59 protein-coding genes and 1 tRNA gene (2 of these 60 cut by a window edge) are annotated in these 56747 nt (G+C 61.1%); 50 read left to right on the forward strand and 10 right to left on the reverse strand.

The window, feature by feature from the left end; genetic code table 11:
* Positions 1-1564: the 5' portion of a PspC domain-containing protein gene (locus M1D89_RS08365; RefSeq protein WP_498649736.1), read on the reverse strand. The gene continues 98 nt to the left of window position 1, outside the view; the window shows 1564 of its 1662 coding nt (coding positions 1-1564); the start codon lies at positions 1562-1564; its stop codon lies beyond the left edge, outside the window.
* 125 nt (positions 1565-1689) lie between these two features.
* On the opposite strand from M1D89_RS08365, the gene M1D89_RS08370 reads away from it, so the two are divergent.
* Both M1D89_RS08370 and M1D89_RS08375 read left to right on the forward strand, forming a co-directional pair.
* Positions 1690-3300: an ATP-binding protein gene (locus M1D89_RS08370; RefSeq protein WP_498649738.1), complete on the forward strand. Its 1611-nt coding sequence runs from the start codon at positions 1690-1692 to the stop codon at positions 3298-3300.
* Entirely contained in the window at positions 3297-3971 is a 675-nt protein-coding gene (locus tag M1D89_RS08375; protein ID WP_498649741.1) for a LuxR C-terminal-related transcriptional regulator, read from the forward strand. The genes M1D89_RS08370 and M1D89_RS08375 overlap by 4 nt, the downstream gene beginning before the upstream one ends.
* Positions 3972-4083: 112 nt before the next feature.
* On the opposite strand, the gene M1D89_RS08380 is transcribed toward M1D89_RS08375, so the two are convergent.
* Positions 4084-5313, reverse strand: coding sequence for a pyridoxal phosphate-dependent aminotransferase (locus M1D89_RS08380; protein ID WP_498649745.1), 1230 nt, complete (start codon positions 5311-5313; stop codon positions 4084-4086).
* A gap of 252 nt (positions 5314-5565) precedes the next feature.
* Between M1D89_RS08380 and M1D89_RS08385 the strand changes: the two genes are divergently transcribed.
* The 9 genes from M1D89_RS08385 to rplL all read left to right on the forward strand — a co-directional run bounded on the left by M1D89_RS08385 (position 5566) and on the right by rplL (position 12102).
* Positions 5566-5638: transfer RNA gene (locus tag M1D89_RS08385), tRNA-Trp, on the forward strand.
* 80 nt (positions 5639-5718) lie between these two features.
* A complete protein-coding gene (gene secE / locus M1D89_RS08390) occupies positions 5719-6000 on the forward strand; it encodes a preprotein translocase subunit SecE (RefSeq protein ID WP_498649747.1) in 282 nt (93 codons plus the stop codon).
* A gap of 113 nt (positions 6001-6113) precedes the next feature.
* Entirely contained in the window at positions 6114-6971 is an 858-nt protein-coding gene (nusG, locus tag M1D89_RS08395) for a transcription termination/antitermination protein NusG (RefSeq protein ID WP_498649749.1), read from the forward strand.
* Between the two features lie 130 nt (positions 6972-7101).
* Positions 7102-7533, forward strand: coding sequence for a 50S ribosomal protein L11 (gene rplK / locus M1D89_RS08400; RefSeq protein WP_011775609.1), 432 nt, complete (start codon positions 7102-7104; stop codon positions 7531-7533).
* Between the two features lie 147 nt (positions 7534-7680).
* A complete protein-coding gene (gene rplA / locus M1D89_RS08405) occupies positions 7681-8388 on the forward strand; it encodes a 50S ribosomal protein L1 (RefSeq protein ID WP_011775608.1) in 708 nt (235 codons plus the stop codon).
* Between the two features lie 108 nt (positions 8389-8496).
* Positions 8497-9606, forward strand: coding sequence for a GNAT family N-acetyltransferase (locus tag M1D89_RS08410; protein WP_498649751.1), 1110 nt, complete (start codon positions 8497-8499; stop codon positions 9604-9606).
* The gene (locus tag M1D89_RS08415; protein ID WP_498649753.1) at positions 9585-10754 is read left to right on the forward strand and encodes a GNAT family N-acetyltransferase; all 1170 of its coding nucleotides are present in this window, start codon (positions 9585-9587) and stop codon (positions 10752-10754) included. The genes M1D89_RS08410 and M1D89_RS08415 overlap by 22 nt, the downstream gene beginning before the upstream one ends.
* 300 nt (positions 10755-11054) lie before the next feature.
* The gene (gene rplJ, locus M1D89_RS08420) at positions 11055-11648 is read left to right on the forward strand and encodes a 50S ribosomal protein L10 (protein WP_011775605.1); all 594 of its coding nucleotides are present in this window, start codon (positions 11055-11057) and stop codon (positions 11646-11648) included.
* A 76-nt stretch (positions 11649-11724) separates the two neighbouring features.
* On the forward strand, positions 11725-12102 hold the full coding sequence (gene rplL, locus M1D89_RS08425) for a 50S ribosomal protein L7/L12 (protein ID WP_011775604.1): 378 nt from the start codon (positions 11725-11727) through the stop codon (positions 12100-12102).
* A gap of 110 nt (positions 12103-12212) precedes the next feature.
* Here rplL and M1D89_RS08430 read toward each other — a convergent pair whose 3' ends face one another.
* The 3 genes from M1D89_RS08430 to M1D89_RS08440 all read right to left on the reverse strand — a co-directional run bounded on the left by M1D89_RS08430 (position 12213) and on the right by M1D89_RS08440 (position 15136).
* Entirely contained in the window at positions 12213-13370 is a 1158-nt protein-coding gene (locus M1D89_RS08430; protein ID WP_498645340.1) for an IS30 family transposase, read from the reverse strand.
* Positions 13371-13448: 78 nt separating this feature from the next.
* A complete protein-coding gene (locus M1D89_RS08435; RefSeq protein WP_498649756.1) occupies positions 13449-13937 on the reverse strand; it encodes an aminoacyl-tRNA deacylase in 489 nt (162 codons plus the stop codon).
* Complete coding sequence (locus M1D89_RS08440) at positions 13937-15136, reverse strand: acetyl-CoA C-acetyltransferase (RefSeq protein ID WP_498649758.1); 1200 nt, start codon at positions 15134-15136, stop codon at positions 13937-13939. Before M1D89_RS08440 ends, M1D89_RS08435 begins: the two co-directional genes overlap by 1 nt.
* A gap of 415 nt (positions 15137-15551) precedes the next feature.
* On the opposite strand from M1D89_RS08440, the gene rpoB reads away from it, so the two are divergent.
* The 8 genes from rpoB to M1D89_RS08480 all read left to right on the forward strand — a co-directional run bounded on the left by rpoB (position 15552) and on the right by M1D89_RS08480 (position 32492).
* On the forward strand, positions 15552-19058 hold the full coding sequence (rpoB, locus tag M1D89_RS08445; RefSeq protein ID WP_026005740.1) for a DNA-directed RNA polymerase subunit beta: 3507 nt from the start codon (positions 15552-15554) through the stop codon (positions 19056-19058).
* A gap of 103 nt (positions 19059-19161) precedes the next feature.
* Positions 19162-23061: a DNA-directed RNA polymerase subunit beta' gene (locus tag M1D89_RS08450; protein WP_498649761.1), complete on the forward strand. Its 3900-nt coding sequence runs from the start codon at positions 19162-19164 to the stop codon at positions 23059-23061.
* 417 nt (positions 23062-23478) lie between these two features.
* The gene (rpsL, locus tag M1D89_RS08455; protein ID WP_009358312.1) at positions 23479-23853 is read left to right on the forward strand and encodes a 30S ribosomal protein S12; all 375 of its coding nucleotides are present in this window, start codon (positions 23479-23481) and stop codon (positions 23851-23853) included.
* Position 23854: 1 nt separating this feature from the next.
* Positions 23855-24325 carry a 30S ribosomal protein S7 gene (gene rpsG, locus M1D89_RS08460; RefSeq protein WP_003803829.1) on the forward strand — a complete coding sequence of 157 codons (471 nt, stop codon included), beginning with the start codon at positions 23855-23857 and terminating at the stop codon, positions 24323-24325.
* Positions 24326-24394: 69 nt separating this feature from the next.
* Positions 24395-26509, forward strand: a complete 2115-nt coding sequence (fusA, locus tag M1D89_RS08465) for an elongation factor G (protein ID WP_011775599.1) — start codon at positions 24395-24397, stop codon at positions 26507-26509.
* A gap of 231 nt (positions 26510-26740) precedes the next feature.
* Positions 26741-27931, forward strand: coding sequence for an elongation factor Tu (gene tuf, locus M1D89_RS08470; RefSeq protein WP_011775598.1), 1191 nt, complete (start codon positions 26741-26743; stop codon positions 27929-27931).
* A gap of 153 nt (positions 27932-28084) precedes the next feature.
* The gene (locus tag M1D89_RS08475; protein ID WP_498649765.1) at positions 28085-32338 is read left to right on the forward strand and encodes a hypothetical protein; all 4254 of its coding nucleotides are present in this window, start codon (positions 28085-28087) and stop codon (positions 32336-32338) included.
* 28 nt (positions 32339-32366) lie between these two features.
* Positions 32367-32492 carry a hypothetical protein gene (locus tag M1D89_RS08480; protein WP_498649767.1) on the forward strand — a complete coding sequence of 42 codons (126 nt, stop codon included), beginning with the start codon at positions 32367-32369 and terminating at the stop codon, positions 32490-32492.
* A gap of 37 nt (positions 32493-32529) precedes the next feature.
* Here M1D89_RS08480 and M1D89_RS08485 read toward each other — a convergent pair whose 3' ends face one another.
* Complete coding sequence (locus M1D89_RS08485; RefSeq protein WP_498649769.1) at positions 32530-33963, reverse strand: GH1 family beta-glucosidase; 1434 nt, start codon at positions 33961-33963, stop codon at positions 32530-32532.
* Between the two features lie 382 nt (positions 33964-34345).
* Between M1D89_RS08485 and rpsJ the strand changes: the two genes are divergently transcribed.
* The 23 genes from rpsJ to map all read left to right on the forward strand — a co-directional run bounded on the left by rpsJ (position 34346) and on the right by map (position 47223).
* On the forward strand, positions 34346-34654 hold the full coding sequence (gene rpsJ, locus M1D89_RS08490) for a 30S ribosomal protein S10 (RefSeq protein WP_003803825.1): 309 nt from the start codon (positions 34346-34348) through the stop codon (positions 34652-34654).
* Between the two features lie 17 nt (positions 34655-34671).
* On the forward strand, positions 34672-35322 hold the full coding sequence (gene rplC / locus M1D89_RS08495; RefSeq protein ID WP_011775595.1) for a 50S ribosomal protein L3: 651 nt from the start codon (positions 34672-34674) through the stop codon (positions 35320-35322).
* A gap of 4 nt (positions 35323-35326) precedes the next feature.
* Positions 35327-35944 (forward strand): 50S ribosomal protein L4, encoded by a 618-nt coding sequence (rplD, locus tag M1D89_RS08500; protein WP_091468992.1) that lies wholly within the window; start codon positions 35327-35329, stop codon positions 35942-35944.
* Positions 35941-36246, forward strand: a complete 306-nt coding sequence (gene rplW / locus M1D89_RS08505; RefSeq protein ID WP_011775593.1) for a 50S ribosomal protein L23 — start codon at positions 35941-35943, stop codon at positions 36244-36246. The genes rplD and rplW overlap by 4 nt, the downstream gene beginning before the upstream one ends.
* Before the next feature lie 29 nt (positions 36247-36275).
* A complete protein-coding gene (gene rplB, locus M1D89_RS08510) occupies positions 36276-37115 on the forward strand; it encodes a 50S ribosomal protein L2 (protein ID WP_011775592.1) in 840 nt (279 codons plus the stop codon).
* 12 nt (positions 37116-37127) lie between these two features.
* Complete coding sequence (gene rpsS / locus M1D89_RS08515; RefSeq protein ID WP_011775591.1) at positions 37128-37409, forward strand: 30S ribosomal protein S19; 282 nt, start codon at positions 37128-37130, stop codon at positions 37407-37409.
* A 38-nt stretch (positions 37410-37447) separates the two neighbouring features.
* Entirely contained in the window at positions 37448-37813 is a 366-nt protein-coding gene (gene rplV, locus M1D89_RS08520; RefSeq protein WP_011775590.1) for a 50S ribosomal protein L22, read from the forward strand.
* Positions 37814-38635, forward strand: coding sequence for a 30S ribosomal protein S3 (rpsC, locus tag M1D89_RS08525; protein ID WP_011775589.1), 822 nt, complete (start codon positions 37814-37816; stop codon positions 38633-38635).
* Positions 38636-39052, forward strand: coding sequence for a 50S ribosomal protein L16 (gene rplP / locus M1D89_RS08530; protein WP_003803795.1), 417 nt, complete (start codon positions 38636-38638; stop codon positions 39050-39052).
* A gap of 2 nt (positions 39053-39054) precedes the next feature.
* On the forward strand, positions 39055-39375 hold the full coding sequence (gene rpmC / locus M1D89_RS08535) for a 50S ribosomal protein L29 (protein WP_014922387.1): 321 nt from the start codon (positions 39055-39057) through the stop codon (positions 39373-39375).
* Entirely contained in the window at positions 39372-39668 is a 297-nt protein-coding gene (rpsQ, locus tag M1D89_RS08540; protein WP_011775587.1) for a 30S ribosomal protein S17, read from the forward strand. The genes rpmC and rpsQ overlap by 4 nt, the downstream gene beginning before the upstream one ends.
* 353 nt (positions 39669-40021) lie before the next feature.
* Positions 40022-40390 carry a 50S ribosomal protein L14 gene (gene rplN, locus M1D89_RS08545; protein ID WP_003803789.1) on the forward strand — a complete coding sequence of 123 codons (369 nt, stop codon included), beginning with the start codon at positions 40022-40024 and terminating at the stop codon, positions 40388-40390.
* A 3-nt stretch (positions 40391-40393) separates the two neighbouring features.
* Complete coding sequence (rplX, locus tag M1D89_RS08550; RefSeq protein WP_011775586.1) at positions 40394-40753, forward strand: 50S ribosomal protein L24; 360 nt, start codon at positions 40394-40396, stop codon at positions 40751-40753.
* Positions 40753-41331: a 50S ribosomal protein L5 gene (gene rplE, locus M1D89_RS08555; protein WP_011775585.1), complete on the forward strand. Its 579-nt coding sequence runs from the start codon at positions 40753-40755 to the stop codon at positions 41329-41331. Before rplX ends, rplE begins: the two co-directional genes overlap by 1 nt.
* Before the next feature lie 78 nt (positions 41332-41409).
* Positions 41410-41808: a 30S ribosomal protein S8 gene (gene rpsH / locus M1D89_RS08560; protein ID WP_011775584.1), complete on the forward strand. Its 399-nt coding sequence runs from the start codon at positions 41410-41412 to the stop codon at positions 41806-41808.
* An 18-nt stretch (positions 41809-41826) separates the two neighbouring features.
* Positions 41827-42363 (forward strand): 50S ribosomal protein L6, encoded by a 537-nt coding sequence (gene rplF / locus M1D89_RS08565; protein WP_011775583.1) that lies wholly within the window; start codon positions 41827-41829, stop codon positions 42361-42363.
* 3 nt (positions 42364-42366) lie between these two features.
* Positions 42367-42750, forward strand: a complete 384-nt coding sequence (gene rplR / locus M1D89_RS08570) for a 50S ribosomal protein L18 (protein ID WP_011775582.1) — start codon at positions 42367-42369, stop codon at positions 42748-42750.
* 29 nt (positions 42751-42779) lie between these two features.
* On the forward strand, positions 42780-43451 hold the full coding sequence (rpsE, locus tag M1D89_RS08575) for a 30S ribosomal protein S5 (RefSeq protein ID WP_011775581.1): 672 nt from the start codon (positions 42780-42782) through the stop codon (positions 43449-43451).
* Positions 43452-43453: 2 nt separating this feature from the next.
* Complete coding sequence (gene rpmD / locus M1D89_RS08580; protein WP_011775580.1) at positions 43454-43660, forward strand: 50S ribosomal protein L30; 207 nt, start codon at positions 43454-43456, stop codon at positions 43658-43660.
* The gene (rplO, locus tag M1D89_RS08585) at positions 43660-44142 is read left to right on the forward strand and encodes a 50S ribosomal protein L15 (protein WP_011775579.1); all 483 of its coding nucleotides are present in this window, start codon (positions 43660-43662) and stop codon (positions 44140-44142) included. The genes rpmD and rplO overlap by 1 nt, the downstream gene beginning before the upstream one ends.
* Positions 44143-44326: 184 nt before the next feature.
* Positions 44327-45637, forward strand: coding sequence for a preprotein translocase subunit SecY (secY, locus tag M1D89_RS08590; RefSeq protein ID WP_017200273.1), 1311 nt, complete (start codon positions 44327-44329; stop codon positions 45635-45637).
* 5 nt (positions 45638-45642) lie between these two features.
* A complete protein-coding gene (locus M1D89_RS08595; RefSeq protein ID WP_178997654.1) occupies positions 45643-46212 on the forward strand; it encodes an adenylate kinase in 570 nt (189 codons plus the stop codon).
* A gap of 183 nt (positions 46213-46395) precedes the next feature.
* On the forward strand, positions 46396-47223 hold the full coding sequence (map, locus tag M1D89_RS08600) for a type I methionyl aminopeptidase (RefSeq protein WP_498649778.1): 828 nt from the start codon (positions 46396-46398) through the stop codon (positions 47221-47223).
* Between the two features lie 63 nt (positions 47224-47286).
* On the opposite strand, the gene M1D89_RS08605 is transcribed toward map, so the two are convergent.
* From M1D89_RS08605 to M1D89_RS08615, 3 genes are read right to left on the reverse strand one after another with little or no spacing between them, the layout of a single operon-like run.
* Complete coding sequence (locus tag M1D89_RS08605) at positions 47287-48633, reverse strand: ABC transporter substrate-binding protein (RefSeq protein WP_498649780.1); 1347 nt, start codon at positions 48631-48633, stop codon at positions 47287-47289.
* 52 nt (positions 48634-48685) lie between these two features.
* Positions 48686-49606, reverse strand: coding sequence for a carbohydrate ABC transporter permease (locus M1D89_RS08610; protein ID WP_498649782.1), 921 nt, complete (start codon positions 49604-49606; stop codon positions 48686-48688).
* Entirely contained in the window at positions 49603-50601 is a 999-nt protein-coding gene (locus tag M1D89_RS08615) for a carbohydrate ABC transporter permease (protein WP_498649784.1), read from the reverse strand. Before M1D89_RS08615 ends, M1D89_RS08610 begins: the two co-directional genes overlap by 4 nt.
* 325 nt (positions 50602-50926) lie before the next feature.
* Here M1D89_RS08615 and M1D89_RS08620 point away from each other — a divergent pair, with 325 nt between their 5' ends.
* The 8 genes from M1D89_RS08620 (at position 50927) to M1D89_RS08655 (ending at position 56282) form a co-directional block, all read left to right on the forward strand.
* Entirely contained in the window at positions 50927-51943 is a 1017-nt protein-coding gene (locus tag M1D89_RS08620) for a P1 family peptidase (RefSeq protein ID WP_498649786.1), read from the forward strand.
* 194 nt (positions 51944-52137) lie between these two features.
* Positions 52138-52359: a translation initiation factor IF-1 gene (gene infA / locus M1D89_RS08625; protein WP_011775571.1), complete on the forward strand. Its 222-nt coding sequence runs from the start codon at positions 52138-52140 to the stop codon at positions 52357-52359.
* A gap of 72 nt (positions 52360-52431) precedes the next feature.
* A complete protein-coding gene (gene rpmJ, locus M1D89_RS08630) occupies positions 52432-52545 on the forward strand; it encodes a 50S ribosomal protein L36 (protein ID WP_011775570.1) in 114 nt (37 codons plus the stop codon).
* 196 nt (positions 52546-52741) lie between these two features.
* On the forward strand, positions 52742-53119 hold the full coding sequence (gene rpsM / locus M1D89_RS08635) for a 30S ribosomal protein S13 (protein WP_011775569.1): 378 nt from the start codon (positions 52742-52744) through the stop codon (positions 53117-53119).
* Positions 53120-53170: 51 nt separating this feature from the next.
* Complete coding sequence (rpsK, locus tag M1D89_RS08640) at positions 53171-53572, forward strand: 30S ribosomal protein S11 (RefSeq protein ID WP_014922380.1); 402 nt, start codon at positions 53171-53173, stop codon at positions 53570-53572.
* Positions 53573-53721: 149 nt separating this feature from the next.
* On the forward strand, positions 53722-54732 hold the full coding sequence (locus M1D89_RS08645; RefSeq protein ID WP_011775567.1) for a DNA-directed RNA polymerase subunit alpha: 1011 nt from the start codon (positions 53722-53724) through the stop codon (positions 54730-54732).
* Positions 54733-54798: 66 nt separating this feature from the next.
* On the forward strand, positions 54799-55359 hold the full coding sequence (rplQ, locus tag M1D89_RS08650) for a 50S ribosomal protein L17 (RefSeq protein WP_090817804.1): 561 nt from the start codon (positions 54799-54801) through the stop codon (positions 55357-55359).
* Between the two features lie 32 nt (positions 55360-55391).
* On the forward strand, positions 55392-56282 hold the full coding sequence (locus M1D89_RS08655; protein ID WP_498649791.1) for a tRNA pseudouridine synthase A: 891 nt from the start codon (positions 55392-55394) through the stop codon (positions 56280-56282).
* A 142-nt stretch (positions 56283-56424) separates the two neighbouring features.
* On the opposite strand, the gene M1D89_RS08660 is transcribed toward M1D89_RS08655, so the two are convergent.
* Positions 56425-56747: the 3' portion of a type II secretion system F family protein gene (locus tag M1D89_RS08660; protein ID WP_498649793.1), read on the reverse strand. 568 nt of this gene lie beyond the right edge of the window; only the last 323 of its 891 coding nucleotides appear in the window; its start codon lies off the right edge, out of view — the gene reads right to left on this strand; the stop codon is at positions 56425-56427.

The raw sequence follows: 56747 nt of genomic DNA on the forward strand, positions 1-56747 counted from the left end.
CCTGCAACCGGCCCCCTCGGTCCGTGCCACGTTCGTTGAGGTTGCCGAATGTCATGTCTGCCCTGACCTCCACGGGGACGTCATCGGGAATGACGACGGTGACGTTGCTGGCTGTGGCATCAACCGGAATCAGGACCTCGGAAACCAGCGGGGGTGTCAAGGTGATTTCGGTCAGGTCCACCACACCTTGTGCCCCGGTAACATCGATGCCTTGCCGTGCCTGCTCCAGACTGGTCGGCGCCCAGTTCACGTCATGGAAGGTGAAGCGGTCGCCGTCCCTGGGGACCACATTGAAGATTCCGCCAATGATCAGGGCGGCTACCGCAAGGAAGCCAAGGAATCCTGACGTACGCCCACGAAGTCCCGCGATGAGGATGCCCAAGCCGAGTACGGCGGCACCTGTAGCCCACACCACGGCGTTGCCCGAGTTGCCCAGATCAATGACGTTTCCGACGTCGAGCGCTTTCAACGTGCCGCCGGCAAGAAGTGCCGCACCGGCTGAGACCGAAACGATCGCCGCCCCCGGACCCCTGCGCTTGGGAGCAGCGGGCTTGGGCTGCCACCCTTGCGGGGGAGTGGAACCGTAAGGAGGACGCGGACCGGAAGGCGTCGACGGTCCTGAAGGGCCGAACGGCCCTGCCGGGGGAACCGGCCCGGAGCCGTGGCCATGAGCGGAGCCGTGGACACCCGCAGGGCCATAGGCGCCGCCTGTAGAAGGAGCTCCGTAGGTTTTGCTGCCAGCCTGGCCACTGCCGTAGACAGGCACTCCGGTGTTGGTGCCGGTGGTCGTGGTGGACGCGAATGACGTGGGCGTACCGTAGGCAGCTGTGCTGCCGGATGCTGCGGAATAGGGCGTCGCGGAGTAATTCTGATGGCCCACAGGTGGAGTTCCCTTCGAAGCTTTGTTGCGTTGAACCAGGAAGTAGATGAGGTAGAAGACGCCACCCATCCAGAAGAGCGTCCAGAACAGGCCAGGGAGTCCATCCCAGCCCCAGCCCCAGAATCCGCGGCCCAGGCTCGGGAGGCCGATGATGGTGGTGATCAGCGCACCGGTCATGCCCCCTGACCATCGGCCCGCGGCTGCTTCCTGCACGTGGATGCGGCCGTCAGGCTCGGGCAGGAGCGCCCAGGCCACGCCGTACAGCAGCACGCCGACGCCGGCGAAGAGCGCCAGGACAATGAAGATTCCCCTCACAATCAGGGGGTCGATGCCGAACCGGTGGGCCACCCCGCTTGAGACGCCGCCGATCCAACGGTCCGGTCCCCGGCGGATGCCTTGGCTACGGATCCAGTCGAAGAAGTTCTGCTGAGCGGTTGCAGGCGCGCCGCCGGCTTGCGGATAACCACCGCTGGCGGCACCGGTTCCCGAGGGAGCGCCGGATTCAGTGGATGCCCCCGAAGTGGCCCCCGAAGGTGCCCCGGACGTGGCGCCAGGGACTCCGGACGTGGCACCAGACGTGGTGCCAGGGGCGCCGGTGGAAGCGCCAGTGTTGGCGCTGGAGCCGGATTCGCCGGCGGTGCCTGGCGTTCCGGGTTCCTCTGGGTTCATGCTGTTCGCGTTCATACTTCGATCCTGCCGCCCGGGCCATCCTTCCCTCTACTGGGGGATACCCTGATTGATCCCTGAGGGACCCCCGAACAACGCCGTTTTCCGGTCCGGGGCACCCTGATCCGTGTTTGGATTGGTACATGACAACCGTTGTGCAACGCCCCACGCTGGTCCGCAGCAGCGACCGCATGATCGCGGGCGTATGCAGCGGTTTGGCCGATCATTTGGGCTGGCCGGTCAAGTTCGTCCGGCTGGGCATGATTCTGGCTTGCTTCGCCGGTGGAGCAGGCGTGGCCTTCTACGCATGGCTGTGGACCATGGTTCCCACCGCGGACGAGAACGCCAAGCGCAACGCCCGCCGCCCGGCGTCGCCCATTGCTCCTGCGGTGAGCCTCCCGCCCACCTCCGTGGCCCCCGGCCCTTCCGCGGCGCCAGCGTACGACGCCGGACCCTCGCCGACGGTGGCCGGCGCACCTCCGGTGTTGGGTTCTGTCCCGGGAAACCGTTCTGTCCCGGGAAACCGTTCTGTCCTCGGAGATGCAGGCGCCGGGCCGGTCGCCGAACCTGCCGCCTTTGGCAGTACAGGGTCATCCTGGGACTGGGCAGGATCACGGAGCCGGGCCGGATCCCGGGCCGGGGCCGGGGCCGGCTCCAGCGACTGGGCAGGATCCAGGGACGAAGCAGCCAACAGTGGAAGTACCTTGTCGTCTTGGTTCACGTTCCGCAAGATCCAGTACGGCAAGGAAATCCTGCTCGGCGCAGCCTTGCTCTTGGTTGCTGCGATCCTGATCGCCCGCCAGTTCGGCGTCGACGTCCCTTTGGGCACACTCATTCCGGCCGCCGCCATTCTCGGTGGCGCAGCGATTGCCTGGATGCAGCTCGATGAGACCCGCAGGGCCGGCCTGGTGGATAAGACCAAGGCCGACCAGGCCGGCGGCTGGACGCGCTTGGCAGCGGGCTTGGCCTTGGTGGTGGCCGGCGTCCTGGTGATGGTGTCCGGTTCGGGGTCGTGGGAGCAGACGTGGTTGGCGCTGCTTGCCTCGGTCGCTGTCTTGGGCGGCGTTGCCTTGGTACTGCTGCCGTGGGGACTGAAGTTCTGGAAGGACCTCGAAACAGAACGCGCCGGCCGGGTCCGTGAAACTGAACGCGCGGAGATTGCTGCCCACTTGCACGACTCCGTGCTTCAAACCCTGGCGCTCATCCAGCGCAGGGCAGGCTCCGAGCAGGACGTCGTCCGGCTTGCAAGGGCCCAGGAACGCGAACTCCGGTCCTGGCTCTTCAGTGATCCGGCCAAGGAATCGGGCCTTCTGGCAGACAGGATCAAGGCTGTCGCAGCGGAAGTGGAGGACTCCCATGGGCATGCCGTGGAGGTAGTCACTGTAGGGGACACCGACATGACGGACCGGCACGAGGCGTTGGTCCAGGCCGCCAGGGAGGCCATGCTCAATGCGGCCCGGCATGGCGGCGGAACGGTATCCGTGTACTTGGAGAGCACCGCCGGTAGTACGGAGATCTTCATCAAGGACCGTGGCCCGGGCTTCGACCCGGATGCTGTCCCGGATGACAGGCTGGGTGTCAAGGAGTCGATCATCGGCCGGATGAAGCGGCACGGCGGCACGGCGGTCATCAACAGCAGCAGCGATGGGACGGAAGTCCGATTGGCCCTTCCATCAATAAGTCCGGACGCCAGCGAACAGCGGAATGGTGAGCAGCGGAATGCCGAACAGCGGAATGGAGAAGCGAAGCAATGAACAACAGCCCTGAAAGTGGTGTCGGCCGCAGGGTGAGCGTGGTTATCGTGGACGACCACACCATCTTCCGCTCTGGTTTGAAGGCGGACCTCGACGAACGCATGGATGTGGTGGGCGAGGCCGGAACCGTGGAACAGGCCATTTCCGTCATAGCCGCGACGCGCCCTGAAGTAGTGCTCCTGGACGTGCACCTTCCCGGCGGCCTCGGCGGTGGCGGACGTGAAGTCATTGCCGGCTCCGGCGCTTTGCTTGCCAACACCAGCTTCCTGGCCCTGAGCGTGTCCGACGCCGCCGAGGACGTGGTGTCGGTTATCCGGGCCGGAGCACGTGGATACGTCACCAAAACCATTTCCGGCAAGGAGATTTCCGACGCCGTCATTCGCGTGGCCGATGGCGACGCCGTCTTCTCTCCCCGCTTGGCGGGCTTTGTGCTGGATGCTTTCGGAACCGCTCCCGCTGACATCGCCGACGACGAATTGGACAAGCTCTCTGCCCGCGAACTCGAAGTCATGCGGCTCATTGCCCGGGGTTACAGCTACAAGGAGGTGGCCAAGGAGCTGTTCATCTCCATCAAGACGGTGGAAACACATGTGTCGGCAGTCCTTAGGAAGCTCCAGCTGTCCAGCCGCCACGAACTCACCAAATGGGCGGCCGAGCGTCGCCTCCTCTAACGATCTCTCACCTTCCGCTGGATTTTCCCGATCGCTCTCTCACTTCCCGCGCCTTAAACGGAAACGCTCTTCCACCTGTCACAGGTGGAAGAGCGTTTGCGTTGGCTGGTTGCTACTTGGCCTTGCCCAGGAACTCCTGGATGCGGCGGACGCCCTCGGCGAGGTCGTCATCGCCGAGTGCGTAGGACAAGCGCACGTAGCCGGAAGGACCGAAGGCCTCGCCCGGAACCACGGCTACTTCAACCTCATCGAGGATGAGCGTGGCGAGTTCAGCTGAGGTCTCCGGGCGGACGGGACCGTTGGAGGTCTCGAATTCCTTACCCAACAGGCCGCGCACGTCCGCGTAGACGTAGAAGGCGCCTGTCGGCGTCGGGCATTCAACACCATCGATCGCGTTCAGGCCGGCGACGATGGCCTTGCGGCGTCGGTCGAAAGCAACTTTCATCTCGTCGACGGCGGTCAGCGGACCCGTGAGGGCTGCTGCGGCTGCGATCTGCATGATGTTGGAGACGTTGGACGTCGCGTGGGACTGCAGGTTGGTGGCGGCCTTGATGACGTCGGCAGGGCCGATCATCCATCCCACGCGCCACCCGGTCATGGCGTACGTCTTGGCAACGCCGTTGAGGATGACAACTTTGTCGCCCAGTTCCGGTGCGGCAGTGGCGATGGAGGTGAACTCGACGCCGTCGTAGGTCAGGTGCTCGTAGATCTCGTCAGTGACAACCCAGAGGCCCTTGGACGCGGCCCACTTGCCGATCTCCGCAACCTGCTCCGGGCTGTAAACAGCGCCAGTGGGGTTGGACGGGGAAACGAACAACAGGATCTTGGTCCTGTCCGTTACGGCAGCCTCAAGCTGCTCGATGGTCACCAGGTAGCCCTGTTCCGGTCCGGCGAAGACCTCAACGGGCACGCCGCCAGCGAGCCGGATGGCTTCCGGGTACGTGGTCCAGAAGGGAGTGGGGATGATGACTTCGTCGCCCGGATCCACGAGGGTTGCGAACGTGTTGTAGACGGCCTGCTTGCCGCCATTGGTCACCAGGACCTGGGAAGGGTCAACCTGGTAGCCGGAGTCGCGCAGGGTCTTCTCTGCGATGGCCTTCTTCAGCTCCGGGAGACCGGCGGCCGGGGAGTATCGGTGGTACTTCGGCTGGCCCGCTGCCTCAATCGCGGCCTGAACGATGTAGTCCGGGGTGGGGAAATCAGGTTCGCCGGCACCGAAACCGATCACGGGACGTCCCGCGGCCTTCAGTGCCTTGGCCTTGGCGTCAACGGCAAGGGTGGCGGATTCTGCAATGGCGGAGATTCGCTGTGAAATGCGGGCGGTAGTTGTTCCGGCAGACATCTATATACCGTTCTTCGCAGGCAGCTCGAGGGCTGGATGATGGGATTCGACGTAAACTACCTTATGCTGTTCTGCGGAGCTCCCGGGTGCCTGCAGAACTTTGTGACTGATAATGCTGGTCACAGGCTTTTAGGGCTGGGAGGTCCGGAATCGGGCCGGTTCGACTATCGCGAAATTCTTGCGTAGACTGGTTCACCGGTGTTGAAAAGCACCACAGGCTGAAGTGCGGCCTGAAACATGGATTCGATCCATAGGGTAGTGGCGCAATTGGTAGCGCAGCGGTCTCCAAAACCGCAGGTTGCAGGTTCGAGTCCTGTCTGCCCTGCGCAAGCTGTTCCGGCGGAAACGCCGGGGCACGCGCAGCAACCATGGCTCTGATCAGAGTCGGGTCAACGACTTTGCAAGGTGAGTGAGGACCAGGTGACCGAAACAGCTGCCAGCAGCTCGAAGGGCCGTCCCGCCAAGAAAGCCGATCGCGGCTTCTTCGCCCGTATTGCACTCTTCGTCCGCCAGGTGATTGGTGAACTGAAGAAGGTCGTTGCGCCCACCCGCAAGGAACTGATCAATTACACGCTCGTGGTGCTGGTGTTCGTAGCCATCATGATGCTCATCGTCAGCCTTCTGGACATCGCCTTCGGGACGGGAGCCAGCTGGGTCTTCGGTGGCACGGGGGCTGGGGACCGCTAAGCGGATCTGTCCGCAAACTGTGTGAATTCCTTGATTAGTCAGGGATTTTGCGGGGTTTGCGGAATTGAGCCATTTAAATAGGCATGTTAGGCAATGAGGAAGCAGGAGACCAAGTGTCTGAGCAGGAGCTCGAGGTAAACGAGACTGAGCTGGGCGGATCCGCCGAGGACTCAGCCGACGCCACGGCTATTGTCGTGGAAGAGTCCGAGGTCGATTCCGCTGCGCCCGAATCTGCCGACGCCGACGAATCCGAAGAGGACTTCGAAGCTGACGTGGACGCCGAGTCTGATGACGCATCGGACGGGATTGCCGGCGACGAGGAAGAGTCCGACGGCGACGACCTGGCAGCCGCTGCTGCTGCAGCACCGGCAGATCCCGCTGAGGAGTTCAAGGCCAAGCTGCGCCGCCAGGAAGGTGACTGGTACGTCATCCACTCCTACGCCGGTTACGAGAACCGAGTGAAGGCCAACCTTGAGACCCGCATCCAGACCCTGGACATGGAAGATTACATCTTCGAGATCCAGGTGCCCATGGAAGAGGTCGTCGAGATCAAGAATGCGCAGCGCAAGGTCATCAACCGCGTGCGCATCCCCGGCTACGTCCTCGTCCGCATGGACCTGACCGACGCTTCCTGGGGCGCCGTTCGCCACACGCCGGGTGTCACCGGCTTCGTGGGCAACGCCCACAACCCCGTCCCGCTGCGGCTCGATGAGGTCTTCTCCATGCTCGCCCCGGTCTTCGAAGAAGAGCAGGCAGAGCAGGGCAAGCCCGTCAACAAGCAGAACCAAGCTCCCGTGGCCGTCGACTTCGAGGTCGGCGAGTCGGTCATCGTCAAGGAAGGTCCGTTCGAGACCCTCCCGGCTACGATCTCCGAGATCAAGCCCGAGTCCCAGACCCTCGTGGTTCTGGTCTCGATCTTCGAGCGCGAAACCCCGGTGACGCTCGCATTCAACCAGGTCACCAAGATCTAGCTGATTCCAAAATTTCGCTCCAGTCCTGCCTGCTTAGCAGTTCGGGAGCGGCCGGTCGCCTCGCCATGGCGGCCACCAACCTGGGACGCGCTCCTGTGTCCCAGGAAGCTATTGAGAGAAGGACCCTACATTGGCTCCCAAGAAGAAGGTCACCGGCCTCATCAAGCTGCAGATCCAGGCAGGTGCCGCTAACCCGGCTCCGCCGATCGGTCCTGCGCTTGGCCAGCACGGTGTCAACATCATGGAATTCTGCAAGGCGTACAACGCTGCAACGGAATCCCAGCGCGGAAACGTTATCCCGGTTGAAATCACGGTTTACGAAGACCGTTCCTTCACCTTCATCACCAAGACCCCGCCGGCTGCAGAGCTCATTAAGAAGGCTGCAGGCGTCGCCAAGGGTTCGGCTACCCCGCACACCGTCAAGGTTGCCAAGCTGACCCAGGCACAGGTCGAGGAAATTGCTTCCACCAAGATGGAAGACCTCAACGCCAACGACATCAAGGCAGCTGCCCTGATCATCGCAGGCACCGCCCGCTCCATGGGCATCACCGTAGAAGGCTAGTAACCTTCGAAGGCCCTTGTGGCCTTCACCCGCCGGGCAACCGGCATCTGAAACATTGAAATGTCGCAGGATCCTTGCCGGATCCGCGACTTGTGGCAGGGCCCAGCGCGGTCCGCAGACCACAACTGCACAAGGAGAAATAGCAGCATGGCAAAGCGCAGCAAAGCATATGAGGCAGCCGTAGCCAAGATCGAGGCAGACAAGGTCTACGCCCCGATCGAGGCCATCACCCTCGCGAAGGACACCAATCCTTCCAAGTTCGACGCAACCGTTGAGGTCGCTTTCCGCCTTGGCGTTGACCCGCGTAAGGCCGACCAGATGGTTCGTGGCACCGTCAACCTGCCCCACGGCACCGGTAAGACCGCCCGCGTCCTCGTTTTCGCAACCGGCGACAAGGCTGAAGCAGCTATCGCTGCCGGCGCCGACTTCGTTGGTTCCGATGACCTGATCGAAAAGATCGCAGCCGGCTGGACCGACTTCGACGCCGCAGTGGCAACCCCTGACCTCATGGGCAAGGTTGGCCGCCTCGGTAAGGTCCTCGGCCCGCGTAACCTGATGCCGAACCCGAAGACCGGTACGGTTACCCCGGATGTCACCAAGGCTGTCAACGACATCAAGGGTGGCAAGATCGACTTCCGGGTCGACAAGCACTCCAACCTACACTTCATCATCGGCAAGGTGTCCTTCGACGTCAACAAGCTGGCTGAGAACTACGCAGCAGCACTGGAAGAGGTACTTCGCTTGAAGCCGTCCGCTTCCAAGGGCCGCTACATCCAGAAGGCTACCGTTGCCACCACGTTCGGTCCGGGCATCACCGTTGACCCGAACGTCACCAAGGTCCTCGTCGACGCGTAAGCTTCGCGAGCACTTGCTCTGAAAAAAGGACCGTCCGGTTTGCCGGGCGGTCCTTTTTCTTGCCCTTTTCCCTGTTCACCACAAGGGGAGAGCCGTAGGCTGTGGTGCGTGCCGACGTCGAACTCCTCCGCCATCTCCGGGTTGTCCGTGGAGCGTATCCCGGTCCCGAAAGGCCCTGACGCGAAGGGGGAGCCCGATTTCCGAGCCTTCCATGACCTGGAAGTTGCCCACCATATGGATCTCTGGGGCAACCTGGACCGTTGCTCCACTCTGGCTGAGGCTGTCCTGTTCTGGCAGGGCAATGAATACGAAGAACGGCATGTCTTCCTGGCACGCCTCGATGGAGCAGCGGTAGGCAGCGGAACCCTGACTCTGCCCCTTAGCGAAAACACGACGACGGCGGGCGTGGACGTTTTGGTGGACGCTGCCTATCGAAGGCGAGGCATCGGGACGAGGGTCCTCGGGAGGCTGGAGCAACTGGCCCGTGAGCGGGGTCGGGTTTCCTTTGACGGCTATTGCGGGGAGCCCATAGCTCCTGTGAAGGCAGGTGCTGAACTGCTCGAGGCAAAGTCCGGAACGGGTGGGGTGCCGGTGAACTCTGCATCGACTCGATTCGCTGTCCGTCACGGGTATTCGCTGGAACAAGTGGAAACGAACAGCACGCTGCCGTTGCCCGTCCCGGAAGCACTGCTGCAGGATCTCGAAGTAGGGGCACTGCAGAGGGCAGCGGGCTACAGCTTCATTGCCTGGCAGGATCACTGTCCTGATGAGTTGGTGGATGTGTTCGCCCGGCTCAAGAGCCTGATGAGCACTGAGGTGCCTATTGCCGGGCTCGGCTGGGAAGGTGAGCAGTGGGATGCTGGCCGCGTTCGGCAAGAGGAGGCAACGTGGGTTGCCGGAGGGTCTGATTCCGTGGTGGCGGTGGCCCGTCATGATGCCACCGGGGAACTGGCTGCCTATACCGTGCTTACCCACCGTGCGACCTTGCCTGCCGTCATCTACCAAGAGGACACTTTGGTGGCTCCAAGGCACCGGGGCCATCGCTTGGGCATGCTGGTCAAAATAGCCAACCTTCGGCGGGCGGAGGAGCTATGGCCGGACGCCACGTCGGTAATGACATGGAACGCCAATGAAAACCGACATATGCTGGCCATAAATATCGCCCTTGGATTCAAGCCTTCCGGCTTTGAAGGCGAATGGCAGAAACGGCTGGAATGACTGTAGACGAGGCGAAGACCGTTCAAGTCGAGCAGCTGTGGGTGCCTGACACCCTGGACAGCCCCGACGCCGCTGATTTCCTGGACGCCGTTGAAGTTGGGCGCCGGGTACGTATGGAGACGTGGGGGAGTGACGACCTCGCCTATACGCCTTTGGAAAAGCTATTGGAGTTTTCGGATCCCTACGAGCGCCAGATCATTTTGGTGGCAAAGGTAGCGGGCGTCATTGTGGGCACAGTGGATATTGCCTTGCCCTTGGCGGACAACCTGGATCTGGCCGAGTTCACCCTGGACATCCTGCCCGAGTACCAGGGGCAGGGTGTTGGCCGTCAGTTGCTGGAAGCCGCCGAGCAGCTCGCCCGGGCGGAGGGGCGCACCATGGCGTTGGTGGACACCAACCACCCGGCAACTTCACTCACTGAGATACCCGAGGATCAGTTGATCCCGGGCAGCGGCGCTGGCTTTGTTCCTGAGAGCAGCAGGGAGGTGGACTTCGCCAAGCGGGCCGGGTACACCCTTCAGCACATCGAACAGTTCAGTTCATGCGTGCTGCCCCTGGATTCCAAGCTGGTGGGGGATCTGCAGCTTGAAGCCGAAGAAGCCAACGGCGGCCGTTACACGCTGCACCACTGGACTGACCGTTGCCCCGAGGCCTGGCTGGAGGCCGTGGCTGCACTGGAGAATGCTGCTGGCGAGGTAGTCCGTGACGAAGGCGACGAAGACGCGCCTGAAGTGGAAGCGAGCGGAATGGTCTTCGATGCAACGGTACTCCGCGAAACCGAGGATGCAGCCTTGGCGCAGGGCCGGCGTACGGTGGTGACCGCCGTCGAGCATGTGGACAGCGGGCGGCTGGTGGGCCTGACAACCATCAGTGTCCTCGCGCACCGCCAGGACGTGGTTTTCCAAGACGATACTTTGGTCCTGCAGGACCATCGGGGCAACAAGCTCGGCTTGCTGATCAAGGTTGCCAACATGGAACGGCTGAGTGAGCAGTTTCCGGACGCCCGGGTCATCTATACCTGGAACGCCCCGGAGAACAGATACCTCCTGACCGTGAACAAGCAGTTGGGGTTTACCACCGCGGGTGTCACCGGACTGTGGCAGAAGGAGCTTCCGGGCAGGCTCACAGGCGCTACTTCGTCAGACTAGGCAGGGCCGATTTGGTTTGCCGAACTCTCTCCCGTAACCTTGAAGTACCAAAGACCGTCGGTTGATGGGAATCCACTCTTTCGAGCACAGCTCAATTCTGTAGCTACGCCCTTGAGGTAAAAGTGAATTCCTTGACGAAGGACCCTGAACATAGGGCGGCCGGCGCAGGTGAACGAAGCAAGTCTCCACGGATCAAAACTGTGTTGAGCCAAGCCCCGTGCATCTGCGCGGGGCGTTTTTAGTTTTAGCTCTCGTGAGCGGGGACCCGGAAGACCGGCTTTATTCCCCGGAAGGAGGGTTATGACAACGCCTAGCAAGATCTCCGCAGTTGCAGAGATCACCAACGATTTCAAGGAATCGAACGCGGCTGTCCTGACCGAATACCGCGGGCTCACTGTTGCACAGCTCAAGGAACTGCGTGTTGCGCTCGGCCAGGACACCAAGTTCTCGGTCGTCAAGAACACCCTGAGTGCCATTGCAGCCAAGGAAGCTGGAGTTGAAGCATTCAACGATCAGCTCGCCGGCCCTACTGCAATCGCCTTCATCAAGGGTGACGCTGTTGCTGCTGCCAAGAGCCTGACGGACTTTGCCAAGGCCAACAAGCAGCTGGTTATCAAGACCGGCGTCTTCGAAGGCAAGGCATTGGACGCAGCAGGAGTTGCCGCACTGGCAGCCCTCGAGTCCCGCGAGCTGCAGCTTGCACGTGTTGCTGGTGTCCTCAAGGCTCCCGCATCCGCTGCTGCACGCATCATCGACGCTCTGCGCCTCAAGCTTGAAGAAGAGGGCGGCGCATCTGCACCGGCCGCTGAAGAAGCCCCGGCCGCTGAAGAGGCTGCTGCTGAAGAGGTTGCGGCTCCGGCCGAAGCCGCTGAAGCTGCAACCGAAGAGAACTAAGTTCTCCCCTCAATCAAACTCTGGTGCATGGACAGGCTTAGCCCGGATCTGCACCAACTAATGGAAGGACGCCACCATGGCGAAGCTCAGCAACGAAGAGCTCATTGAAGCTTTCAAGGAACTGACCATCATCGAGCTCTCCGAGTTCGTCAAGCTCTTCGAAGAGACCTTCGAAGTTACGGCTGCTGCTGTTGCAGTTGCTGGCCCCGCTGCCGGCGGTGCTGCTGAAGCTGCTGAAGAGAAGACCGAATTCGACGTCGTTCTCGAAGCTGCTGGCGACAAGAAGATCGCAGTGATCAAGGAAGTTCGCGCCATCACCTCCCTCGGCCTCAAGGAAGCCAAGGACCTGGTTGACAGCGCACCGAAGGCTGTTCTCGAAGGCGCCACCAAGGAAGCTGCCGAGAAGGCAAAGGCTCAGCTCGAAGAAGCTGGCGCAACGGTTACCCTCAAGTAACTCGTCTTGCTTGTGGAAGCCCCGTCCGGTTCGCCGGGCGGGGCTTCCTGCGTTTAAAGCACCCAAGTAGGTCGCAGTTGAGGTCGTTCTGAGCTGGTGGTTTCTAGCGGTTATCGCAACAGGAAGGTTCTGATCATCTCATTGGGGGTGCAGAAGTCGAATCGTTGGCGGGGTCTGTCGTTGAGTTCGTGGGCGACGTAGTCGAGGTCGGTTTGGCTGTAGATGCTTAGGTCTGCGCCTTTGGGGAAGTACTGGCGCAGGAGCCCGTTGGTGTTCTCGTTCGAGCCGCGTTGCCAAGGTGAGTGGGGATCGCAGAAGTAGATGTCGATGTCGGCTGCGATCTTCACTTCCTTGTGCCTGCGCATTTCGGTGCCTTGGTCCCAGGTCAGTGAGAGCCTCAGTTCGTCGGGAAGGGCGCCCATTTTGCGGATCAGCCCATCCCGAACAGACTCGGCACGGTTTTGACCGGTCGGGACATGGAGGAGCATCACGAACCCGGTTGTGCGCTCCACGATGGTGCCGATGGCGGTTTTTCCGTCCTTGCCTACGATCAGGTCCCCTTCCCAATGCCCTGGCACGGCACGGTCTTCGACCTCGGCGGGACGGTCGGCGATCATGACCTTGTCCTGGATTCTGCCGCGGCGTTCGTCGGGGCGGCGTTGGGGTTTGCGCAGGGTCCGGCCGGTGCGCAGGTTCTTGACCAGTTCCCGCTTTAGCCCGCCCCGGGACTCGAGATAGAGGGACTGGTAGATGGTCTCGTGTGACACCCACATCTCCGGGTTGTTCGGGAAGTCCTTGCGGAGTCTGCCAGCGATCTGGACCGGTGAGTCTTTCTTTTCGAGCCGCTTTTCGACTTCCAGGCGCAAGGGCTTGTTGCTGTTGAGCTTAGCGGTCTTGGGCCTGGCTGCCCGGGCGTGGGCGCGGGCATGGGCGGTGGTAGCCCGGTAGAAAAAGACCTTGTCAGCGTTCCGCCGGAGCTCCCGGGAGATCGTTGACGGGGAACGACCCAAACGTCTGGCGATCTCACGGACCGATTCCTTGCCCCGCCATAACGAGATCAACTCCCGCTCCTGGAACGATAGGGAACGGCCGGTCAGGGTCCGGCCCCGACGGGGCCGGACCCCTCCTGAGGACCTCAGCTCACGGCGGACCGTCGTTACGGACCACCCGACGAACGCACCAGCATCTTCAAAACGGGCACCGTCCGCAACCTGCTGCCAGAACGACTGGACAACCTCAGCAACCAAACGATTCGTGAACTTCACCATGGCAATCGACACCCTTCAATAATCAGGTGTTGCGATCACCGCATGATTCAGCGCTGTCAGAACGACCTCAACTGCTACCTAGTTGGGTTCGCTGATGTCGGCTACTACCGCACCCAAGGCTGCTGTGAGTGCGTCCGCGTCAACGAAAGCACTCCGGCCATGGGCCCCGGCGCCCATGGAGATACGGCGCCCGGTAATGGTGGCATCGGCATACACAGGCCACGGTGTGGTGCTGCCCAGCGGAGTGATGGTTCCACGCTCGTAGCCAGTGGCGGCCAGAGCTACGTCGGCGTGGGGGAGCGAGAGTTTATTGACCCCCACCAGAGCTCGCAGCTTGGGCCAGGAGATCTGGCGGTCCCCCGGAATGAGTGCGAACAGGAAACTGCCATCACGGTGTTTGACCACCAACGACTTCACGATGTCCGCCGGACTGATGCCCAGGATGTCGGCAGCCTCTTCCAAACTGCGGGCAGCTGGACGCTCGACGACGTCAACGTCCAGGCCGCGCGCGGCGGCGTCTGACAAGAACCGTTCGGCACCGTCCCCGGGCCTAAATTCCTCAGTCATCAGTCGCGGTAAAGGAGGAGGGCTTCACCCTGGCCTCCGCCTCCGCACAGGGAGACAGCCGCTTTTCCGGTTCCCCTGCGCCTGAGCTCGTGTGCCGCATGCAACGCGAGCCGTGCACCGGAGGCCCCGATAGGATGGCCCAAGGCAATGGCCCCGCCATGGATGTTGCATTTCTCCAAGGGGTAGCGGAGATCCTTGAGGGACTGGACGGCCACAGAACCGAAGGCCTCATTGATTTCGATGAAGTCCAGGTCTTCCGCCGTCCAACCGGCGCGTTTCAACGCCTGCGCTATGGCGTTGGAGGGCTGTGAGTGGAGCGAGTTGTCAGGTCCTGCGACCTGCCCGGGCTTTCCAACAACAGCCAAGTAGTCCAGCCCGTTGTCCTTTGCGAAGCGGCGACTGGTCAGCACCAGTGCGGAGGCGCCGTCGGACAGGGGAGAGGAGTTGCCGGCCGTGATGGTGCCGTCGGTGGCGAATGCGGCCTTGAGCGGTGCCAGCGTCTCCACTGTGGTGTTGGGGCGGATGCCTTCATCCGTGGTGAGCACCAGGGGATCGCCCTTGCGCTGCTTGACGCTTACCGGAGCGATTTCGACGTCGAAAGTTCCGTCCGCGATGGCAGCGGCAGCGCGTTGGTGCGAGGCTGCCGCAACTTCATCCTGGGCCTTGCGGTCGATCCCGAGCGTGACGTTCTTCGTTTCCGTGGACAATCCCATGGACTGTCCGTCGAAAGCATCGGTGAGGCCGTCGTGAGCGGCGACATCCAAGGCCTGGATGGCTCCGTATGTCCAGCCCTGGCGGGATCCCGGGAGGAGGTGCGGCGCGCGCGTCATGGATTCCTGGCCTCCGGCAACCACCACTGTGGCATCACCGCTGCGGATCATGCGTGCGGCATCAATGACGGCTGTGAGGCCGGAAAGGCACACCTTGTTGATGGTGACGGCGGGGATGTTCCAGCCGACGCCTGCGGCGATGGCACTCTGTCGGGCGGGATTCTGGCCTGCACCGGCCTGAAGGACCTGGCCCATGATGACAGCGTCCACTTGTTCGGCCTTGACACCGCTGGCCGCGAGTGCGGCAGTTATGGCATGAGCACCGAGGTCGACGGCGGTGAAGCCCGCCAATTGCCCGTTGAGCCGACCCTGTGGTGTACGGGAAGCAGCAAGGATGACAACATCATTGTCGTCAGCGGAGTTGGTCATGGTCTCTCTTCCGATCCGGGAGTGGTGTAGCAAGGCTATCGCGGAGCGCGCGCCAGCCTACCTCTTCAACAATTGTGCCGTTCCTCCCATTCCATGGCGGCTTCCTCAGGTACATGCCTGGCATTGGTGCCTGCAGCAACCGTGCTTGCAATCACGGACGATCTGGGGTAGACAGAAAGGCTGCTTTGCCGTATCGTAGATATTTGCGTCTTCCCTGTTAACCTTCAGCCTTCATATAGCGGTGGGCTTTACCTCTCAGCTGCGTCATTGACGTGCCGTTCCGAAACGTGCACTGTCATAAGCGGACTGGGTCCGGGTCATATAGCGGAACCGGAACAAGTATCCTGCGGAGCACTCTGCAGGATGCAAACGGGGGAGATCTGAAAACGCCTGAAGGTCTGTGGAAGGATCCCTCTTGGTCGCCTCGAGCACCTCTAATAACGAAACCGCTAACACGGCAAGCACCGATGGTGCCACCCGCCGCCTCTCATTCGCAAAGATTCACGAACCACTTGATGTTCCGAATCTTCTCGCCCTGCAGACGGACAGCTTTGACTGGCTGGTCGGAAACGAACGCTGGCAGGCGCGGGTAGCGAAGGCTGTCGAGGAGGGCGACCTCAGCGTCGCCACCACCTCCGGACTTGCCGACATCTTCGAAGAGATCTCCCCCATCGAGGACTTCCAGGGCACTATGTCCCTGAGCTTCTCCGAGCCGGAGTTCGCTGACCCGAAGTACACCATGGCCGAATGTAAAGACCGTGACGCCACCTACTCGGCCCCGCTGTATGTCAAGGCCGAGTTCATGAATAACAACACGGGCGAAATCAAGCAGCAGACCGTGTTCATGGGCGACTTCCCCCTCATGACTGAAAAGGGAACGTTCGTCGTCAACGGCACCGAGCGTGTCGTTGTCTCCCAGCTGGTCCGTTCGCCGGGCGCCTACTTTGAGCGCACCGCTGACAAGACCAGTGACAAGGACATCTTCACTGCGAAGATCATCCCGTCGCGTGGTGCATGGTTCGAACTCGAAATCGACAAGCGCGACCAGGTCGGCGTTCGTCTCGACCGCAAGCGCAAGCAGTCGGTCACGGTTCTCTTGAAGGCCCTCGGCTGGACCGAAGGCCAGATCCTGGAAGAGTTCGGCCAGTACGACTCCATGCGTGCAACGCTGGAGAAGGACGCCACCGAGACCCGCGAAGACGCGCTTCTGGACATCTACCGCAAGCTGCGTCCGGGCGAACCGCCCACAGTTGAGGCTGCCCAGTCCCTGCTGGACAACCTGTACTTCAACGCCAAGCGCTACGATCTTGCCAAGGTTGGCCGTTACAAGATCAACCGCAAGCTCGGCATCGACCGCTCCCTTGGTGACAAGGAAGCATCGGTCCTGCACGTTGAAGACATCGTTGCCATGATCAAGTTCCTCGTTGCGCTTCACGCCGGCGAGAAGACCCTCATGGGCAAGCGCGACGGCGAAGACCACGAGCTTCGCGTCGACGTCGATGACATCGACCACTTCGGCAACCGTCGCATCCGCGCCGTGGGCGAACTGATCGAGAACCAGGTCCGCACCGGACTTTCCCGTATGGAACGCGTCGTCCGCGAACGCATGACCACGCAGGACGTCGAGGCCATTACGCCGCAGACACTGATCAACATCCGTCCCGTCGTGGCAGCTATCAAGGAGTTCTTCGGAACTTCCCAGCTGTCGCAGTTCATGGACCAGAACAACCCGCTCTCGGGTCTGACCCACAAGCGCCGCTTGTCCGCGCTTGGCCCGGGTGGTCTGTCCCGTGACCGTGCAGGCATGGAAGTTCGAGACGTTCACCCGTCCCACTACGGACGTATGTGCCCCATCGAAACTCCTGAAGGCCCGAACATTGGTCTGATTGGTTCGTTGGCATCCTACGGCCGCATCAACCCGTTCGGCTTCATTGAGACGCCGTACCGTTTGGTTTCCGAGGGCGTCGTTTCCGACGAAGTCCAGTACCTGACGGCCGACGACGAAGCCGAGGTCCTGATCGCACAGGCCAACGCTCCGCTGGATGCTGACAAGAAGTTCGCGGAAGAGACCGTTCTCGTCCGTGCCCGTGGTGGTGGAGGCGAGCCCGTCCTGGTTCCCGCTGCCGACGTTCAGTTCATGGACGTTTCCCCGCGCCAGATGGTGTCCGTGGCAACCGCCCTGATTCCGTTCCTTGAGCATGACGATGCCAACCGTGCACTCATGGGTGCCAACATGCAGCGCCAGGCCGTGCCCCTGGTCCGTTCCGAGGCTCCTTTCGTGGGCACCGGCATGGAGCGCGCAGCAGCCGTCGACGCCGGTGACGTTGTCATCGCGAAGAAGGCAGGTGTGGTCACAGAGGTTTCCGCCGAGCTGGTTGTCATGATCAACGACGACGGTACTGAGACGAACTACCGCATCAACAAGTTCGCCCGTTCCAACCAGGGCAACTGCTACAACCACCGCGTATTGGTCAGCGAAGGCCAGCGCCTGGAAGTTGGCGGCATCATCGCTGATGGTCCCGCAACGGACCAGGGCGAGCTCGCCCTTGGTAAGAACCTGCTCGTGGCATTCATGTCATGGGAAGGCCACAACTTCGAGGACGCCATCATCCTCTCCCAGCGCATTGTTGCTGAGGATGTACTTTCCTCCATCCACATCGAGGAGCACGAAATTGACGCCCGCGACACCAAGCTTGGTGCCGAGGAAATCACTCGTGATATCCCCAACGTGTCCGAGGAAGTCCTTGCAGGCCTGGACGAGCGTGGCATCATCCACATCGGTGCCGAGGTTGAAGCCGGCGACATCCTGGTCGGAAAGGTCACCCCTAAGGGTGAAACCGAGCTGACCCCGGAAGAGCGCCTTCTCCGCGCGATCTTCGGTGAGAAGTCCCGCGAAGTCCGCGACACCTCCCTGAAGGTTCCCCACGGCGAGTCCGGTACGGTCATCGGCGTGCGCGTCTTCGACCGCGACAACGACGACGAACTGCCCCCGGGCGTGAACCAGCTGGTCCGCGTCTACGTTGCAGCCAAGCGCAAGATCACCGACGGCGACAAGCTCGCCGGCCGTCACGGCAACAAGGGTGTTATCTCCAAGATCCTTCCGATCGAGGACATGCCCTTCCTTGCAGACGGCACCCCGGTGGACATCGTCCTGAACCCACTGGGTGTTCCGGGCCGAATGAACGTTGGCCAGGTTCTGGAAACCCACCTCGGTTGGGTAGCCAAGACCGGCTGGAAGATCGAAGGCGAGCCGGAGTGGGTTAAGAACCTCCCGAACCTGCCCCGTGAAACCGGCCAGACCACCGTTGCCACCCCGGTGTTCGACGGCGCCCGCGAAGAAGAAATCACGGGCCTGCTTGACTCCACCAACGTGACCCGCGACGGCGACCGCCTGATCGACTCCTCCGGTAAGACCCGTCTGTTCGACGGCCGCTCCGGCGAGCCGTTCCCGGATCCGATCTCCGTCGGTTACATGTACATCCTGAAGCTCCACCACTTGGTGGACGACAAGATCCACGCGCGCTCCACCGGCCCGTACTCCATGATCACGCAGCAGCCGCTGGGTGGTAAGGCTCAGTTCGGTGGCCAGCGCTTCGGTGAAATGGAAGTGTGGGCGCTCGAAGCTTACGGTGCCGCTTACACCCTTCAGGAACTCCTCACGATCAAGTCGGATGACATCCATGGTCGTGTGAAGGTCTACGAAGCCATCGTCAAGGGCGAAAACATCCCTGAGCCTGGCGTTCCCGAGTCCTTCAAGGTCTTGATCAAGGAAATGCAGTCGTTGTGCCTGAACGTGGAAGTTCTTTCCACCGATGGAACCACGATCGAAATGCGTGACTCTGATGACGCAGTCTTCACGGCTGCGGAAGAACTGGGCATCGATCTGTCTCGTGCAGAGCCCAGTTCCGTAGAAGAGGTCTAGCAGCTGTTCCGGCGGGCAGCCTCAACAACTGTCCGTCGGAACAACTCCCTCTTCCCGTAACCAAGACTTCAGAATTTAGAGAACAAGAGAGAACAGGGACCATATGTCCAGCGAATCCTCCTTCGGCCTCATGCAGATCGGCCTCGCCACCGCGGAAGACATCCGCGGATGGTCTTACGGTGAGGTCAAGAAGCCGGAAACCATCAACTACCGTACGCTCAAGCCCGAGAAGGACGGCCTCTTCTGCGAGAAGATCTTCGGCCCGTCCCGCGACTGGGAATGCTACTGCGGTAAGTACAAGCGCGTCCGCTTCAAGGGCATCATTTGCGAGCGTTGTGGCGTTGAAGTCACCCGCGCCAAGGTGCGTCGTGAGCGCATGGGCCACATTGAGCTGGCCGCGCCTGTAACCCACATCTGGTACTTCAAGGGCGTTCCTTCGCGCTTGGGCTACCTTTTGGACCTGGCACCGAAGGACCTCGAGAAGGTCATCTACTTCGCTGCCTACATGATCACCAGCGTTGACACCGAAAGCCGTCACGCTGAACTGCCGAACCTCCAGGTCGAGCACGACCTCGAGAAGAAGCAGATGGTGGACAACCGCGACAGCGACATCGCCACGATCGCCCGCGACCTTGAAGACGAGCTTGCCCGTCTTGAAGGCGAAGGCGCCAAGGCTGCCGACAAGAAGAAGGCCCGCGACTCTGCTGACCGCCAGATGGCGAACGTCCGCAAGCGTGCCGACGCCGACATCGAGCGCCTTGAGCAGGTTTGGGACCGCTTCAAGAACCTCAAGGTCGCTGACCTTGAAGGTGACGAAGGCCTTTACCGCGAACTGCGCGATCGTTACGGACTGTACTTCGAGGGCTCCATGGGTGCCGAGGCCATCAAGAAGCGCCTCGAGACCTTTGACATGCAGGCTGAAGCCGAGTCACTGCGCGACACCATCCAGAACGGCAAGGGCCAGCGTAAGACCCGTGCCCTGAAGCGCCTGAAGGTTGTCAACGCGTTCCTGACCACCAACAACAGCCCGCTTGGCATGGTTCTCGACGCCGTTCCGGTGATCCCGCCGGAACTGCGCCCGATGGTCCAGTTGGACGGTGGCCGCTTCGCGACCTCCGACCTCAACGACCTCTACCGCCGTGTGATCAACCGCAACAACCGACTCAAGCGACTGCTTGACCTCGGTGCTCCGGAGATCATCGTCAACAACGAGAAGCGGATGCTTCAGGAAGCTGTTGACAGCCTGTTCGACAACGGTCGTCGTGGCCGCCCCGTTACGGGTCCGGGCAACCGTCCGCTGAAGTCCCTGAGCGACATGCTCAAGGGCAAGCAGGGTCGTTTCCGCCAGAACCTCCTCGGCAAGCGCGTTGACTACTCCGGCCGTTCGGTCATCGTCGTTGGCCCGCAGCTGAAGCTGCACCAGTGTGGTCTGCCCAAGCAGATGGCCCTGGAGCTCTTCAAGCCGTTCGTGATGAAGCGCCTGGTTGACCTCAACCACGCACAGAACATCAAGTCGGCAAAGCGCATGGTCGAGCGTTACCGTCCGCAGGTTTGGGACGTGCTGGAAGAGATCATCACCGAACACCCGGTGCTGCTCAACCGTGCACCTACCCTGCACCGCCTCGGCATCCAGGCCTTCGAACCGCAGCTTGTGGAAGGCAAGGCAATCCAGCTTCACCCGCTGGTTTGTGGCGCCTTCAACGCTGACTTCGACGGCGACCAGATGGCAGTACACCTGCCGCTGAGCCCGGAAGCCCAGGCCGAAGCCCGCATCCTGATGCTGTCCTCGAACAACATCCTGAAGCCGTCCGATGGCCGTCCGGTGACCCTTCCTTCGCAGGATATGATCATCGGTCTCTACCACCTGACCACAAAGCGCGTCGGTTCCGCCGGCGAAGGCCGCATCTTCTCCTCGGTTTCGGAAGCCATCATGGCGTACGACGCCCGTGATCTGCACCTGAACTCCCAGGTGAAGATCCGTCTGGACGACTTCGTGCCTTACGCAGGGTGGGAAGCTCCGGAAGGTTGGGAGCCCGGTCAGCCGGCTCTCGTTGAAACCTCCCTGGGCCAGGTCATCTTCAACCAGACGTTGCCCGAGGATTACCCGTGGGTCGAGGCTGTTGCTGATAAGGGCGAACTGTCCCGGATCGTCAACGACCTCGCCGAGCGCTACCCGAAGGTTGTTACCGCGGCAACGCTGGATAACCTGAAGGACGCCGGTTTCTACTGGGCCACCCGTTCGGGTGTCACGGTTGCCATCTCCGACATCGAGGTGCCTACTTCCAAGCCTGCCATTTTGGCCGGTTACGAGAACATGGCTGCCAAGATCCAGGGCCAGTACGACAAGGGCCTGATCGACGACGACGAGCGTCGCCAGGAACTGATCGAAATCTGGAACAAGGCGACCAACGAAATCGCCCAGGCGATGCGCGACAGCCTGTCCCCGATGAACACCATCAACCGCATGGTGTCCTCCGGTGCACGTGGTAACTGGATGCAGGTCCGCCAGATCGCGGGTATCCGTGGTCTTGTGGCCAACCCGAAGGGCGAGATTATTCCTCGCCCGATCAAGTCCTCCTACCGCGAGGGCCTGTCGGTTCTGGAATACTTCATCGCCACGCACGGTGCCCGTAAGGGTCTGGCCGATACCGCTCTCCGTACCGCCAACTCGGGTTACCTGACCCGTCGTCTGGTGGACGTTTCGCAGGACGTCATTGTCCGCGAGGAGGACTGTGGTACCGAACGCGGTCTGGTCACCCCGATCGCCGTGCCGGATTCCAATGGTGAGCTCGTCCTGGACGAGAACGTCGAGAACAGCGCCTACGCACGTACGCTGGCTGTCGACGTCGTCGATGCCCAGGGCAACGTCCTGGCTGCCGGCGGCACTGACTGCGGCGACGTCGTTATCGACCAGCTGTTGGCTGCAGGCATCACCGAGGTCAAGGTCCGCTCCGTACTCACTTGTGAGTCCAAGGTCGGCACCTGTGCACTCTGCTACGGCCGTTCGCTGGCCACCGGCAAGACCGTGGACATCGGCGAGGCCGTGGGCATCATCGCGGCACAGTCCATCGGTGAGCCCGGTACCCAGCTGACCATGCGTACGTTCCACACCGGTGGTGCTGTTTCCGCCGGCGGTGGCGACGACATCACCCAGGGTCTGCCCCGTATCCAGGAGCTCTTCGAAGCCCGTACTCCGAAGGGTGTCGCACCGATTGCTGAAGCAGCCGGCCGCATCACCATCGAAGAGTCCGAGCGCCAGATGCGCTTGGTCATCACTCCGGACGATGGTTCCGAAGAGATTGCCTACCCGGTGCTGCGCCGTTCACGTCTCCTCATCGAGGATGGCGAGCACGTCAGCGTCGGCCAGAAGCTGATCAACGGTCCGGTGGACCCGAAGCAGGTTCTGCGCATCATGGGCCCCCGTGCCGCACAGAAGTTCCTTGTGGACGAGGTTCAGGGCGTTTACCGCAGTCAGGGTATTGGTATCCACGACAAGCACGTCGAGGTTATCGTCCGCCAGATGCTGCGCCGCGTGACCGTCATCGAATCCGGCGACTCCGACCTGCTCCCCGGTGAGCTTGCAGAGCGCGCCCGCTTCGAGGACGAGAACCGCCGCGTCGTGTCGGAGGGCAAGGCCCCGGCTTCGGGTCGTCCGGAACTCATGGGTATCACCAAGGCTTCCTTGGCTACCGAGTCCTGGCTGTCCGCAGCTTCGTTCCAGGAAACCACCCGCGTCCTGACGCAGGCGGCCATGGAAGGCAAGAGCGATCCTCTGCTCGGCCTCAAGGAAAACGTCATCATCGGTAAGCTCATCCCGGCTGGTACGGGTCTGCCCCGCTACACAGAGGTCAATGTGGAGCCGACGGAAGAAGCAAAGGCAAGCCTGTTCACGGGCCCCAGCGCTTTCACCGACTTCTCCTATGACGCCCTGGGTGGCGACGGCGCTCCCGAGTTCCACGCCATCCCGCTGGATGACTACGACCTCGGCAACGACTTCCGCTGAACCGGTAAGTTGACGCTGTAAAGGTCGGACCCCGCACTCTTGAGTGCGGGGTCCGGCCTGTTAAAGCGTGCAGCCTTCCGCGCGATGACCCGGGGGAGTGGAGGACGACGGCGGCGGCCCGTCTGCGCCGTCGTCCTCCATACACCCGATTAAGGCGCCAGATCAAGCCGTGCTAGACTTTTGGTAATTGTTCTGTGTGGCAGTGGATGAAGGCCGCCGCAGCATCATTTTGGTTTTGTTCTCATGGTGCTGGGTGGAGCCTGTTTCCGGGTTGCGGGCAACATGCGCAACGAATGCCGCACTTTTGCACGCCTACCGGAGTTTCGGCCGGCTGCACGAGCAACGCCAAAGTTCCCACGTTTACACTGGCTGGCGCCTGTGTGTGGGGGCAGAGATCAAACAACGGAGAACACGAAAGTGCCTACGATTAACCAGCTGGTCCGCAAGGGCCGCACGCCGAAGGTCTCCAAGACCAAGGCTCCCGCGCTGAAGGGCAGCCCGATGCGCCGCGGTGTTTGCACCCGCGTTTACACCACCACCCCCAAGAAGCCGAACTCGGCTCTCCGTAAGGTGGCACGTGTGCGCCTCAACGGTGGCGTAGAAGTTACCGCCTACATCCCCGGTGTTGGCCACAACCTCCAGGAGCACTCCATCGTGCTCGTCCGTGGTGGTCGTGTTAAGGACCTTCCGGGTGTCCGCTACAAGATCGTCCGCGGCGCACTCGACACCCAGGGTGTCAAGAACCGCAAGCAGGCTCGCAGCCGTTACGGCGCAAAGATGGAGAAGAAGTAATATGCCTCGCAAGGGTCCGGCCCCTAAGCGGCCGCTAGTTTCCGATCCCGTTTACGGCTCCCCGTTGGTCACGCAGCTGATCAACAAGGTTCTTGTCGACGGCAAGAAGTCCACCGCAGAGCGCATCGTTTACGGCGCACTCGAAGGTGCACGTGCCAAGTCCGGCGGCGACCCCGTTGCCGCTCTCAAGAAGGCCATGGACAACGTCAAGCCTTCCCTCGAGGTGCGTTCACGCCGTGTTGGTGGCGCTACCTACCAGGTTCCGGTTGAGGTCAAGCCGGGTCGCTCCACCGCCCTCGCTCTGCGTTGGCTCGTGGGCTACTCCAAGGCCCGCCGTGAGAAGACCATGACCGAGCGCCTCCAGAACGAAATCCTGGATGCCTCCAATGGTCTTGGTGCCGCTGTGAAGCGTCGCGAAGACACCCACAAGATGGCCGAGTCCAACAAGGCCTTCGCACACTACCGCTGGTAAAAACTTTCCGGACGCCGCCGGCTCACTGAGCCGGCGGCGAACGTGTAGTCCATCCGAAAGGGAGACCCCGTGGCACAGGACGTGCTTACCGACCTTAATAAGGTCCGCAACATCGGCATCATGGCCCACATCGATGCCGGCAAGACCACCACTACCGAGCGCATCCTGTTCTACACGGGTGTGAACCACAAGATCGGCGAGACGCACGACGGCGCTTCGACGACTGACTGGATGGAACAGGAAAAGGAACGCGGCATCACCATCACGTCTGCCGCCGTGACTTGCTTCTGGGACAAGAACCAGATCAACATCATCGACACCCCGGGCCACGTTGACTTCACGGTTGAGGTTGAGCGCTCCTTGCGCGTCCTCGACGGTGCAGTCGCAGTGTTCGACGGCAAGGAAGGCGTGGAGCCGCAGTCCGAGACTGTTTGGCGCCAGGCTGACAAGTACAACGTTCCGCGTATCTGCTTCGTCAATAAGATGGACAAGCTGGGCGCTGACTTCTACTTCACCGTAGACACCATCATCTCCCGCCTTGGTGCCAAGCCGCTGGTTATGCAGCTGCCCATCGGCGCCGAGAACGACTTCATCGGTGTTGTTGACCTCCTCGAAATGCGCGCCCTGGTTTGGCCTGGCGACGCAAAGGGTGACGTCACCATGGGCGCTTCCTACGAAGTGCAGGAAATCCCGGCGGACCTCCAGGCCAAGGCCGAAGAGTACCGTGCACAGCTCGTTGAGACTGTGGCCGAGGCTTCCGAAGAGCTCATGGAGAAGTACCTCGAAGGTGAAGAACTCACCCTCGAAGAGATCAAAGCCGGCATCCGCAAGATGACCATCAACTCTGAGCTCTACCCGGTCTTCTGTGGTTCTGCCTTCAAGAACCGCGGTGTCCAGCCGATGCTTGACGCCGTTGTTGACTTCCTGCCGAACCCGCTCGACGTCCCGCCGATGATCGGTCACGATCCCCGCGACGAAGAGAAGGAACTCACCCGCAAGCCGTCTGCAGACGAGCCGTTCTCGGCCCTCGCCTTCAAGATTGCTGCACACCCGTTCTTCGGTCAGCTGACCTTCGTCCGCGTGTACTCCGGTCACGTCGAGGCAGGCGCCCAGGTGGTTAACTCCACCAAGGGCAAGAAGGAACGCATCGGCAAGCTGTTCCAGATGCACGCCAACAAGGAAATGCCCGTCGAGGGCGCTACCGCTGGCCACATCTACGCAGCCATCGGTCTGAAGGACACCACCACGGGCGACACCCTGTGCGATGCCAACAACCAGATCGTCCTCGAATCCATGAGCTTCCCGGAGCCCGTGATCTCGGTTGCCATCGAGCCCAACACCAAGGGTGACCAGGAGAAGCTCTCCACGGCCATCCAGAAGCTCTCCGCTGAGGACCCGACCTTCCAGGTCTCCCTCAACGAAGACACGGGCCAGACCATCATCGCCGGCATGGGCGAGCTTCACCTGGACATCCTGGTGGACCGCATGCGCCGCGAATTCAAGGTCGAGGCAAACGTTGGCAAGCCGCAGGTTGCTTACCGCGAAACCATCAAGCGCGCCGTTGAGCGCCTTGACTACACGCACAAGAAGCAGACCGGTGGTTCGGGTCAGTTCGCAAAGATCCAGATTGCGATCGAGCCCATGGACACCGCTTCCGGCGAGCTGTACGCGTTCGAGAACAAGGTCACTGGTGGCCGCGTTCCGCGCGAGTACATCCCGTCCGTTGATGCTGGTATCCAGGATGCACTGAACGACGGCGTCCTGGCCGGTTACCCGGTTGTCGGCATCAAGGCCACGCTGATTGATGGCGCGTCCCACGACGTTGACTCCTCGGAAATGGCGTTCAAGATCGCTGGACGTATGGCTTTCAAGGAAGCTGCACGCAAGGCGAACCCTGTCCTGCTTGAACCGCTGATGGATGTTGAGGTCCGCACACCTGAGGAATACATGGGTGATGTTATCGGTGACCTGAACGCTCGTCGTGGCCAGATGCAGTCCATGGAAGACGCAGCAGGTGTGAAGGTTATCCGTGCACACGTTCCGCTGTCCGGCATGTTCGGTTACATCGGCGACCTGCGGTCCAAGACCCAGGGTCGTGCCGTGTACTCCATGACGTTCAACAGCTACGCGGAGGTCCCCAAGGCAGTAGCCGACGAGATCATCCAGAAAACCCGCGGCGAGTAATCTCCCGGTAACGGATGCAATTCCGGTATCGGGAAGGCATCTGAGCGCTTGAGGCGGGGCTGCGGCGACAGCCGCGGCCCGGCCCCTGCGCAAACAGGCTCGAGGAACTACCATTGGTTCCTGAATCTGCAATTTCACCAAAACCAAGCCCCCAAGTAGACTTGCTAAAGTTTCTGCCGCGAAAAGCGCGGCCGAGGAGCACTTCACTTGAAATCGTTCTAGGAGGAACCTGTGGCAAAGGCAAAGTTCGAGCGGACTAAGCCGCACGTCAACATCGGCACCATTGGTCACGTTGACCACGGTAAGACGACGCTGACTGCCGCCATTTCCAAGGTGCTGTACGACCAGTACCCGGATCTCAACGAGCAGCGCGACTTCGCGTCGATCGACTCTGCTCCGGAAGAGCGCCAGCGCGGTATTACCATCAACATCTCCCACGTGGAGTACCAGACCGAGAAGCGCCACTACGCACACGTAGACGCCCCGGGTCACGCTGACTACATCAAGAACATGATCACCGGTGCTGCCCAGATGGACGGCGCAATCCTCGTGGTTGCTGCAACCGATGGTCCGATGGCTCAGACCCGTGAGCACGTTCTGCTCGCCCGCCAGGTTGGTGTTCCCTACCTGCTGGTCGCACTGAACAAGTCCGACATGGTTGATGACGAAGAACTCCTCGACCTCGTCGAAATGGAAGTTCGTGAGCTCCTGAGCTCGCAGGGCTTCGATGGCGATGAGGCTCCGGTTGTTCGCGTTTCCGGTCTGAAGGCTCTGGAAGGCGACCCGGTTTGGGTCAAGTCCGTCCAGGACCTGATGGCAGCTGTCGACGAGTCCGTTCCGGACCCCGTACGTGACCGCGACAAGCCGTTCCTGATGCCGATCGAAGACGTCTTCACGATCACCGGTCGTGGCACCGTTGTTACGGGCCGCGCCGAGCGTGGAACCCTCGCCATCAACTCCGAGGTTGAGATCGTCGGCATCCGCCCGATCCAGAAGACCACGGTTACCGGTATCGAGATGTTCCACAAGCAGCTCGACGAAGCATGGGCCGGCGAGAACTGTGGCCTCCTGCTCCGCGGTCTGAAGCGTGACGATGTCGAGCGTGGCCAGGTTGTCGTCAAGCCGGGTTCCATCACCCCGCACACCGACTTCGAGGCTAACGTCTACATCCTTTCCAAGGACGAAGGCGGACGTCACAACCCGTTCTACTCCAACTACCGCCCGCAGTTCTACTTCCGTACCACGGACGTAACCGGCGTTATCACCTTGCCGGAAGGCACGGAAATGGTTATGCCTGGCGACAACACTGAGATGACCGTTGCGCTCATCCAGCCGATCGCTATGGAAGAGGGCCTCGGCTTCGCTATCCGCGAAGGCGGCCGCACCGTTGGTTCGGGACGTGTCACCAGCATCATCAAGTAGTCTCTACTTGTAGATCGGTGACGCTCCGGCCCAGCCGGTAGTTAGCTAAGGGAACCCCACCGCTACGGCGGTGGGGTTCTTTTTGCTATAGTTACTCTATCGAATGGATAAAGGCCGTGCAGCTGCTGCGTCCGGCGCAACCTAGGAGCTTCCATGACTGCATTCCTCGTACTGCTGCTCATCGTCATCGTTGGCGGGGTTGGCTTTGCGATCGGGTTGGCTAAGGGACGCCGAGGGGCTTCGTCTGATGCTTCTTCCATGCCGGACCAAGCCGCCTATCAAGCGGGCTATCTCGCCGGCCACCTGGCTGGTTGGCGGGACGCGGAGGCCAAGGTCCAGGGTACGGACAGAGCTTCGACTTCGACAATCATTCCTTCCCCAATGAGCCCGCCATTGGCTCCGCCGTACAACCAGTCGTTCACCGGTTTGCCGCCCCAGCACCCCATGCCGGAACCAGCTGTCCGGCACCCCTTGCCGAACCAAGCGCAGTATTTCCAGCCGCCTACCGCGCAGCCCGTCAGTCAGGCTGTCCCGTATTCAGCCCGGAAAGCCGTTCCGCCGCAGCCGGTCCCGCAGCAATCCGGCCTGCAGCAACCTGTCGCTCAATCGCAGGCACGTTTCCTTGCTCAACAGCCGCCGGTTGTGCGGGAGACGCCCGAAGCCGCCGCTGCCCGCAAAGCGAAGCGCGACCAGCAAAACATCAACGTCACCCTCTACGTTGCGAGCCTCCTGCTGGTGGCTGCAGGGGCGTTGTTCGTGGGCACGAGCCTTCCTGCACTCTTCCGCTTCGTGGGTATTTGGTTCATCACTGCTTTGTTCTACGTGTCGGGTATGGCGATCCATTCCCGCGTTCCCCGCCTGCGACCAGCTGCGGTTGCCTTCGTAGGAACAGGCCTCGCGCTCATCCCCGTCACCGGCTTGGCCATGTACAACTTCGTTCTCCACAATGGTCCTGCTGCCTGGCTGGTCACGTCGTTGTTGGGCACGGCCGTTTATGCGTACACAGCAGTGAAGTTGGATAACAAAGTCCTGGCCTTCCTCTCGCTGAGTTTCATCGTCTCAACGGCGTGGTCTGGTGTCTCCGTTCTTGGAGGCGCTTTGGTCTGGTACTTCACGGCACTCATCGGCGTGGCCATTCTCCTGACTGTTGTCTCCTTGCTGCGTCCCAAGTGGCTTCCTCCGTTGTATGTGCGTCCGCTGATGGTGCTGCACCCCTCCTTGGTTCCCCTCGTGGCCGTGGCCGTGACCTTCACTCCGCAGCTTTTGTCGAAGGGGGAGTACGCCTGGGTGATGTTGATGTGCGGCATCTATTTTGCTGTCATGTTCTTCGTGCCGCGGGCCCGGTACAGGATGCAACATCTTTATGCTGCCAGGGCTGCGCTAACACTGGCTGTCCTTGGGGTGGTGTGGGATATCACCGCTGACGTGAGCTCCGTGATGTTGGCTGCAGCAATCTGCCTTGGTGTTCAATCCCTGGCCGTTGCCTTCGGCGGCAGGAAGTTGTTGCCTCGCTTCTGGTGGAACGACGCCATCTCCTGTTTGGCCTTGCAACTGATCACCGCGGCCATACTCACCGTTGTGCTGGAGTTCGGGGCGTTCGACATTCCTAACTATGTCCCTCTCTCCCTGACGATGCTGACTGCCATGGTGGTTGGTTGGAAACTGGGCCAAGGCATGGAGTTCGCCCCGGCCGTGGTGCTCGGGGTAGGAGGTGCGCTCGGTGGCCTGTTGGGTGCATGGACCGTCGCGGCACTCTTGGCTTCGGCCGCACTTTACTGGTTCGCGCGGGCAGCAATTGGGTCAGTTGCTTCCCGCCATTACTTGATTCTTGCGGGACGTATCGCGCTCACCCTGGCAGTGCCCGCCGGTGTGGCAGGCATGATGACCGGAAATCAGGACAGGACTGCTTACTCCCTGATAGCGCTAGTGGCCGTGGCCGCTGTGCAGCAACTTGTGAGCGCCGGGCTTGAACGTGGGGGAGTCCGCCTGTTGGCCCCGCAAGCTTCTCTGGCCGGCTTCGGTGGTGCCGCCGTCGCAGGGCTTCTTGTCCTCCCGGTATTCGATGACGGTGCCGGGCGCCCGGTAGTGGCTGCAGCCGTTCTGCTCGTCTTGTCGGCGGGCCTGGTCTCGGGCCTCCTGATGTTTCCGGGAACTCAACGGGTGCCTGCTGCCCAGGTTGCGTGGCGCCCAACGGTGGCTGAGGTAATCACCCCGGCAACTTCGGTTCTTGCTGGCGGCATGGCAGCAGCATTCGTGTCCTGGACGCTGGGAAATGCTGTGCTTTTGGCCTTGTTTGCCTACCTTGTGGTCACGGCCCTCCGAATCTCCCCGTCCTTCCATAGGCAGTGCTATTGGTGGCTGGCTAGGGCAACCGGCACGGCCTTGGTGGCATCGGCCTACGGAGATGCAATTCGCGACGGCTGGAGCCTTCGCCCCGTCGGTGAAACTCCCGCTGTAGGACTTGTGGTCGTCATTGCCGCTGCACTCCAGTTGTTCCTTTCCCTGCAAGCCGGCACCCGACGCCGTTACCCTCGTGCGTCCGTAATCGATGCCGGCGCTGTGGTTGTCGTCATGGCCGCAGCCACCGCCTTCCTTACAGTCACCACGGCGTTGGGAGCGTGGAGCGTACGTGACAGCTGGCAGCCGGGTGTTGCCGCGGTAACAACTGCCCTCGCTGCCGTCGTGGTCAGTATGATTCTCCGAAGCCACGCCGCAGCTTGGGTCTTCGCCCCCGCGGCCTTTGTACTGCTCCTGGCCCTTCGGCTGGGGAACATCCGGGACATCCAAATCTTGCTTGGCATCTTTGCCGCCTACAGCGCTTTCATGATGGGCGTGGTACGTAACCGCTTGATCCGGGGTGGTTACCTGCTGGGCGTCCGGGTGCTGGGGGGCGCCTTCATCGCTGTGACGGTCGCCGATGTCACGGACTCACCGGCAGCGGTGTCCATCACTCTGGCTCTGGTGCTCGCGCTACAGCATGTGCTCACCTTGGTCCTGCGCCGGCGGGGGGTCGAAGTCGCTTTCCAAGCGATAACCGTTCAGGCCACCTTAGGTGCCCAACTTTTGCTTCCGTTCGCCTACTTGCTCGCAGGAGATTACGACGGCGGTGGCCGCTGGGTGGTGCTGCTTCAGTTGGCCCTGGTCCCGGCTTCCGCTGCCATCGCCTGGCGCGTCCTCGGTGCCCGCGGGTCCCAATACTTCGGTGTCGTGGCGATAGGGGCGATAGTCATCGCAGCAGGGCCCGCGTTCACGTTCCCTGTACTTACGTGGCTGCACCAACCACTGCTGGACAAGTCCCAAGTACCCGTTGCCTTGCTCACGCTGGCTATCGCGATGATTGCAGCCAGGGCCGTGTTCCGTCCGGAAAAGACGGCTGCCGGTGCAGTCAGGGGTGTTACGGAGAGGTGGTTCTGGCTCATCTCTGCCATTGCCTTCACTGTTGTGGGCGGCTTTCTGACGTTGGATGTTTCCTACTCCCTGACCGGACTGTCTGTGTTGGTCCTCGCTTGTGTTCTGTTCGCAGCCTCACACTTTGAACGAGTGCCGGCTCTTTACGCGGCAGCAGCTCCGGCGGTGCTGGTAGGGGCGATTCCTGCCGTCGACGGGTTGCTGCAAGGACTGCCTGCGGGCATCTGGAGCGATTACGCTGTTTGGCTCATTGGAGGAGTCGGGACCGCTGTGCTCCTTTACTCACTAAGGACCTTCGGCGGACCTGCCATCAGGGACGAAGAATGGCGGCGGAACTCCCTGTCTGCTGCCGCGGCCCTGGCGGTTGGATCATCCGCGGCGGTGGGACTGGAGCGGGACGAGACATCAATGCTCGGTTTCATCCTGGTGGTTGCAACCGGGGTGCTGGTGGTGCTTGAGATTCCGCACGGCAAGTGGGTGGCCGCTGAGGTTGCAGGGCTGGTCTCTGTTGCAGCCCTCCAACGGGCGGTGCTCTTTGTGGACGCTTCCAAGCCTGATTGGTTCTGGGCCGCGCAGTGGTACGTGATGGCTGGTGCCGTTATAGCAGGGTTGCGCTACATGAAGGGGCAGCGGGCGGATGGCCTGCTTCGGCTTTGTCTTGCGGCCGGCGCTCTGTCTCTTACGTCCTTGGGTACCATCTTCGGTGGTACCTCATCGCAGCAACTGTACGTACTCGTGGCGCATGTCCTGCTACTGGCCGCGGGCTTGCTGCTGGCGGAGCGGGTACTGGTCTGGTGGGGTGCCATCGCCGTTGCGCTGAGCATCATGTGGTCGTTGCGCTCCTATGCCTTTGCAATGCTTGCCCTCGTCGCCCTGGGCCTGATTGTGCTGGCGGTGTGGCGTTTGAACCGGAAGCCGCCAAGCAATACAGGTGGACCGGGAGGGGGCGGAAATCCGAGCGATGCCCCGCCTGCGCGAACCCATGGCGGAATCCGATAATGTTGCAGTCTACGGAGAGGAGCGCACCATGGAATTCCTGATTTTCCTGGCAGTCATTGTAGCTATCGGCGGCGGCGTGTTGTGGGGTCGAAAGAACTTCAAGAGCGAGATCGAGCGCGCCAAGTGGATTCGCCGCGCCAACAAAAACAAGTAGGGCGACGTTCCGAACTGCAGGAGTTAACTCGGCTGGGCTATATGTGCCGGTGACGTGCGCGGCCCAGCGACCGGTACCAGTAGAACGAATCCTTCGGCGTCCTTTCCAAGGTTTCGAAGTCCACATGGACCAGGCCGAATCGCTGCGAATAGCCTGCCGCCCACTCGAAATTGTCCAGCAAGGTCCAGACGTAGTATCCGCGAAGATCCACGTCCTCGGCGATGCCCCCAGGGCCTGTCGCAGTCAGTGCATGGCCCAGGTGTTCTGCCAGGTAGGTGATGCGGTTCGTGTCCTGGACGGGTCCCTCAACGTGGGCAGGTTCGGGATAGCTGGCTCCACCTTCGGTGATGTAAATGGGAGGAAGTGCCTCACCGTACCGGTCCTTCATTTCGCGTAGCAGCAACGCAAGGTACTCCGGTGCTATCGGCCAGCCGAACCCGGTGGTCTCATACTCCTGGTAGGCGGCCAAGTGGAAGGGAACCTTGGTCATCTCCTGCGACCTTCCGGTGGGTATCTCCGCCGGACCAGGGCCTGCCGCGGCTTTCACCGGGTAGTAGTAGTTGAGCCCATAGAAGTCCAACGGTTGGCTGATCAGTTCAAGGTCGCCGTCGTGAACTGTACCTAGCGACCGGAACCACGGTTTCATGGGCAGGGGTGGCTTGGGGTATTGGCCCAGCAGTATCGCATCGGCATAGATGCGGTTGAGGATCAGGTCCAGCGCCTGCGCCATCAGCCGGTCGCCAAGACTGTTGCTGGCGGGCTCAACGGGGCAGTGCATGTTGGACACACCGATCTGTCCTTTGACGCCAGAGTTTCGGAGGGCCTGGACCGCCATTCCATGTCCCAGCAGTTGATGATGTGCGGCAGGCAGGGAGTCGAACAGCAGTTGCCGGCCTGGGGCGTGGACTCCCAGCGCGTATCCCTGCACGGTAACTGACACAGGCTCGTTCATGGTGACCCAGTGCTCAACGCGATCCCCGAAGCGCTCGGCTGCGGCTTGGCAGTAGACAGCGAAGCGTTCGGCAGTGTCCCTGTTCATCCACCCCCCGGCATGCTCCAACTCCAGCGGGGTGTCCCAGTGGTAGAGCGTGGCCATGGGGGAGATGCCTGCGGCAAGGAGTTTGTCTATCAGGCGATCATAGAAGTCCAGCCCCCGCTGGTTGACGGCGCCCTTCCCTCCAGGTTGGATTCGTGGCCACGAGAGCGAGAAGCGGTAGGAGTCGACTCCGAGCTCCTGCATCAAGGCGATGTCTTCGTCCGAACGGTTATAGTGATCGCAGGCCACGGTGGGGGAGCCGCCGTCGACTATTGCTCCGGGCTTTTCAGAGAACGCATCCCAGCCGGACGGTCCCCGTCCGTCAGCGGTCAGCGAACCCTCTATCTGGAACGCGGCTGCCGCGACACCCAGCCTGAACCCCGGGTGGAGGCGGGCGGCGAGATCTTCCACGGAGCCTGAATCCTGGGCGTTCATGACCCCATCATCCTCACCGGATGGAGGCCGGGCAATGGCTCCAATGGGTCGATTGGCCTTTACATCATATTTCCGCCATACTGGATGAGTTGTTCAAGCGCTTCTTCGTGTCCCGATCCGGATAATGCCGGGTGTCAGGGTCCAGGCTGAAGCCCAAACATAACCCTGAACCCCATGATTGCGGTCGAGTTTGCGTGGAAATCGCGACACGCCCGACCGCGGGGGTCGGTGCGCCGACAAGGTGAGGAACCCGGATTACTTCGGATTCAGCTTGTGCGGCGTGTGGTGGTAAATCCTCAAACGCTTCGGCGGCCACATCAACAGGTAAGTAAACAGAGCAGCCCTAACTAGAGCAGCACTAGCTGAAAGAGAGTCAGGCGACATGGCGGGACAAAAAATCCGCATCCGGCTGAAGTCATATGACCACGAGGTCATTGATGTTTCAGCGCGGAAGATCGTTGAGACGGTCACGCGCGCAGGCGCAACGGTAGTCGGCCCGGTGCCGCTGCCGACGGAGAAGAACGTTTACTGCGTTATTCGCTCTCCTCACAAGTACAAGGACAGCCGTGAGCACTTCGAAATGCGTACTCACAAGCGTCTGATCGACATCATCGACCCCACGCCGAAGGCTGTTGACTCGCTTATGCGTCTCGACCTGCCCGCCGACGTGAACATCGAAATCAAGCTCTAGGGAGGTGCTGAGAGACTATGACCGCAACCCGTAACGTAAAGGGCCTGCTGGGCACGAAGCTCGGCATGACCCAGGTCTGGGACGAGAACAACAAGCTCATCCCGGTAACTGTTGTCCAGGCTGACTCGAACGTCATCACCCAGCTGCGCAATGCAGAGGTAGATGGCTACGTCGCCGTACAGATCGGCTACGGCCAGATCGACCCCCGCAAGGTCACCAAGCCGCTGGCTGGTCACTTTGAAAAGGCTGGCGTAACTCCTCGCCGCCACGTCGTCGAACTGCGTACCGCAGACGCCGCATCCTACGAGCTGGGCCAGGAGCTCTCTGTTGAGATCTTCGAAGCCGGCCAGAAGATCGACGTCGTCGGCACCTCCAAGGGTAAGGGCTTTGCCGGTGTTATGAAGCGTCACGGCTTCCACGGCGTTGGCGCTTCCCACGGTGCCCACAAGAACCACCGTAAGCCTGGCTCCATCGGTGGCGCATCCACCCCGAGCCGCGTCTTCAAGGGCCTGAAAATGGCCGGCCGCATGGGCGCCGAGCGTCACACCACGCTGAACCTCACGGTTCACGCCATTGACGCTGAGAAGTCGCTGCTCCTTATCAAGGGTGCCGTCCCCGGTGCCCGCGGCCAGGTCGTACTCGTACGCACCGCCGTGAAGGGAGCCTAGTTAAATGACTAGCACTGTCAAGGTAGACCTGCCTGCAGAGATCTTCGACGTCCAGACCAACGTGCCGCTGCTGCACCAGGTCGTCGTCGCACAGCTCGCTGCTGCACGCCAGGGTACCCACAAGACGAAGACCCGCGCCGAGGTTTCCGGTGCAGGTCGCAAGCCGTTCAAGCAGAAGGGTACCGGCCGCGCCCGTCAGGGTTCCATCCGTGCTCCTCACATGACCGGCGGTGGCGTTGTCCACGGTCCGACTCCTCGTGACTACAGCCAGCGCACCCCCAAGAAGATGAAGGCTGCTGCACTCCGCGGCGCCCTGTCTGACCGCGCCCGCAACGGCCGCATCCACGTCATCGCTGAACTGGTAGCCGGCACCAAGCCGTCCGCCAAGGAAGCACTGGCTTCGCTGCGTGCAGTCTCCGAGCGCAAGAACCTGCTCGTCGTAATCGAGCGCGCCAACGATGTTGCTGCACTCTCCGTGCGCAACCTCGAAGGTATTCACGTTCTGTACGCAGACCAGTTGAACACCTACGACGTGCTTGTCTCCGACGACGTGGTCTTCACCAAGGCTGCTTTCGAGGCGTTCGTCGCTGACAAGGCCAAGAACGAGGAGGCCTCCAAGTGAGCGTAACCACCATTAAGGACCCGCGCGACGTCGTGCTTGCACCCGTCGTTTCGGAAAAGAGCTACGGTCTGATCGACGAAGGCAAGTACACCTTCCTGGTGGACCCTCGCTCGAACAAGACCGAGATCAAATTGGCCGTTGAGAAGATCTTCTCGGTCAAGGTTGACTCGATCAACACCATCAACCGTGCCGGTAAGCGCAAGCGCACCAAATTCGGCTGGGGACAGCGCAAGAGCACCAAGCGTGCAATTGTCACCCTCAAAGAAGGCACAATCGACATCTTCGGCGGTCCGCTCGCGTAGCGGAGACCACTTTAACGAGGAAATAAATTATGGGAATCCGTAAATACAAGCCGACTACCCCGGGCCGTCGTGGCTCGAGCGTAGCCGACTTCGCTGAAATCACGCGATCGACTCCGGAAAAGTCGTTGCTGCGTCCGCTGCACAAAACAGGCGGCCGTAACAACTCCGGTAAGATCACCACCCGTCACAAGGGTGGTGGGCACAAGCGCCAGTACCGTCTGATCGACTTCCGTCGTCACGACAAGGACGGCATCAACGCCCGCGTTGCCGAAATCGAGTACGACCCGAACCGTACGGCTCGCATCGCACTCCTGCACTACGTTGATGGCACCAAGCGTTACATCATCGCTCCTAACAAGCTGTCCCAGGGTGACTTCGTCGAGGCTGGTCCTGACGCTGACATCAAGCCGGGCAACAACCTGCCGCTGCGCAACATCCCGGTTGGTACCGTAATCCACGCAGTTGAACTGCGTCCGGGTGGCGGCGCCAAGATGGCACGTTCCGCAGGTGCTTCGGTACAGCTCGTTGCCAAGGAAGGCCGCTTCGCACAGTTGCGTCTGCCCTCCGGCGAAATCCGCAACGTTGACGTGCGCTGCCGCGCAACCGTCGGCGAGGTCGGCAACGCCGAGCAGTCGAACATCAACTGGGGCAAGGCCGGCCGTATGCGCTGGAAGGGCGTTCGCCCGACTGTCCGTGGTGTAGCCATGAACCCGGTTGACCACCCGCACGGTGGTGGTGAAGGTAAGACTTCCGGTGGACGTCACCCGGTTAACCCGAACGGCAAGCCCGAGGGCCGTACCCGCCGTCCGAACAAAGAGAGCGACAAGCTTATTGTTCGTCGCCGCCGTACTGGCAAGAACAAGCGATAGGAGCCTGGACACATGCCACGCAGCCTGAAAAAAGGTCCTTTCGTTGACCAGCACCTCTTTGTGAAGGTCGCACGGGAAAACGATAAGGGCACCAAGAACGTCATCAAGACCTGGTCCCGCCGTTCGATGATCATCCCCGACATGCTCGGGCACACGATCGCCGTACACGACGGACGCAAGCACATCCCGGTGTTTGTCACTGAGTCGATGGTCGGGCACAAGCTCGGCGAATTCGCTCCCACGCGGACATTCCGCGGCCATGTTAAGGACGACCGTAAGGGCAAGCGCCGCTAGGCGCCTGACTTTACGTCTTAGACGAGAGAAGGAAAGCAATGGAAGCCAAGGCTATTGCGCGTCACATCCGCGTAACGCCTATGAAGGCCCGGCGCGTCGTCAACCTTGTTCGTGGTAAGCAAGCGAATGAGGCTCTGGCAATTCTGAAGTTTGCCCCCCAGGCAGCTTCGGAGCCGGTATTCAAGGTACTTCAGTCGGCAATGGCCAACGCACGTGTCCTCGCGGACCGTGACGGCGTTGCATTCGACGACAGCGACCTCTTCATCACCGAAGCATTTGTTGATGAAGGCCCGACCATGAAGCGGTTCCAGCCGCGTGCCCAGGGCCGCGCCTACCGCATTAGGAAGCGGACCAGCCACATCACGCTGGTTGTCGCAACCCCGGAGAAAGAGGAGGCTCGCTAAGTGGGACAGAAAGTAAACCCGCACGGGTTCCGACTCGGCATCACCACCGACCACGTTTCGCACTGGTTCGCTGACAGCACCAAGCCCGGACAGCGCTACAAGGACTTCGTCCGCGAGGACATCAAGATCCGTCAGCTCATGTCCACCGGCATGGAGCGCGCCGGCATCGCCAAGGTCGAGATCGAGCGCACCCGTGACCGTGTCCGCGTGGATATCCACACGGCACGCCCGGGTATCGTTATCGGCCGCCGCGGCGCTGAAGCAGACCGCATTCGCGGCGAGCTCGAAAAGCTCACCGGCAAGCAGGTCCAGCTGAACATCCTCGAGGTCAAGAACCCCGAGATGGAAGCACAGCTTGTTGCCCAGGGCATCGCTGAGCAGCTGACTTCCCGCGTGGCTTTCCGCCGTGCGATGAAGAAGGCCATGCAGTCCGCACAGCGTGCGGGTGCCAAGGGTATCCGTGTTGCTTGCTCGGGTCGTCTGGGTGGCGCAGAAATGTCCCGCTCGGAGTTCTACCGCGAAGGCCGTGTGCCCCTGCACACCCTCCGCGCGAACATCGACTACGGCTTCTACGAAGCCAAGACCACCTTCGGCCGTATCGGTGTGAAGGTTTGGATCTACAAGGGTGACGTAACTGCCAAGGAACTGGCTCAGCAGGCAGCTGCTGCTCCGTCCCGTGGCCGTGCAGGAGACCGTCCGGGCCGCCCGGGTGGCGACCGCCGTCGTCGTAACGACCGTCCGGCAGCTGAGGCAGCACCCGCTGCCGTTGAAGCACCGGCCGCTGAAGCTGCTGCTCCGGCAGCAGAAGGAGGACAGGCTTAAATGCTTATCCCACGTCGAGTCAAGCACCGTAAGCAGCACCACCCGGGTCGTTCCGGCGCTGCAACGGGCGGCACCAAGGTCAGCTTCGGTGAGTACGGTATCCAGGCTCTCAGCCCGGCATACGTAACCAACCGTCAGATCGAGTCCGCTCGTATCGCGATGACCCGCCACATCAAGCGTGGCGGTAAGGTCTGGATCAACATCTACCCGGACCGTCCGCTGACGAAGAAGCCTGCCGAAACCCGTATGGGTTCCGGTAAGGGTTCTCCGGAATGGTGGGTCGCAAACGTCAAGCCGGGCCGGGTTCTCTTCGAACTCTCCGGTGTCAATGAAGAGGTAGCTCGCGAGGCCCTGCGCCTGGCAATCCACAAGCTCCCGTTGAAGGCACGCATTGTGCGTCGCGAAGGTGGTGAATAGAAATGGCAGTAGGGTCGAAGGATCTCGCACCCGCACAGCTGGACGGTTTCGACAACGAGCGTCTCGTTGAAGAACTCCGCAAGTCTAAGGAAGAGCTGTTCAACCTGCGTTTCCAGTCCGCCACCGGACAGCTGGAGAACCACGGTCGCCTGCGCGCGGTAAAGAAGGACATCGCACGCATCTACACCGTTCTCCGTGAGCGCGAGCTGGGCATTCGTGCCGAGGTTGCCGCACCGGTTGTGGAAGCCAAGGAAGAAAAGAAGTCCAAGAAGGCTGCCAAGGCTGAAAAGGCCGAGGTTGAAGCTGGAGAGGACGCCAAGTGAGCGAGAAGGAAACTGTGACGGAAGCAGCAGCCAGCGCTGAACAGCGCGGTTACCGTAAGACGCGTCGCGGCTACGTTGTCTCTGACAAGATGGAAAAGACCATCGTTGTTCAGGTTGAAGACCGCGTGAAGCACGCTCTGTACGGCAAGGTTATTCGCCGCACCTCGAAGATCAAGGCTCACGACGAAGAGAACACCGCCGGCATCGGCGACCTCGTTCTCATCTCTGAGACCCGCCCGCTCTCCGCTACCAAGCGGTGGCGTCTGGTGGAGATCCTCGAAAAGGCCAAGTAAATCCGACGCCGGGCACGCCTGGCAGTGATTCGCTGGAGAGGCCCGCATTCCCTTGGGAATGCGGGCCTTTCCGCTTCTCCAGCCGTTTCGGTTTCAGCCCGTAAACGTGCTAGGATATTGAGTTTGTATGGCGCCACTTATGCGTCGTCCACTACCTCGTAAACAATCGTGCCGCTGCATACTGCCCCGCGCAGAGTTTTCTGCAAGGGAAGCTGATGCTTGTGGCACGGGCGTTTAGGCCTGTACTGGCAAAATCCAGGCGGGTCAAGAGACACCCCGATCAACCGTTCCGCAAGGCTCATTCCGTATGCATGATTTCGGTCTGAGAACCGGCGCGACGCAAGGAGTAAAAATTGATTCAGCAGGAGTCGCGACTCAAGGTCGCCGACAACACGGGTGCTAAGGAAATCCTTACCATTCGCGTTCTCGGTGGATCCGGTCGTCGCTACGCAGGCATCGGCGACGTCATCGTCGCCACCGTCAAGGACGCTATCCCTGGCGGCAACGTAAAGAAGGGTGACGTCGTCAAGGCTGTCATCGTTCGTACCAAGAAGGAACGCCGCCGTGCGGATGGTTCCTACATCAAGTTTGACGAAAACGCAGCTGTGATCCTGAAGAACGACGGTGACCCCCGCGGTACCCGTATCTTCGGCCCGGTTGGTCGTGAACTTCGCGACAAGAAGTTCATGAAGATCGTTTCGCTGGCCCCGGAGGTGCTTTAGTCCATGGCTAAGATCAAGAAGGGTGACCTCGTTCAGGTCATCACTGGCGCCAAGCAGGAACGTGGCGGCGACCGCGGCAAGCAGGGCAAGGTCCTGCGCGTATTCCCGGACACCAACCGCGTGCTGGTAGAGGGAATCAACCGCGTCACCAAGCACTCCAAGGTCGGTCAGTCGCAGCGCGGCACCAAGACCGGTGGCATCGAGGTTGTTGAAGCCCCGATCCACGTTTCCAACGTTGCTTTGGTTGACCCGTCGACCAAGAAGCCGACCCGTGTTGGTTTCCGTCTCGACACCGTTGAGAAGGATGGCGCTACCAAGACCGTCCGTATCCGCGTGTCCAAGGCCACCGGGAAGGACATCTAATGACTGAGACTCTCGAGACTCCAGTAAAGATCGTTCCGCGTCTGAAGACGAAGTACGCAGAGACCATCAAGAAGTCACTGCAGGACGAATTCAGCTACGCGAACGTCAACCAGGTTCCCCGCCTGGTGAAGGTTGTAGTGAACATGGGTGTTGGAGATGCCGCCAAGGACTCCAAGCTGATCGACGGCGCTGTCCGCGACCTCACCCTGATCACCGGCCAGAAGCCGCAGGTAACCAAGGCCCGCAAGTCGATCGCACAGTTCAAGCTGCGCGAAGGCATGCCCATCGGTGCACACGCAACTCTGCGTGGAGACCGCATGTGGGAATTCGTGGACCGTCTGGTTTCGCTGGCACTGCCGCGTATCCGCGACTTCCGCGGCCTCAACGGCAAGCAGTTCGATGGCAACGGCAACTACACCTTCGGTCTGACCGAGCAGGTTATGTTCCACGAAATCGACCAGGACTCCATTGACCGCGTTCGCGGTATGGACATCACGGTCGTCACCACCGCCAAGACCGATGACGAAGGCCGCGCGCTGCTCAAGGCGCTTGGTTTCCCGTTCAAGACCGAAAACTAACTACGTGACAGGTCCGTCCGCGCAGGCTCTTAGGAGCAAGCGCAGCGGAAACCGGTACGAGGAAGGGCTATAGCCCAAATGACTATGACAGATCCTGTCGCAGACATGCTCACGCGTCTGCGCAATGCAAACTCGGCATACCACGACACCGTGTCCATGCCGTACAGCAAACTGAAGGCACGCGTTGCTGACATCCTGAAGGCAGAAGGCTACATTGCCGGCTGGAAGGAAGAAGACGCCGAGGTTGGCAAGAAGCTGACCATCGACCTGAAGTTCGGTCCGAACCGCGAGCGTTCCATCGCTGGCGTCCGCCGCATCTCCAAGCCGGGCCTCCGCGTTTACGCGAAGTCCACCAACCTGCCGCACGTGCTGGGTGGCCTGGGTATCGCAATCCTGTCCACCTCTTCCGGCCTCCTGACTGACAAGCAGGCCGGTAAGAAGGGCGTGGGCGGCGAAGTCCTCGCGTACGTCTGGTAACGGGAAAGGAAGAGAATAATGTCACGTATTGGACGTCTCCCCATCACCGTTCCTGCCGGAGTTGAGGTCAAGCTCGATGGCTCCGTCATCAGCGTCAAAGGTGCCAAAGGCGAGCTGAGCCACACTGTGGCCAGCCCGATTGAGGTCACCCAGGAAGAGAACACTCTCACGGTCACCCGCCCGAACGACGAGCGCAACTCGCGTTCGCTGCACGGCCTGACCCGCACCCTGATCGCCAACATGATCCAGGGCGTTACCGAGGGCTACGAGAAGAAGCTTGAAATCGTTGGTACTGGTTACCGCGTTCAGGCCAAGGGTTCTGACCTGGAGTTCGCTCTGGGCTACAGCCACCCGGTCAACGTCTCTGCACCCGAAGGCATCACCTTCGTAGTAGAGGGTCCGACCAAGCTCTCTGTTGCGGGTATCAACAAGCAGCAGGTCGGCGAGGTTGCTGCCAACATTCGCAAGCTGCGCAAGCCCGACCCCTACAAGGGCAAGGGTGTCCGTTACGCCGGCGAAGTCATCCGCCGCAAGGTCGGAAAGGCTGGTAAGTAAACCATGGCCATCGCAATTAACAAGAAGCGTTCGAACAAGAGCAAGTCTGCTGCACGCAGCCGTCGCCAGCTTCGTATCCGCAAGCGCATCACCGGTACGGCTGTACGTCCTCGTCTGGTCGTCAACCGTTCGGCACGTCACGTATTCGTCCAGGTTGTCGATGACAGCAAGGGTGTAACCGTGGCTTACGCTTCCACCCTGGAAGCTGACCTCCGCGCATTTGACGGAGACAAGACTGCCAAGGCCAAGCGCGTCGGTGAGCTCGTTGCCGAGCGTGCCAAGGCTGCAGGCGTCGAAGCTGTTGTCTTCGACCGTGGCGGTAACAAGTACCACGGCCGCATCGCCGCCGTCGCTGACGGTGCTCGCGAAGGTGGGCTGGCACTGTGACCGTTGAAAATAACGAAAAGGACACCCAGGTGACTGAAGCTGTAGCTGCTGAAGCAACTGAGACCGCACCCGCTACCGATGACCGCCGCGGCGGACGTCGTGGCGAGCGCGGCGACCGTGGCCAGGGCCGCGGCGACCGTGGTGGCCGTGGTGGCCGCGACGGCGGTCGTGAGGCTGAGAAGAGCCAGTTCGTAGAGCGCGTTGTCACCATCAACCGCGTTGCCAAGGTCGTCAAGGGTGGTCGTCGCTTCAGCTTCACCGCTCTCGTCGTCGTCGGTGACGGCAACGGTATGGTCGGCGTCGGCTACGGCAAGGCCAAGGAAGTTCCCGCGGCTATCGCAAAGGGCGTTGAAGAGGCCAAGAAGTCCTTCTTCCGCGTTCCCCGCGTTGGCAGCACCATCCCGCACCGTGTGCAGGGTGAGGCCGCTGCAGGTGTAGTCCTGCTGCGTCCGGCTTCCGCCGGTACCGGTGTTATCGCCGGTGGTCCGGTCCGCGCGGTATTGGAGTGCGTGGGTATCCACGACATCCTCTCCAAGTCGCTCGGTTCCTCAAACGCGATCAACATCGTTCACGCGACTGTTGCCGCTCTGAAGCAGCTCGAAGAGCCCGCTTCCGTGGCTGCCCGCCGTGGCCTGCCGCTGGACGAGGTTGCTCCTGCTGCTCTGGTGCGCGCGCTCCAGAACCAGAAGGCAGGTGTTTAGTCATGGCTAAGAACCTGACTCCCTCCGACGCCAAGTTGGAGATCACCCAGATCAAGGGCGTCATTGGCGCCAAGCAGAACCAGAAGGCCACCCTCCGGTCCCTCGGCCTGAAGCGCATCGGACACACCGTTGTCCGCAACGCTGACGCCGTGACCGTTGGAATGCTGAACACGGTTCCGCACCTCGTGAATGTAGAGGAGGCGAAGTAATGGCAGAGAACAAGACCGCCGAAGAGACTGCTGAGAAGCAGCACGCTCTGAAGGTCCACCACCTGCGCCCCGCCCCGGGTGCCAAGACCGCCAAGACCCGTGTTGGTCGTGGTGAAGGCTCCAAGGGTAAGACCGCTGGTCGTGGTACCAAGGGTACGAAGGCCCGCTACCAGGTAAAGGCTGGCTTTGCCGGCGGCCAGCTGCCGCTGCACATGCGCCTGCCGAAGCTGCGCGGCTTCAAGAACCCGTTCCGGGTTGAGTTCCAGGTTGTTAACCTGGAGAAGCTCAACGAGCTGTTCCCGGAAGGTGGCGTTGTCACCGTCGAGTCCCTGGTTGAGAAGGGTGCTGTTCGCAAGAACCAGCCCGTCAAGGTGCTGGGCACCGGCGACATCACCGTCAAGGTTGACGTCACCGCCCACGCATTCTCTTCCAGCGCTGCGGAAAAGATTGCTGCAGCAGGCGGAAGCACCACTGCTCTCTAAGAGCCAGTGGGGCAAATGCCCGTTGTAAAAGGATCCCGGTATGCGGGGCTTCGGCCCTGTATACCGGGATTTTTTGCTGATTGTGGACTCTCGATTATTCCGACGGCGTCACAAGCGGTTAGACTCGGTTGTTGGGTTTCATTGATCCCATCCACATCCTTGTACTTTCTACTCAGGAGGACGCTTGCTAAGCGCATTCGGCCGGGCGTTTCGGACGCCTGATTTGCGACGCAAGTTGTTGTTCACGCTGGGAATCATCACAATCTTCCGCTTGGGAGCTTTTATCCCCTCGCCTGGTGTGAACTACCAGAATGTCCAGCAATGCTTGAACACCGGTGACACCTCGCAGGGCATCTACCAGCTGGTGAACTTGTTCAGCGGCGGCGCGTTGCTGCAGGTATCAGTGTTTGCCTTGGGCATCATGCCCTACATCACGGCGAGCATCATCGTGCAGCTGCTCCGGGTGGTCATTCCCCGGTTCCAGCAGCTCTACGAAGAGGGTTCCTCCGGTCAGTCAAAGTTGACGCAGTACACCCGGTACCTCACCATCGCTCTCGGACTGCTGAACGCCACCACGTTGGTGTCGCTCGCCCGGTCCGGCCAGTTGCTGCCAGGCTGCAACCTGCCCATCATTCCTGATGAGAGCATCATGACCACCATCCTCATCATCATCACGTTGACGGCCGGCACCGGCCTCATCATGTGGATGGGCGAACTGGTCACGGAAAAGGGTGTGGGCAATGGCATGTCGCTGCTCATCTTCACCTCCATTGCTGCTAGCTTCCCCGGCTCGCTGGGCTCCATCTGGGAGTCGAAGGGCCCGGGCACGTTCTTCATGGTCCTGGCCGTCGGCTTGCTGACGGTGGCCCTGGTGGTCTTCGTTGAGCAGTCGCAGCGCCGCGTTCCGGTTCAGTACGCCAAACGTATGATCGGACGCCGCACAGTGGGTGGCACCAGCACCTACATCCCCATCAAGGTGAACATGGCCGGCGTCGTGCCTGTCATCTTCGCGTCCTCCATGCTCTACCTGCCCGGGCTGATTTCACAGTTCAACCAGCCGGCGCCAGGGGAGCAGATGGCCCCGTGGGTTGAGTGGATCAACAACAACCTCACCCGTGGCGACCACCCCATCTACATGGCGCTGTATTTCGCCATGATTGTGTTCTTCACCTACTTCTACGTTGCCATCACCTTCAACCCTGAAGAAGTGTCGGACAACATGAAGAAGTACGGCGGGTTTATTCCGGGCATCCGGGCGGGTAAACCGACCGCGGACTACCTGCAGTACGTGCTTTCCAGGATCACCTTGCCTGGAGCCCTTTACCTGGGCTTCGTGGCGTTGATTCCTTTGGTTGCACTCGTCCTGATCAACGCCAACCAGAACTTCCCGTTCGGTGGCACGTCAATCCTGATCATGGTGGGTGTTGGCCTGGAGACCGTCAAGCAGATTGATGCGCAGCTACAACAACGTCACTACGAAGGGCTTTTGCGATGACGAGAATGCTGATCATTGGACCTCCCGGTTCGGGCAAGGGTACGCAGGCTGAGCGGATTTCCGAGCGCCTCGGCGTAGTCGCCATCTCCACCGGCGACATCTTCCGTGCCAACGTAAAGGGCGAAACCCCTTTGGGCATCGAAGCAAAGAAGTACATGGACGCCGGGGACTTCGTTCCGGACAGTGTCACGAACGACATGGTTCGCGATCGCCTAAGCCAGAGCGATGTCGAAAACGGCTTCCTCCTGGATGGCTACCCGCGCACCACCGCGCAGGTGGACTACCTTGACCAGATCCTCGCTGAGGGTGAGCAGGAGCTCGACGTCGTGCTTCAGCTGACCGCCGATGACGAAGAACTGGTAACCCGCCTCCTGGGCCGTGCCAAGGAAACGGGCCGTTCGGATGACAACGAAACCGTCATCCGGCACCGCCTGGATCTCTACCACGAGCAGACCGAGGCGGTTGTGGCCAAGTACGCCGAGCGTGGCATCCTCACGCAGGTTGATGGCATTGGCGGTATCGACGAAGTTACCGACCGTGTCCTGACGGCGATCGAGTCGGCCAAGGCCGTTTAGTTTGTTCTCCACATAGCCGGTAAAACGGTGCTGGAGTGAGGGGTGTGTCCCGTACCGTGAGTGCGGGACACACCCTTTTCTTTTACACCCTGCTTTTCAATTTCGGCCAAGCTCCCGGGTACGGGAAAATGGTTGAAGCATGAGGCCTGATCGGTCTCTACAGCAAACCTTCCAGAGGAGATCATGGCGTTCGGTCAGCCCCGCATTGAATACAAAACCAACGAGCAGATGCGCACAATGCACCAGGCAGGCCTTGTCCTGAGCCGTGCACTCGACGCTGCCGTTGCGGCGGCAAAGCCGGGCGTCACCACCAAGGACCTGGATGACGTGTTCGCCGCAGTCCTCAACGATGCCGGAGCGAAGTCGAACTTTCTTGGTTATCACGGCTTCCCGGCCACCATCTGCACCTCGGTCAATGAGGAAGTAGTCCATGGCATCCCGGGCGGCAGGGTCCTCAACGACGGCGACATTATTTCCATCGACGGCGGCTGCATCGTTGAGGGCTGGCATTCCGACTCTGCCAGGACCGTGATTGTTGGCAACGTTGATCCCGAAGACCAGCGTCTTTCCGATGTCACCGAAGCAGCCATGTGGCGCGGCATCGCAGCCCTCGCCCAGGGCAAGTTTGTAGGAGACATTGGAAACGCGATCGATGACTACGTGTCATCCGTCCCCGGAAAGCCGTTGGGCATCCTGGAGGACTACGTGGGCCACGGCATTGGCTCAGAGATGCACATGGCACCGGACGTTTTGAATTACCGGACCAGTCACCGCGGCCCCAAGATCCGTCCGGGCCTATGCCTGGCCATTGAACCCATGTTGGTTCGCGGCGGCATCGAGACCGCTACCCTCGACGACGACTGGACCGTCGTCACCACGGACGGCAAGCGATCCTGCCAGTGGGAGCATTCGGTAGCTGTTCATGAGAAGGGCATCTGGGTCTTGTCCGCCCCGGACGGGGGAGCCGAGCAGTTGGCACCGCTCGGCGTCGTGCCTGTCCCCATCCCGTAACACCTGCAAATAAAGAGCTGGGCTACACAAGTAGCCCAGCTCTTCGCATATCCAGGACAGCAGTTATGCCTTGAGTTTGGGCTTCACATCCTTGGTGTAGATGCCCTCGAGGGTCTTCTTGAGCTCGGTCATGGTTGCTTTGACGTCACCTTGCTGCGTCAGGATCTTGGCCGCCGATTTGGCCATCTCCTGGTCAGCGCCCGGCAGGAACACCCGGGCATTGTCCTGAACCTTGGTGGCGGCGAGCTGGTCCATGGCGATCTTGATCTGTGGTGTTGCCGCAAGAACCGTCGACATGTCTGCTGAGAGCCTGGTGGGCATGTAGCCGGTGGCGGCCGAGAAAGCGGCCGTGTTCTCCGGTTCGGTGATGAACTTCAGGAAGGTCGCCGCAGCCAGCTGCTCTTCCTTGCTGATGCCGCTGGGGATACCGAGGCCCGCGCCGCCCGTGGGGCAGACGCCGCTGGGTGCCTCCGGGCCGCCAGGAAGGAAGCCGACGCCCACGTTGAACTTTGCCGCCTTCAGAACGCCAAGCAATGATCCCGTGGAGGAGATAGTGGACGAGGTGATCCCAGCGGCGAAGTCGTCAGCTGCCTCCTTGGACGAGACGCCGGCCCAACCATCCTTGTAGATGGAGTCCTGCGCCCACTGCAGTGCGGCGACGGATTGAGGGGAATCGCAAGTGATGTCCCAGTCCTTTGACCAGCTTCCGCCCCAGCCCCACAGGTTGTTCTGAAGGGTCCAGCCGGCGTACCCGGCCAAGGCAGGGTAGATGTAGGCGTACTGCGCCCCTGAGGTGGCCTTGAGTTTCGGTGCCCACTCTGCGAACTCTTGCCAGGTGGCCGGCGCCCTGTCGGGAAGTCCGGCGGCCTTGAAATGGTCCTTGTTGTAGTAGAACAGCGGCGTGGAACGGCCGTAGGGGAGCGCCCACTGCTTGTCCTCGTATTTGTAGTCGTCCACCAGCGACTTTTGGAAGTCGTCGATTTTGATATCCAGCTGCTTCACCAAGCTGTCGATGGGAATGATGCTGCCGTTGGAGTAGTAGCGGAACCACCAGACGTCAGAAAGGACTACCAGTCCCGGCAGGCCAGTCTTGGCTGCCTGGGACGTCTGGAACTTCTGGGCGATCTCTTCGTAGTTGGCGCCCGCCGTCACCAGATTGACCTTGATGTCAGGGAACTTAGCGTGGAACTTCTCGATAATCGCCTTCTCCACGTCCTGTGACTTACCCGGGTGGTTGGTCCAGAAGTCGATGGAGGCTGCGGGCTTTACCCCACTGAAGTCGATCGATGCGGTGTCGACGGCGTCTGCCGTACCCGCCGTCGACGGTCCGCCGCACGCGGCGAGGGCCGCAGCTCCGGCGCCGAGGCCTGCGAGTCCCAGGAAATGTCGGCGGTCAAGGTTGGTGCGCATGGTGCTTCCTCTCAATAACGTACTTCGATGCGAATGGTGCGGTTGGAGAAAATCAGCCGGTGACACTGCCTTGGGTCAGGCCGGCAACGATGTAGCGCTGGAGTGCTGCGAACACCAGCAGGATGGGCACGATCACCAAGACTGCTCCGGCCATGAGGATTCCCCACCCGGCACCGTTGCCCTCCGAGTTCTGCAGCAGGGTCAGGCCCACGGGGAGCGTCATGGTTTCTGGGCGGTCGGTGATGATCAGGGGCCAGATGTAGTCGTTCCATTCACTGACCACGGTCACCAGTGCCACAGTTGCGATCGATGGCACCGAGACCGGGACGATGATCTGCCACAGCCGGCGCCAGTGACCCGCACCGTCAATTTCAGCTGCTTCGAGGATCGACGCCGGCAGGGTCAGGAAGTGTTGCCGCAGCAGGAAGGTGCCGAACGCCGTCCCCAAGCCTGGAAGGATGATTCCCCACAGGGTGTTCTTGCCGCCCATTCCCGCGATCAGGATGTAGTTGGGCAGGATGGATACCTGCGCCGGGACCATGAGCGCCACCAGGATCAGCACGAAGATCACGTTCTTGAATGGGAAACGGACAAACACCAGCGCGTAAGCGGTGAGGATCGCCAGGATGACCTTGATGGACGAACCCACCACCGTAACGATCAAGCTGTTGGCGAAGAACTGCGCGAACGGAACCGTAGTCATGGCCGTGGCGTAGTTTTCCAAGTTCAAGGACTCAGGCAGGATTTTCAGGTCCATGGTGACGATCTCGCCCGGTTGCTTGAAGGAGCTCAACAACATCCAGAGCAACGGCAGGAACACCACAAGCGTCGCGATGACCAGAGGCACATAGCCGGTCGCCACTGTGCGGATGAAGTTGGCTTTGGAAAAGGGGCTCAGCGGCTCATTCGGGTTGGGCTTTTGGGAGGTCTCCTGCGGGGGATCAACGACGACGGCGGGTGCGGGCGCGCTCATGAATAGTGGACCTTTCGCTCAACGAACCGAAGTTGAAGAACCGTTATGATCAGCAGGATCGCGAAGAGAATCACCGAAATCGCCGCAGAGTAGCCTGCCCGGTTATAGGCGCCGAACGCTTGGAGGTACGCCTCGTAAATCAGCGTGCTGGTGCCGTTGCCCAGCGGGGTCATGATGCGGATGAGGTCAAAGGCCTGCAATGAACTCAGCATGGTGGTGATCAGCAGGAAGAACGTGGTGGGGGAGAGCAGCGGCATGGAGATGTTGAAGAATCTCCGCACGCTGTTGGCACCGTCCAAAGCGGCTGCTTCCATGACGTCGCGGGGCAGGGACTGCAGGCCTGCCAGATAAACCACGGCGCAGTAGCCCAGGTTCTTCCAGACGTACACAATGATGACCATCACCAACGAAAGCTGGGGATCGTTGATCCACTGCGGGCTCTGTTGTCCGAGGCCGCGCAGGACCCAGGCGAGCACTCCGTAGCCGGGATCAAAGATGAACAGCCACACCAAGCCGACACCCACGCCGGACAGCACATAGGGCGCGAACACAGCGGACCGGGCGAACGTGGTGCCGCGGACCTTGGAATTCAAGGCGAGGGCGACCAACAGGCCCAGGACCATGGAACCGCCCACCGTCACCAGCGTGAAAATCGCCGTAGTGCCAAGGACCTTGGAAGCGTCCTCATTGGTGAAGAAGGTGATGTAGTTCTGCAGCCCAACCACTGTGGCCGAGGCCGAGCCGAGTGTCCAATCCAACGTGGAGTAGTAGATGTTGTTAATCAGCGGCCAATAGGTGAACGTGCCGATCAATACCAAGTTCGGCAAGGCCATGGCAAGGAAGACCAGGAAGTCCTTGCGGCTGCGGCCGGACCATCGTCTTCTATCGTGGCGGGGCTTTGCTGCTGCAACTGGCACAACTGGCGCAACTGGCGGCTGTAGGTCTGGCCCGCCTGCAGGCGCAGCGCTGCTGCTGTGAATCTGTGGGGTGGTCATGAGTCACTAACGGTTTCGGACGAATGTGGGGCGCCAACTCCCGGACCGGGGCGGCGAAGACAGGCCTAGCTCACCACACCGAAACGCACCGATCGGACGAAAAGGGGGCACCGTACCGATAGTTGGCTGACACTTCCAGACCCGTTTACGCGGCGTTACCCGAGTGTTCGAATTCGAGGCTCGACTACCACTTTCGGCACGTGGTCCATCGTCTGACGGCGCGCTGCGACCCTCTGCGCGCTCGGTCGTGCCTGCCTTAGACGCGCGCTGCCGGGTCCCAGCGCACCTACAGTTCGTATTTGGTCCAACAGTGGACAATGGAGCCATGAATTCGATCACCGATGTTGCTGGCATACGGGTTGGGCATGTGCAGAGGGTGGGGGAGGGGTGGTTGTCCGGGGTCACTGTGGTGCTCCCTCCCGTGGGGACTGTGGGGTCCGTGGATGTGCGCGGCGGGGGTCCGGGGACCCATGAGACCGATGCTCTGGATCCGACAACGCTGGTTTCCGCAGTGGATGCTGTGGTGCTGACCGGGGGAAGTGCCTTTGGGCTGGCTTCTGCTACCGGAGCCCAGTTGTGGTGTGAGGAGCAGGGGAGAGGGTTTGCTGTTCCCGGGACTGTGGTGCCGATTGTGCCGGCGGCCGCCATTTTCGACCTCGGGCGCGGTGGCGACGTCAAAGCGCGACCCGGAGCCGACATGGGCTACCAAGCAGCCGCCGCAGCCTTCGCCTCCGGCGACCATGCCGCCGTCGAGCGTGGAAACGTGGGTGCCGGGACCGGGGCCGTTGTTGCGCGCGGCCAGTTCAAGGGCGGGATCGGTACGTCGTCCATTACTCTTGAAGGCGGGGTGATCGTTGGAGCCATTGCGGTGGTGAACGCGATGGGGGCGCCTGTCTTCGGGGCGGCGGGGCCGCAACACTCTACGCGCTCGGTCGTGCCTACCTTAGACGCGCGCCGCCGGGCCCCAGGCCCGCAGGAACAGCCGGGTGCGCCGTTCGCGACACCGCTGCAGGGGCTCAACACGACGTTGGTGGTGATCGCGACCAATGCCGTACTCGATGTGGCTGAGTGCAAACGGACTGCTTCTGCCGGGCATGCGGGGTTGGCCCGGGCGTTGGATCCGTCCCACACTTTGGCGGACGGTGACACCGTGTTCGCGTTGGCGACGGGCGCCGTCGGGCTTGACCGCAGTACTGAACAGGCGCGTCAGGTGTCGCTGATAACGCTCCAAAGCGCCGCGGCGGAAGCTGTTCGGCTGGCGATTCTGGACGGCGTCCTTGCAGCCGAAAGCGTCTCGACGGCGGCAGGTGACTTCCCCGCCTATCAGCCGGCAGGGGAGTGACGGCTGGAGGTAGGTGCGCTACCATAGACGGATTTAACTTTCCGGCCTCATTGGCGTAGAGTTATTTGTTGGTTGTCTGTGCAGCCACGCCCTTTTTAGTGTCGTGGTTCCAAGAGGGCCAAGCAAACAAAAAACGTCCGCTGGATCTTCGGTGCCTACTGGAGGACGGCGGCAAACAACAGTTAGCGGAGGATATGGCCAAGAAGGACGGGGTCATTGAGATCGAGGGCGTTGTGACTGAGGCGCTGCCCAATGCGATGTTTCGTGTTGAGCTCACCAATAAGCACGTCGTTCTCGCACACATCTCTGGGAAGATGCGACAGCACTACATTCGAATCCTCCCCGAGGACCGGGTAGTGGTGGAGCTGAGCCCATACGACCTCACACGTGGTCGTATCGTCTACCGCTACAAGTAAATTGCTGGGCGGCAAGGCAATAGTGCCTAAGCCGCTCCAGCAGATCAACTGCAAAACACGCAAAGGAACGCCATGAAGGTCAAGCCGAGCGTCAAGCAGATCTGCGACAAGTGCAAAGTGATCCGCCGTAACGGCCGGGTCATGGTGATCTGCGAGAACCCGCGCCACAAGCAGCGCCAGGGCTAATTCCCCCTTCGGGAATCAGCGTCCGCGAGGACAAACCTGGGCTGCTAGCCCACGCAAGTAAATAAAGGCAGCACAAGCTGTGCCAGGACTGCATTACAGAGCCTGGTCAGCGAACCCCCGGTCGGAGGCTGGGGCCACACTGAACGTGTGGGTGTACTGCCTACGACCTCCGGTTTATTCAAGGAGTACTGCCACTATGGCTCGTCTCGCTGGCGTAGACATTCCCCGCGAAAAGCGGTTGGAAATTGCGCTTACTTACATCTACGGCGTGGGCAAGACCCGTGCACACGAAACCCTGGCTGCCACCGGCATCAGCGCTGACGTTCGCGTCAAGGACCTGACTGACGCCGAGCTGGTCCAGCTGCGTGACTACATTGAAGGCAACTACAAGGTTGAGGGTGACCTTCGCCGCGAGGTAGCCGCTGACATCCGCCGCAAGGTAGAGATCGGCAGCTACGAAGGCCTGCGCCACCGCAAGGGCCTGCCCGTACGCGGACAGCGTACGAAGACCAACGCTCGTACCCGTAAGGGCCCGAAGCGCACCGTCGCCGGCAAGAAGAAGGCCGGACGTTAATCCCTTGGGATTGATCCGGTTTTCCCCCGATAACTTTCTGTAGGAGAAACAATGCCCCCGAAGACTCGTGGAGCGGTTCGTAAGCCGCGTCGCAAGGATAAGAAGAATATTGCGCTTGGCCAGGCGCACATCAAGAGCACCTTTAACAACACCATCGTGTCCATCACGGACCCGAACGGTGCTGTAATCTCATGGGCTTCCGCCGGTGAGGTTGGCTTCAAGGGCTCCCGTAAGTCCACCCCTTTCGCTGCCCAGATGGCTGCTGAAGCTGCTGCAAAGCGCGCTCAGGAGCACGGTCTGCGCAAGGTTGACGTATTCGTCAAGGGCCCGGGATCCGGACGCGAAACCGCAATCCGTTCACTTCAGGCCGCTGGCCTCGAGGTTGGCTCCATCCAGGACGTCACCCCCAGCGCCCACAACGGTTGCCGCCCGCCGAAGCGCCGCCGCGTCTAATTAGGTCTTCCCCGCCTGACCGGCCGGGCCTGCTATGGATGGTTTCGATCATCCATCAGCATGGCCCGGCTGGTCAGGCTGGAAACCGAAGCCGATTTCCACCACCTGTGTTGCGTCATATAGCGGATGCTCGCCGAAAGGAAACCTAAGTGCTCATTGCACAGCGCCCCACCCTGTCTGAAGAAGTTGTATCCGAGAACCGCTCCCGTTTCATCATTGAACCGCTGGAGCCGGGCTTCGGTTACACCCTCGGAAACTCCCTCCGCCGTACCCTGCTCTCCTCCATCCCCGGTGCTGCTGTAACCAGCATCCGGATCGATGGCGTGCTGCACGAGTTCACCACGGTTCCGGGTGTCAAGGAAGATGTCACCGAGATCATCCTGAACATCAAGAACCTTTCGGTTTCCTCCGAGCACGATGAGCCGGTTGTTGCTTACCTGCGCAAGCAGGGCCCCGGAGTCGTCACCGCCGCGGACATCGCTCCGCCGGCCGGCGTCGAATTCCACAACCCGGATCTGCACATTGCCACTCTGAACTCGAAGGGCAAGTTCGAACTCGAGCTGACCATCGAGCGCGGCCGTGGCTACGTTTCGGCAGCTCAGAACAAGTCCGGCGACTCCGAGATCGGCCGTATTCCGGTTGACTCGATCTACTCGCCGGTCATGAAGGTAACTTTCCGCGTGGAAGCTACCCGTGTTGAGCAGCGCACCGACTTCGACAAGCTCATTGTCGACGTCGAGACCAAGCAGGCCATCGCCCCGCGCGATGCTGTTGCTTCCGCAGGCACCACGTTGGTGGAACTGTTCGGTCTGGCTCGTGAGCTGAACACCGCAGCTGAAGGTATCGAGATTGGCCCGTCGCCGACGGACGCTGCCCTGGCAGCGGACATGGCTCTGCCGATCGAGGATCTGGATCTCACCGTCCGTTCCTACAACTGCCTCAAGCGTGAGGGCATCCACACCGTGGGTGAACTCGTTGCCCGCTCCGAGGCTGACCTGATGGACATTCGTAACTTCGGTGCGAAGTCCATTGACGAGGTCAAGGCAAAGCTCGTCGAACTGGGTCTGTCCCTCAAGGACTCCCCTCCCGGTTTCGATCTCGCAGCCCGCGCCGCAGCCATCGAAGAGGACGACGCCGCGTTCAGCGACGACGAGCTCTAAACAGCAGATCTTGGCCGTCGGGTCCAGCGATGGACCTGACCGGCTTACATAACAGGAGAAATAACTATGCCTACCCCCACTAAGGGTCCGCGCCTCGGAGGCGGCCCGGCTCACGAGCGCCTGATGCTCGCGAACCTGGCAGCTGCTCTGTTTGAGCACAAGCGCATCACCACCACGGTTACCAAGGCCAAGCGCCTCAAGCCGTACGCAGAGCGTCTGGTCACCTTCGCTAAGCGTGGCGACCTTGCTTCACGCCGCCGCGTTCTCGGCCTGATCAGCGACAAGGGCGTTGTCCACGAGCTGTTCACCGACATCGCCGGCGCCGTTGCTAACCGCGATGGTGGCTACACCCGCATCACCAAGATCGGCAACCGCAAGGGCGACAACGCTCCCATGGCTGTCATCGAGCTCGTTCTCGAGCCGGTTTCCCCGAAGCAGGCCGTTGTTGCTGAAGCAACCGCTGCCGCTGCCAAGGCTGCTCCGGCCGCCGAGGAAGAGGTCGTTGAGACCGAAGCCGTAGAGACTGAAGCTGCTGAAACCGAAGAGGCTCCGGCCGCTGAGGCAGAAGCTACTGAAGCTGAAGCTGCTGAGACCGAAGAGGCTCCGGCCGCTGAGGACAAGAAGTAATTCACTGAATTCTTCACAGTAGACTTAAGTCTATGAACGAACGAAAACCCGCTGCCCCCGTTTTGGGGGGCGGCGGGTTTTTGCGTGTCCGGCTTGATCTTTCCTACGACGGCGGCCCCTTCAACGGGTGGGCCCTGCAGCCCGGGCTTCGGACTGTGCAGGGTGCTTTGGAAGAAGCCCTGGCGCTCCTTCTGCAGCGGCCGATCCGCGTGACGGTTGCCGGCAGGACGGACGCCGGCGTCCACGCCCGGGGGCAAGTGGTTCATCTGGACCTGTCCGAAGCCGAATGGATGTCATTGCCGCGTGGCCACGAACTTGATCCCGGCGTCGCACTCTTGCGTCGACTCCGTGGCGCCTTAAGCCGAATCCTCGGTGACCTCACGGGTGCTATTGAAGTGCACGACGCCGGTCTGGCGCCCGAGGGCTTCGACGCCCGCTTTTCAGCGTTGTGGCGGAGGTACAGTTACCGCATTGCCGACGGTCCGGGACGCTGGGACCCGGTTCTGCGCGGGATTACTTTGTGGCACAAGGCGCCGTTGGACGTTGCGCTCATGAACGAAGGGGCCCGTTCGTTGCTGGGCCTCCAGGATTTCCGTTCCTATTGCAAACCCCGAGAGGGAGCGACGACCATCCGCGAGCTGCAGCAGTTCTCGTTCGCTCGTGGAAGCGACGACGTTATCGTTGCCACCGTGCAGGCTGATGCGTTCTGCCACAACATGGTGCGGTCCCTGGTAGGTTCGGCCTTGCGAGTTGGAGAGGGCCTGGAAACTCCGGCGTGGCTGCACTTGCGGCTCTTGGAACGGAAGCGCGATGCCAAGTCTGTTCTCGCTGCGCCGCATCCCTTGGTGCTGGAGGAAGTTGCCTACCCGTCCGACAGCGAGTTGCTGGCTCGCGCGGAGCTGACTCGGGCGCGGCGGGAATAGCCCTATCTGCCTCAGGCTATGGTGAGTTGCGCGGACGTGGGAGGACCCCCTCCCGGCTCTGGGTACCGGAAGGGGGCCGTTGTGGCCGCCCGTGGTCTGGGATCCGCGAACGGCCGGTTTTTAGGGCAGGAACACCAGAGCCCTAGAATGCGCCGGCAAGATTAGTCATCACATTGATGACGGCCGGACCCATGATGACGATGAAGAGCACTGGCAGGATACAGAACATCAAAGGGAACAGGACCTTCACAGGCAGCTTCATTGCCTGCTCCTCCGCCCTTTGGCGGCGTTTTATACGCATTTGCTTGGCTTGCGTACGCAGGACGTTGGCTATGGCGATCCCATAGGTATCGGCCTGCACTATGGCCCCGACGAATGCCCTGAGGTCGTGGACATCCACACGTTCGGCCAAGGCCACGTATGCTTCCTTGCGGCTGCGTCCCGCCTGCATGTCCTGCAGTGTTC

This window comes from Arthrobacter sp. D3-18, from assembly GCF_054408525.1.

Bases quoted from the DNA above. Each gene is read 5' to 3' on its own strand.
- M1D89_RS08370 (WP_498649738.1), top strand. From the start codon at position 1,690: ATGACAACCGTTGTGCAACGCCCCACGCTGGTCCGCAGCAGCGACCGC.
- M1D89_RS08375 (WP_498649741.1), top strand. From the start codon at position 3,297: ATGAACAACAGCCCTGAAAGTGGTGTCGGCCGCAGGGTGAGCGTGGTT.
- M1D89_RS08380 (WP_498649745.1), bottom strand. From the start codon at position 5,313: ATGTCTGCCGGAACAACTACCGCCCGCATTTCACAGCGAATCTCCGCC.
- rplA (WP_011775608.1), top strand. From the start codon at position 7,681: ATGGCAAAGCGCAGCAAAGCATATGAGGCAGCCGTAGCCAAGATCGAG.
- M1D89_RS08415 (WP_498649753.1), top strand. From the start codon at position 9,585: ATGGCAGAAACGGCTGGAATGACTGTAGACGAGGCGAAGACCGTTCAA.
- rplJ (WP_011775605.1), top strand. From the start codon at position 11,055: ATGACAACGCCTAGCAAGATCTCCGCAGTTGCAGAGATCACCAACGAT.
- rplL (WP_011775604.1), top strand. From the start codon at position 11,725: ATGGCGAAGCTCAGCAACGAAGAGCTCATTGAAGCTTTCAAGGAACTG.
- M1D89_RS08430 (WP_498645340.1), bottom strand. From the start codon at position 13,370: ATGGTGAAGTTCACGAATCGTTTGGTTGCTGAGGTTGTCCAGTCGTTC.
- M1D89_RS08435 (WP_498649756.1), bottom strand. From the start codon at position 13,937: ATGACTGAGGAATTTAGGCCCGGGGACGGTGCCGAACGGTTCTTGTCA.
- M1D89_RS08440 (WP_498649758.1), bottom strand. From the start codon at position 15,136: ATGACCAACTCCGCTGACGACAATGATGTTGTCATCCTTGCTGCTTCC.
- M1D89_RS08450 (WP_498649761.1), top strand. From the start codon at position 19,162: ATGTCCAGCGAATCCTCCTTCGGCCTCATGCAGATCGGCCTCGCCACC.
- rpsG (WP_003803829.1), top strand. From the start codon at position 23,855: ATGCCTCGCAAGGGTCCGGCCCCTAAGCGGCCGCTAGTTTCCGATCCC.
- M1D89_RS08475 (WP_498649765.1), top strand. From the start codon at position 28,085: ATGACTGCATTCCTCGTACTGCTGCTCATCGTCATCGTTGGCGGGGTT.
- M1D89_RS08480 (WP_498649767.1), top strand. From the start codon at position 32,367: ATGGAATTCCTGATTTTCCTGGCAGTCATTGTAGCTATCGGCGGCGGC.
- M1D89_RS08485 (WP_498649769.1), bottom strand. From the start codon at position 33,963: ATGAACGCCCAGGATTCAGGCTCCGTGGAAGATCTCGCCGCCCGCCTC.
- rpsJ (WP_003803825.1), top strand. From the start codon at position 34,346: ATGGCGGGACAAAAAATCCGCATCCGGCTGAAGTCATATGACCACGAG.
- rplC (WP_011775595.1), top strand. From the start codon at position 34,672: ATGACCGCAACCCGTAACGTAAAGGGCCTGCTGGGCACGAAGCTCGGC.
- rplD (WP_091468992.1), top strand. From the start codon at position 35,327: ATGACTAGCACTGTCAAGGTAGACCTGCCTGCAGAGATCTTCGACGTC.
- rplB (WP_011775592.1), top strand. From the start codon at position 36,276: ATGGGAATCCGTAAATACAAGCCGACTACCCCGGGCCGTCGTGGCTCG.
- rpsS (WP_011775591.1), top strand. From the start codon at position 37,128: ATGCCACGCAGCCTGAAAAAAGGTCCTTTCGTTGACCAGCACCTCTTT.
- rplV (WP_011775590.1), top strand. From the start codon at position 37,448: ATGGAAGCCAAGGCTATTGCGCGTCACATCCGCGTAACGCCTATGAAG.
- rplP (WP_003803795.1), top strand. From the start codon at position 38,636: ATGCTTATCCCACGTCGAGTCAAGCACCGTAAGCAGCACCACCCGGGT.
- rpmC (WP_014922387.1), top strand. From the start codon at position 39,055: ATGGCAGTAGGGTCGAAGGATCTCGCACCCGCACAGCTGGACGGTTTC.
- rplX (WP_011775586.1), top strand. From the start codon at position 40,394: ATGGCTAAGATCAAGAAGGGTGACCTCGTTCAGGTCATCACTGGCGCC.
- rplE (WP_011775585.1), top strand. From the start codon at position 40,753: ATGACTGAGACTCTCGAGACTCCAGTAAAGATCGTTCCGCGTCTGAAG.
- rpsH (WP_011775584.1), top strand. From the start codon at position 41,410: ATGACTATGACAGATCCTGTCGCAGACATGCTCACGCGTCTGCGCAAT.
- rplF (WP_011775583.1), top strand. From the start codon at position 41,827: ATGTCACGTATTGGACGTCTCCCCATCACCGTTCCTGCCGGAGTTGAG.
- rplR (WP_011775582.1), top strand. From the start codon at position 42,367: ATGGCCATCGCAATTAACAAGAAGCGTTCGAACAAGAGCAAGTCTGCT.
- rpmD (WP_011775580.1), top strand. From the start codon at position 43,454: ATGGCTAAGAACCTGACTCCCTCCGACGCCAAGTTGGAGATCACCCAG.
- rplO (WP_011775579.1), top strand. From the start codon at position 43,660: ATGGCAGAGAACAAGACCGCCGAAGAGACTGCTGAGAAGCAGCACGCT.
- M1D89_RS08595 (WP_178997654.1), top strand. From the start codon at position 45,643: ATGCTGATCATTGGACCTCCCGGTTCGGGCAAGGGTACGCAGGCTGAG.
- map (WP_498649778.1), top strand. From the start codon at position 46,396: ATGGCGTTCGGTCAGCCCCGCATTGAATACAAAACCAACGAGCAGATG.
- M1D89_RS08605 (WP_498649780.1), bottom strand. From the start codon at position 48,633: ATGCGCACCAACCTTGACCGCCGACATTTCCTGGGACTCGCAGGCCTC.
- M1D89_RS08610 (WP_498649782.1), bottom strand. From the start codon at position 49,606: ATGAGCGCGCCCGCACCCGCCGTCGTCGTTGATCCCCCGCAGGAGACC.
- M1D89_RS08615 (WP_498649784.1), bottom strand. From the start codon at position 50,601: ATGACCACCCCACAGATTCACAGCAGCAGCGCTGCGCCTGCAGGCGGG.
- M1D89_RS08620 (WP_498649786.1), top strand. From the start codon at position 50,927: ATGAATTCGATCACCGATGTTGCTGGCATACGGGTTGGGCATGTGCAG.
- infA (WP_011775571.1), top strand. From the start codon at position 52,138: ATGGCCAAGAAGGACGGGGTCATTGAGATCGAGGGCGTTGTGACTGAG.
- rpmJ (WP_011775570.1), top strand. From the start codon at position 52,432: ATGAAGGTCAAGCCGAGCGTCAAGCAGATCTGCGACAAGTGCAAAGTG.
- rpsM (WP_011775569.1), top strand. From the start codon at position 52,742: ATGGCTCGTCTCGCTGGCGTAGACATTCCCCGCGAAAAGCGGTTGGAA.
- rpsK (WP_014922380.1), top strand. From the start codon at position 53,171: ATGCCCCCGAAGACTCGTGGAGCGGTTCGTAAGCCGCGTCGCAAGGAT.
- rplQ (WP_090817804.1), top strand. From the start codon at position 54,799: ATGCCTACCCCCACTAAGGGTCCGCGCCTCGGAGGCGGCCCGGCTCAC.
- M1D89_RS08655 (WP_498649791.1), top strand. From the start codon at position 55,392: ATGAACGAACGAAAACCCGCTGCCCCCGTTTTGGGGGGCGGCGGGTTT.